The 57671-nt window shown below is 48.4% G+C and carries 49 protein-coding genes (2 of these 49 running past the window's edge); 20 read left to right on the forward strand and 29 right to left on the reverse strand.

The window, feature by feature from the left end; translation table 11 throughout:
* Both NX722_RS27905 and NX722_RS27910 read right to left on the reverse strand, forming a co-directional pair.
* On the reverse strand, window positions 1–339 hold the 5' end (the start) of the coding sequence (locus NX722_RS27905; protein ID WP_262566075.1) for a tetratricopeptide repeat protein. Its footprint begins 1653 nt before the window's first position; only the first 339 of its 1992 coding nucleotides appear in the window; the start codon lies at window positions 337–339; its stop codon lies off the left edge, out of view.
* Between the two features lie 881 nt (window positions 340–1220).
* Window positions 1221–2645 carry a transposase gene (locus tag NX722_RS27910; RefSeq protein ID WP_262566076.1) on the reverse strand — a complete coding sequence of 475 codons (1425 nt, stop codon included), beginning with the start codon at window positions 2643–2645 and terminating at the stop codon, window positions 1221–1223.
* Window positions 2646–2806: 161 nt separating this feature from the next.
* On the opposite strand from NX722_RS27910, the gene NX722_RS27915 reads away from it, so the two are divergent.
* Both NX722_RS27915 and NX722_RS27920 read left to right on the forward strand, forming a co-directional pair.
* Window positions 2807–3136, forward strand: a complete 330-nt coding sequence (locus NX722_RS27915; protein ID WP_262566077.1) for a hypothetical protein — start codon at window positions 2807–2809, stop codon at window positions 3134–3136.
* Between the two features lie 154 nt (window positions 3137–3290).
* A complete protein-coding gene (locus NX722_RS27920; RefSeq protein WP_262566078.1) occupies window positions 3291–5195 on the forward strand; it encodes an ATP-binding protein in 1905 nt (634 codons plus the stop codon).
* 30 nt (window positions 5196–5225) lie between these two features.
* On the opposite strand, the gene NX722_RS27925 is transcribed toward NX722_RS27920, so the two are convergent.
* Complete coding sequence (locus NX722_RS27925) at window positions 5226–5387, reverse strand: helix-turn-helix transcriptional regulator (protein ID WP_262566079.1); 162 nt, start codon at window positions 5385–5387, stop codon at window positions 5226–5228.
* A 407-nt stretch (window positions 5388–5794) separates the two neighbouring features.
* Here NX722_RS27925 and NX722_RS27930 point away from each other — a divergent pair, with 407 nt between their 5' ends.
* The 4 genes from NX722_RS27930 (at window position 5795) to NX722_RS27945 (ending at window position 10640) form a co-directional block, all read left to right on the forward strand.
* Window positions 5795–7429, forward strand: coding sequence for a BCCT family transporter (locus NX722_RS27930; RefSeq protein WP_262566080.1), 1635 nt, complete (start codon window positions 5795–5797; stop codon window positions 7427–7429).
* Between the two features lie 66 nt (window positions 7430–7495).
* Window positions 7496–8857 (forward strand): FAD-dependent oxidoreductase, encoded by a 1362-nt coding sequence (locus NX722_RS27935; RefSeq protein ID WP_262566081.1) that lies wholly within the window; start codon window positions 7496–7498, stop codon window positions 8855–8857.
* Window positions 8858–8907: 50 nt separating this feature from the next.
* On the forward strand, window positions 8908–10035 hold the full coding sequence (locus tag NX722_RS27940; RefSeq protein ID WP_262566082.1) for an aminotransferase class V-fold PLP-dependent enzyme: 1128 nt from the start codon (window positions 8908–8910) through the stop codon (window positions 10033–10035).
* A gap of 77 nt (window positions 10036–10112) precedes the next feature.
* Window positions 10113–10640, forward strand: coding sequence for a GNAT family N-acetyltransferase (locus NX722_RS27945; protein WP_262566083.1), 528 nt, complete (start codon window positions 10113–10115; stop codon window positions 10638–10640).
* Here the strand turns inward: NX722_RS27945 and sctV are convergent.
* From sctV to sctX, 3 genes are all read right to left on the reverse strand, one after another.
* Window positions 10635–12722 carry a type III secretion system export apparatus subunit SctV gene (sctV, locus tag NX722_RS27950; RefSeq protein WP_262566084.1) on the reverse strand — a complete coding sequence of 696 codons (2088 nt, stop codon included), beginning with the start codon at window positions 12720–12722 and terminating at the stop codon, window positions 10635–10637. The two genes, NX722_RS27945 and sctV, sit on opposite strands and share 6 nt — an antisense overlap.
* Before the next feature lie 61 nt (window positions 12723–12783).
* Window positions 12784–13083, reverse strand: coding sequence for a tetratricopeptide repeat protein (locus NX722_RS27955; protein WP_262566085.1), 300 nt, complete (start codon window positions 13081–13083; stop codon window positions 12784–12786).
* Window positions 13084–13120: 37 nt separating this feature from the next.
* Window positions 13121–13531 (reverse strand): type III secretion apparatus assembly protein SctX, encoded by a 411-nt coding sequence (gene sctX / locus NX722_RS27960; RefSeq protein WP_262566086.1) that lies wholly within the window; start codon window positions 13529–13531, stop codon window positions 13121–13123.
* Window positions 13532–13785: 254 nt separating this feature from the next.
* On the opposite strand from sctX, the gene sctC reads away from it, so the two are divergent.
* The 3 genes from sctC to NX722_RS27975 all read left to right on the forward strand — a co-directional run bounded on the left by sctC (window position 13786) and on the right by NX722_RS27975 (window position 18691).
* Window positions 13786–15969, forward strand: a complete 2184-nt coding sequence (gene sctC, locus NX722_RS27965) for a type III secretion system outer membrane ring subunit SctC (RefSeq protein WP_262566087.1) — start codon at window positions 13786–13788, stop codon at window positions 15967–15969.
* 150 nt (window positions 15970–16119) lie between these two features.
* Window positions 16120–17733 (forward strand): glycerol-3-phosphate dehydrogenase, encoded by a 1614-nt coding sequence (gene glpD, locus NX722_RS27970; RefSeq protein ID WP_407648052.1) that lies wholly within the window; start codon window positions 16120–16122, stop codon window positions 17731–17733.
* Window positions 17734–17770: 37 nt separating this feature from the next.
* A complete protein-coding gene (locus NX722_RS27975; RefSeq protein WP_262566088.1) occupies window positions 17771–18691 on the forward strand; it encodes a gluconeogenesis factor YvcK family protein in 921 nt (306 codons plus the stop codon).
* 20 nt (window positions 18692–18711) lie between these two features.
* Here the strand turns inward: NX722_RS27975 and NX722_RS27980 are convergent, their stop codons facing one another.
* From NX722_RS27980 to NX722_RS28025, 10 genes are all read right to left on the reverse strand, one after another.
* Complete coding sequence (locus NX722_RS27980) at window positions 18712–19353, reverse strand: sugar transferase (RefSeq protein WP_262566089.1); 642 nt, start codon at window positions 19351–19353, stop codon at window positions 18712–18714.
* A gap of 4 nt (window positions 19354–19357) precedes the next feature.
* Window positions 19358–20587 carry a glycosyltransferase family 2 protein gene (locus tag NX722_RS27985; protein WP_262566090.1) on the reverse strand — a complete coding sequence of 410 codons (1230 nt, stop codon included), beginning with the start codon at window positions 20585–20587 and terminating at the stop codon, window positions 19358–19360.
* Complete coding sequence (locus NX722_RS27990; RefSeq protein WP_262566091.1) at window positions 20580–21704, reverse strand: glycosyltransferase; 1125 nt, start codon at window positions 21702–21704, stop codon at window positions 20580–20582. The genes NX722_RS27985 and NX722_RS27990 overlap by 8 nt, the downstream gene beginning before the upstream one ends.
* Window positions 21701–23209, reverse strand: coding sequence for a GumC family protein (locus NX722_RS27995; RefSeq protein WP_262566092.1), 1509 nt, complete (start codon window positions 23207–23209; stop codon window positions 21701–21703). Before NX722_RS27995 ends, NX722_RS27990 begins: the two co-directional genes overlap by 4 nt.
* The gene (locus NX722_RS28000; RefSeq protein ID WP_262566093.1) at window positions 23202–23729 is read right to left on the reverse strand and encodes a hypothetical protein; all 528 of its coding nucleotides are present in this window, start codon (window positions 23727–23729) and stop codon (window positions 23202–23204) included. Before NX722_RS28000 ends, NX722_RS27995 begins: the two co-directional genes overlap by 8 nt.
* 214 nt (window positions 23730–23943) lie before the next feature.
* Window positions 23944–25074, reverse strand: coding sequence for a glycosyltransferase (locus tag NX722_RS28005; RefSeq protein ID WP_262566094.1), 1131 nt, complete (start codon window positions 25072–25074; stop codon window positions 23944–23946).
* Window positions 25075–25101: 27 nt separating this feature from the next.
* Window positions 25102–26649, reverse strand: a complete 1548-nt coding sequence (locus tag NX722_RS28010) for an O-antigen ligase family protein (protein ID WP_262566095.1) — start codon at window positions 26647–26649, stop codon at window positions 25102–25104.
* Window positions 26650–26658: 9 nt separating this feature from the next.
* Window positions 26659–28089, reverse strand: a complete 1431-nt coding sequence (locus tag NX722_RS28015; protein ID WP_262566096.1) for a lipopolysaccharide biosynthesis protein — start codon at window positions 28087–28089, stop codon at window positions 26659–26661.
* A gap of 40 nt (window positions 28090–28129) precedes the next feature.
* Window positions 28130–29206, reverse strand: a complete 1077-nt coding sequence (locus NX722_RS28020; protein WP_262566097.1) for a glycosyltransferase family 4 protein — start codon at window positions 29204–29206, stop codon at window positions 28130–28132.
* Between the two features lie 25 nt (window positions 29207–29231).
* Window positions 29232–31283 carry a putative bifunctional diguanylate cyclase/phosphodiesterase gene (locus NX722_RS28025; protein ID WP_262566098.1) on the reverse strand — a complete coding sequence of 684 codons (2052 nt, stop codon included), beginning with the start codon at window positions 31281–31283 and terminating at the stop codon, window positions 29232–29234.
* Between the two features lie 501 nt (window positions 31284–31784).
* Between NX722_RS28025 and NX722_RS28030 the strand changes: the two genes are divergently transcribed.
* The 4 genes from NX722_RS28030 to NX722_RS28045 are packed head-to-tail and all read left to right on the forward strand — an operon-like array spanning window position 31785 to window position 36428.
* Window positions 31785–32117: an STAS domain-containing protein gene (locus NX722_RS28030; RefSeq protein WP_262566099.1), complete on the forward strand. Its 333-nt coding sequence runs from the start codon at window positions 31785–31787 to the stop codon at window positions 32115–32117.
* Entirely contained in the window at window positions 32095–32937 is an 843-nt protein-coding gene (locus NX722_RS28035) for a hypothetical protein (protein WP_262566100.1), read from the forward strand. The genes NX722_RS28030 and NX722_RS28035 overlap by 23 nt, the downstream gene beginning before the upstream one ends.
* Window positions 32915–35707, forward strand: a complete 2793-nt coding sequence (locus NX722_RS28040; protein ID WP_262566101.1) for an SLBB domain-containing protein — start codon at window positions 32915–32917, stop codon at window positions 35705–35707. The genes NX722_RS28035 and NX722_RS28040 overlap by 23 nt, the downstream gene beginning before the upstream one ends.
* A 13-nt stretch (window positions 35708–35720) precedes the next feature.
* Complete coding sequence (locus tag NX722_RS28045; protein WP_262566102.1) at window positions 35721–36428, forward strand: P-loop NTPase family protein; 708 nt, start codon at window positions 35721–35723, stop codon at window positions 36426–36428.
* A gap of 20 nt (window positions 36429–36448) precedes the next feature.
* On the opposite strand, the gene NX722_RS28050 is transcribed toward NX722_RS28045, so the two are convergent.
* The 4 genes from NX722_RS28050 to NX722_RS28065 form a co-directional block, all read right to left on the reverse strand.
* Window positions 36449–37204 carry a substrate-binding periplasmic protein gene (locus NX722_RS28050; RefSeq protein WP_262566103.1) on the reverse strand — a complete coding sequence of 252 codons (756 nt, stop codon included), beginning with the start codon at window positions 37202–37204 and terminating at the stop codon, window positions 36449–36451.
* 24 nt (window positions 37205–37228) lie between these two features.
* Entirely contained in the window at window positions 37229–37897 is a 669-nt protein-coding gene (locus NX722_RS28055) for a SanA/YdcF family protein (protein ID WP_262566104.1), read from the reverse strand.
* Between the two features lie 145 nt (window positions 37898–38042).
* Window positions 38043–39164 carry a tRNA (uridine(54)-C5)-methyltransferase TrmA gene (trmA, locus tag NX722_RS28060; protein ID WP_322740960.1) on the reverse strand — a complete coding sequence of 374 codons (1122 nt, stop codon included), beginning with the start codon at window positions 39162–39164 and terminating at the stop codon, window positions 38043–38045.
* Between the two features lie 611 nt (window positions 39165–39775).
* Window positions 39776–40807, reverse strand: coding sequence for a GIY-YIG nuclease family protein (locus tag NX722_RS28065; RefSeq protein ID WP_262566105.1), 1032 nt, complete (start codon window positions 40805–40807; stop codon window positions 39776–39778).
* Window positions 40808–41058: 251 nt separating this feature from the next.
* Between NX722_RS28065 and NX722_RS28070 the strand changes: the two genes are divergently transcribed.
* Window positions 41059–42315 carry an RICIN domain-containing protein gene (locus NX722_RS28070; RefSeq protein ID WP_262566106.1) on the forward strand — a complete coding sequence of 419 codons (1257 nt, stop codon included), beginning with the start codon at window positions 41059–41061 and terminating at the stop codon, window positions 42313–42315.
* A gap of 9 nt (window positions 42316–42324) precedes the next feature.
* Here NX722_RS28070 and rimI read toward each other — a convergent pair whose 3' ends face one another.
* From rimI to NX722_RS28085, 3 genes are read right to left on the reverse strand one after another with little or no spacing between them, the layout of a single operon-like run.
* Window positions 42325–42777 carry a ribosomal protein S18-alanine N-acetyltransferase gene (rimI, locus tag NX722_RS28075; protein ID WP_262566107.1) on the reverse strand — a complete coding sequence of 151 codons (453 nt, stop codon included), beginning with the start codon at window positions 42775–42777 and terminating at the stop codon, window positions 42325–42327.
* Between the two features lie 11 nt (window positions 42778–42788).
* Window positions 42789–43634 (reverse strand): uracil-DNA glycosylase family protein, encoded by an 846-nt coding sequence (locus NX722_RS28080; protein ID WP_262566108.1) that lies wholly within the window; start codon window positions 43632–43634, stop codon window positions 42789–42791.
* Between the two features lie 6 nt (window positions 43635–43640).
* Complete coding sequence (locus NX722_RS28085) at window positions 43641–45188, reverse strand: 2-isopropylmalate synthase (protein WP_262566109.1); 1548 nt, start codon at window positions 45186–45188, stop codon at window positions 43641–43643.
* A gap of 519 nt (window positions 45189–45707) precedes the next feature.
* Here NX722_RS28085 and NX722_RS28090 point away from each other — a divergent pair.
* Window positions 45708–46304, forward strand: a complete 597-nt coding sequence (locus tag NX722_RS28090; RefSeq protein WP_262566110.1) for a YajG family lipoprotein — start codon at window positions 45708–45710, stop codon at window positions 46302–46304.
* A 169-nt stretch (window positions 46305–46473) separates the two neighbouring features.
* On the opposite strand, the gene hemH is transcribed toward NX722_RS28090, so the two are convergent.
* The 4 genes from hemH to prfA all read right to left on the reverse strand — a co-directional run bounded on the left by hemH (window position 46474) and on the right by prfA (window position 51046).
* The gene (gene hemH / locus NX722_RS28095; protein WP_262566111.1) at window positions 46474–47496 is read right to left on the reverse strand and encodes a ferrochelatase; all 1023 of its coding nucleotides are present in this window, start codon (window positions 47494–47496) and stop codon (window positions 46474–46476) included.
* Between the two features lie 61 nt (window positions 47497–47557).
* Window positions 47558–48736, reverse strand: coding sequence for a Na+/H+ antiporter NhaA (nhaA, locus tag NX722_RS28100; RefSeq protein ID WP_262566112.1), 1179 nt, complete (start codon window positions 48734–48736; stop codon window positions 47558–47560).
* Between the two features lie 353 nt (window positions 48737–49089).
* On the reverse strand, window positions 49090–49968 hold the full coding sequence (prmC, locus tag NX722_RS28105) for a peptide chain release factor N(5)-glutamine methyltransferase (protein WP_262566113.1): 879 nt from the start codon (window positions 49966–49968) through the stop codon (window positions 49090–49092).
* Window positions 49961–51046 (reverse strand): peptide chain release factor 1, encoded by a 1086-nt coding sequence (prfA, locus tag NX722_RS28110; RefSeq protein WP_262568749.1) that lies wholly within the window; start codon window positions 51044–51046, stop codon window positions 49961–49963. Before prfA ends, prmC begins: the two co-directional genes overlap by 8 nt.
* A gap of 381 nt (window positions 51047–51427) precedes the next feature.
* On the opposite strand from prfA, the gene NX722_RS28115 reads away from it, so the two are divergent.
* From NX722_RS28115 to NX722_RS28125, 4 genes are all read left to right on the forward strand, one after another.
* Window positions 51428–52552, forward strand: a complete 1125-nt coding sequence (locus tag NX722_RS28115) for an RNA-guided endonuclease InsQ/TnpB family protein (RefSeq protein ID WP_262565795.1) — start codon at window positions 51428–51430, stop codon at window positions 52550–52552.
* Window positions 52553–52676: 124 nt separating this feature from the next.
* Entirely contained in the window at window positions 52677–53075 is a 399-nt protein-coding gene (locus tag NX722_RS28120) for a hypothetical protein (RefSeq protein WP_262566114.1), read from the forward strand.
* Between the two features lie 27 nt (window positions 53076–53102).
* Window positions 53103–53234, forward strand: coding sequence for a PQQ-dependent sugar dehydrogenase (locus NX722_RS29060; RefSeq protein WP_407648088.1), 132 nt, complete (start codon window positions 53103–53105; stop codon window positions 53232–53234).
* Window positions 53235–53304: 70 nt separating this feature from the next.
* Complete coding sequence (locus tag NX722_RS28125) at window positions 53305–53946, forward strand: hypothetical protein (RefSeq protein WP_262566115.1); 642 nt, start codon at window positions 53305–53307, stop codon at window positions 53944–53946.
* A gap of 39 nt (window positions 53947–53985) precedes the next feature.
* On the opposite strand, the gene NX722_RS28130 is transcribed toward NX722_RS28125, so the two are convergent.
* Window positions 53986–55554, reverse strand: coding sequence for a hypothetical protein (locus NX722_RS28130; protein WP_262566116.1), 1569 nt, complete (start codon window positions 55552–55554; stop codon window positions 53986–53988).
* 167 nt (window positions 55555–55721) lie between these two features.
* On the reverse strand, window positions 55722–56975 hold the full coding sequence (hemA, locus tag NX722_RS28135; RefSeq protein ID WP_262566117.1) for a glutamyl-tRNA reductase: 1254 nt from the start codon (window positions 56973–56975) through the stop codon (window positions 55722–55724).
* Window positions 56976–57192: 217 nt separating this feature from the next.
* Between hemA and NX722_RS28140 the strand changes: the two genes are divergently transcribed.
* On the forward strand, window positions 57193–57671 hold the 5' end (the start) of the coding sequence (locus tag NX722_RS28140; protein ID WP_262566118.1) for a tetratricopeptide repeat protein. The gene runs 1330 nt beyond the window's last position; 479 of the gene's 1809 nt are visible here — the first part of the coding sequence; it begins with the start codon at window positions 57193–57195; its stop codon lies beyond the right edge, outside the window.

A 57671-nucleotide genomic window follows, 5' to 3' on the forward strand; every position in this document is an offset into this window, starting at 1 on the left:
CTGCAGTAGCTTTCCGGCGTCCTCGTAATGCTCTCTGTACTCTTGTAACCGAACCCGGGCCAGATCAATAGTGTGGTCGCCACAGGGGGTGGTCCAGTCATCGGGAGTCAGAGCTTTCTTGTGGTTCCAGGCCATGGCCTGCAGTAGCTTTCCGGCGTCCTCGTAACGCTCTATGTCCTCTTGTAACCGAACCCGGGTAATATCAATAGTGTCGTTGCCACAGGGGGTGGTCCAGTCATCGGGGTGCAGATCTGTCTTTTGATCCATGGCCATGGCCTGTAGCAGTTTTTGTGCTGACAACCACTGACCAGATGCCCCAAAAACCCTGACAAGGGTCATGTCTAGATCCGTAACGCTGGAAAGGTTTTGATCACCAACGGCTCGTTGCTCGTTCTTACTCTTGAAATCTATCAGTAATTGTTCGGCTTCTCTGTAATGTTGACTTCCACCTTGATTAAACAGTGAGCGTGCAAGACCAACTACTGCAGCCTTCTCATCAGGGTTAACCCCAATAATTCTGCGGAATTTTTGTTCAGCTTTCTTTGGGCTCTTTTTTAATAATTTAAAGGCTTTATCTATTTCATTTTTATGCGGAGAAATGACTTTATAATGTAATCCAGGAGTTGAAGTAGACCGTTTTACTTCTGACTTTGGAATAAAGACTTGAGCATGTGGGTTTAAAGAAACAGGTCCTTTTTTTGGAGCTGCCTTCTTTGGTTGATGCTCTGGAGTTTCCTCCTTTGGTTGAGGCTTTGGAGTTGCCTCCTTTGGCAACTTAAACCCCGGAGTAAAGGCAGTTGCATTTGGGTTAAGTCTACTCCCTTCCATTTTTATTCCCTCCCACTAATCGCTTACCTTCCGGGTGTTTGTCCGGGTGATTTTATTACGCCCACGGTAATACAGCCTGTAATGGCTAACGCCAAGAGGGTTTTATTGAAAATTTTTTCTCTCGGATTAAGGTCCTTCACTGTCTTGCTCGCTTGATTGATACTGGAAAGTAAGACTGATGTTTTAATAAGAAGTTTCATCCGGCTCGGGTCAACGACATTTTAATTAGATAACTGACATTAAAATGGATGTTTGAATATCACTGTTATCAATAAGTTAGAGACAGCTAAAATTCCCGACTTATTGATCTTTGAATATTATACGTAACACTGCCTGCAAGCATAACTGGTATCGTGCAACCTGAAGAATCCTTTGATTGTTTCACTCGACTCTCAAGTTTTTTGATGAACGAGTGTGCAATATTCGGGCAATTTGTATTTGAGTGATGGCGTTGGAGCCTGCCTGCCCAATTCTCTGCCTACCATGTGCTTACTGGACTCCCTTATTGGGCGGTAGTCTTTTATTGCCTCTGTCAGGCGTTCAAATTCTTTCTTCGGATTTTCAGACTCAACCACTGTCTGGATAACCTCCAGCAAGGCATCCATCCTGAGCTTCTCGACCAGGCAGCCAACGGTAAGCGCAGGCTGTTTGTGTTCCAGGCGGGCGGATTGTTCCGGGTGCAATAGCAACATGTGGTCACACAGCACGCTCAGGATCACGCCACGCTTAGATCCTTCATCGCCTTGCTGCAAGGCTCTGTTGCACCAGCCCTCGTGAAGTTTCCAGTCCTCGAAGAACACCTCGATCAACCACCTCAGGGTGTGAAGTCTGGCGATATCATCGTGACGCCAGGAGAGATCGGTAGCAGCAAGGTAACGATAATCCTTTTCCCCTTCATACTTCAGGGCAATGATAAAACGCTTCTTGCCGTGTGATTTGATTTTGAGGCGTGCGCTTAAAACCGTTACCTTCTGCTCCTTGCCGCCACGGATGACCAAAGTTTTCTCAACGCCGGGCTCCATGCGGTTGAAGTAGGTTTTCAGCGAAATCTCCTTACCCTTATGTATGGCTTTCTGGTTCCAACGTAACTGGCTAACTACCTGTGTCCCGCCAAACACTTCTGAGGCGCAGTCCATAAAATGAGCGTTACCATACAGGGCATCGGCGAGTGTGCCACTGATAATAAAACCCGGGAAATTCTCGTGAAACTCACGGAGCATTTCCAGTGCCAGCTCCTGTTTTGTCGGGAAGTCACTGTTGGGCTTGGGTCGTCTGGGTCTTTGGCTAGGTGGAACTCCCCGGGTCTTCAGCTCTTGGCAACTCTTACGCCACTGGGTCACATCAGGATCTGGCATGTAAAGTCGGAAATCAACGGGAATAGTCACCAGCGGCGTTTGTAGCACCAGAAAGACCAGTTCCTGCCCATTTACGTAGCCACTGGTTTTCTTATCTTTAATTTTGTGGGTTTTGCTAATCTTCGAGGTTTTCTTACACGGGTTGCGTCCAGTATCGTCCAGCAGGAGATTGCCTTCGGTCAGATGGTATGACTCGATAATGACAGAGACACTAAGCCGCAGTAGTAAATGCCAGGCAATGGTTGACTTGTAAAACATCCACCATAAGGCCGCAGACGTGTACTGTCCCAGGCTTCGCCGTTCAAAGGTGGCCCAGCAGAGCCTCTCGGTCAGAATGGTTGCGCAAAGAACAAAGGCCAGAAAGTGGCGTTGCGTACGTGAAAGCGGACAGCCCATTGACATCAGGGCATTATTGAGACGATCTATAAAACCAGTGGCACAGGGCAAAACACGAACAAGCATAAGCAAAGGAGCAAGTTGCGGAAATCAGTTGCATCTACCAAGCTTGGTACAGCTGGCCTCCTGTTGCCACGATGAAGGCTCTGCGAAGCCGTGAAGCCCGAGTGGCAGCAGCGAGACCAGCGCAAAAACCCAAGTACCTGCTCATTCGGTCAGAGAAAAACTTGAGAGTCGAGTGTAACGTCTATGATGACCTGTTCAAATACTACGATGCGTTGCAGATTGGTCTGATTGCAGCGTCTTTGGATATGCTCAGCCGCACCACCTTTGGCCTGTTTGGTTGCGGCGGGCGTATTCCAATAGCAAACTACCCCCTATTCCTCGAACCCACAGCTGGATTACACCAGATTCTGCGAACCATGGTCGAAATGGACGGTCAGGCTGTTGCTGCAGGCTTTGCAGATTTTACCGCTATGCACCAGCTGACCAGTCAGCAGATTGACTTAAGGCTGAACAGGAGGTTGGTTCGTGTTATCGTGCAGAGCTTACCTTGATAATATCTCCTGTTTTTCCACACTCTATTCCGGAATATTGCTTATATGACAGAAACGATCAGCTCCCTTGAAGATATCGTCAGCTTGAAAGAAGGAACCGAAGTAGAGTTTAAGCTGGCAGGTGGAAAAAATGGGCAGGGTGAAGTGCCTAAGGATGTCTGGAAGACTTTCAGTGCAATGGCTAATACGAATCGGCGATATATTTCTCGGTGTTCGTGAGAAGCCTGTGGGGGCATTTAAAGTCATTGGGGTAGTCAAAGCAGATAAGATGATTGCTGATTTGTGGAACACACTGAACTCAGGCAAAGTCAGTGCCAACTATCTCGATGATCAGGATATTAAGCCAATCACTTTGGGTGATAAGACTGTTATTCGCATTCATGTCCCGAGAGCGAACCGTCAACAAAAACCTGTCTACTTAAACAACAACCCTATGCAGGGTACTTATCGTCGCTTCAATGAAGGCGATCATTTGTGCGACCCGGAAAATGTACGCAGGATGTTGGCTGAGCAGGTTGAAGAGAGTCGGGATACTCGCTTGCTTGATGGCTTTACTTTGGCCGATCTGGATATGGAGTCTTTGCAGGACTACCGCCAAATGTTCCAGAACCATAAACCAACACATCCATACAATAAACACGACCATCAGGAGTTTCTTCGTTGTATCGGAGGATGGCGCAAGAACCGTAAGACCGGTGAGGAAGGCTTAACACTGGCAGGTTTGTTAATGTTCGGCCAGCTTCCCGCTATTCAGGAAGGGGTGTCTAATTATCTTCTGGATTATCAGGAGAGACCTGAAGCCAAAGCTGAGCTTCGCTGGATTGACCGAATTACGCTTGATGGCACATGGTCTGGAAACCTGTTTGATTTCTATCGTAGAGTTATCAATAAATTGACCGCTGATCTCAAAGTACCTTTTCAGTTGGATGGTGGGCAGAGAAAAGACCACACTCCTGTTCATGAGGCACTTCGGGAAGCTTTGGTAAACACCCTGGTACATGCCGATTATTCAGGGCGAATGTCTGTATTAGTGGTCAAGAGACCAGATATGTTCGGCTTTCGTAACCCCGGCCTGATGCGAATTCCTATTGAGCAGGCTATACAGGGAGGCGATAGCGACTGTCGCAACAGAACTATTCATCAGATGTTTCTGATGATAGGCCTGGGTGAGAGGGCAGGCTCAGGCATCCCGAAAATTTATAGCAGCTGGTCCAGTCAGCACTGGCGGCAGCCTCGTCTTCATGAACGTGTGGAGCCTGAACAGACGCTGCTTGAACTTCGAATGATTGATTTGCTGCCACAAGAAACTATTTCACAGTTGCTAGAGCGCTTCGGTAACAGGTTTACCCGACTTGGCAGCCTGGAGCGTGTTATTTTGGCAACAGCCGGGATTGAGTCGGTGGTCAATCATGCACGGTTGCAGGAAATATCTACCGAACATCCGTCAGATATATCTCGTGCCCTTCAACAACTGGTAAAAGAAAGGTTGCTTGAAACCAGTGGCAGCGGTAGAGGTATGGTCTATTGCTTGCCGGGGGCACATCTTCCAACGCCAGATATTCCCTTTCCTCAAGAGGTTCCTACAGAGCTGGTTTCCGCCTCTGGTTATATGGGTATTGATTATAAAAGCTCCGATGATTTGAGCCTGAGCTCCGATGGTTCCGTAATCAGCTCCGATGGTTTAGCAGCTAACTCCGATGATACGGATATAAACTCCGATGAAAGTCACCCGGCTATGGAGAGGCATCAGGACGGAAGACTCATTATCACGAGCCTGGGAAATGTTGACAGAATATTGCTTGATGATTTGCTGCAACTTACTGAAATAGCCAGAAAAAAGAAGAGGCTGCCAGTAGATGAAATGGAGCAGGTTATCATAGCGGCCTGTAAGAAGTGCTACCTGTCCTTAAGAGTATTGGCTGAATTACTGAGCCGATCTCCGGATCCTCTGAGGCAGAGCCACCTGAACCGGATGGTGAGAGATAAAAAGCTACTTAGAGCTTTTCCTTTAGAGCCAAACTCGCCAAAACAGGCCTATACCTCTGCTCAGGCGACCTGATCCCCCCTGCCTATTGAAAAGGCAGGGCTACTATACCAGCCTGAGTTCCAGTTTCTTACCCAGTGCTGAGGCAAATCGTTCCAGAGTTGAAAGTTTCACGTCTTCTGAATTGTTCTCAATGCGGGAGATAGCACTTTTCTGGGTTTGAAGTTTGTCTGCAAGCTCCTGCTGAGTAAGGCCTTCTTCCTTCAAGCCCCCCCTGACCCCTCACTCTGATGCGTAAACTTCCGTGCTTTGTTGATTTGTATCTATGAAAAAGTTGTTGTTTTGTGACAACTTGTGCGAGTGAAGTTCAGGGTGAAGATAACAGGGGAAGGTTCTGAATGCTTTGGTAGATCAGGAACGCATTTCATATTTTCTGTTGGTGGATGCAAGTGCTTTATGCTCTGGTTCTTCTGGCAGCCCCCGAACTGAATCACTAATAATAAAGCCGGATTCTACTGGTTAATTGCCTGCCTGTTGGCGATAAAAAGTTTCTATCGTTTAATTTTAACAGTTAACGACAAGGGTTTTCTTTGCTTTAAAAAAGAGGCTTTGGCTAAAAATCAGCCGGAATATCACTGTCTTTAAAAAATAATAATACTTGGCGGGAGACTGAAATGAGTATTTCGCAACACGCGTTGAATAAAGGGGATATCATTGATAAGGCTGTTTTCTGGCCTGCCACAATCCTCACTTTGATTATGGCTATTTTCTTTTTATACGATCCTGAAAATAGCGGTCAGATTATGGGTAAACTTCACGCATTCACCACGGGAGAGTTAGGCTGGTTTTTCCTGCTGGCTACTTTTGGCATTGTTTTATTCTGCATCTATCTGGCGATGTCGCGTTATGGCGGAATCGTATTAGGGCAAGAAGGAGAGAAGCCGGAATTCAAAACCTTTACATGGCTGGGGTTGATTTTTACTTCCGGTACTGGCGGCAGTGTACTTTATCTTGGTGCTGTGGAGTGGATCTGGATTATGCAAGCCCCTCCGTTCGGGCTTGAACCCGGCAGTGTTGAAGCTGCTCAATGGGCATCGAGTTACGGCATGTTCCATTGGGGGCCCTCAGCCTGGGCCTGGTATATTGCCTGCGCTATTCCCATTGCCTATTTTTTCTTTGTGCGCCAGAAACCCACTCTGAAAATGAGCGAATTCGCCCGCCCGGTTATTGGCAAAAGTGCTGACGGCATTGCAGGTCATTTAATTAATTTCCTCTATATGTTTGGCATGGTAGGCGGGGTAATGACCTCTCTGGCTCTGGGCACTCCCATGATATCCAACGCTATTGTTTATGTGATGGGCTGGGAGTCCAGCAATGCCTTTCTGGATACTTTTGTCATCTTCCTCTGGACCTTTATCCCTCTGATGGCTTTGCTTATGGGATTGAAAAAGGGCGTCGCAGTCCTGAGTGAGTGGAATGTCCGGGCCGATATCCTTATGTTGCTGGCAATCCTGATCTGTGGTCCAACCGCCTTTATTCTTAATCAATCAGTAGAAGGTCTTGGTCTGATGTTGCAGAACTTTGTCTATATGAGTTTTGCGACGGATATGATCCGCGAGGGCGGTTTCCCGCAGGCGTGGACTGTCTTCTATTTCTCCTGGTGGGTGGTTTATGCCCTGCCATTTGGGTTGTTTATTGCCAAGATATCCAAAGGCAGAACGATTCGTGAAGTCGTTCTTGGCGGCCTGGTAGCCGGCTCTCTGGGTTGTATGGTGTTCTACATGGTACTGCCAGGTCTGGGCATTAAACTGCAAATGTCTGGTACTTTAGACCTGATGAGTCTTATGAATGAACAGGGGCGTGGTGCCGTGGTTTACTCCATGCTTGAGCAGATGCCGTTTGGTACTGTGTTTGTTTTTGCTTTCGGTATGATTGCCCTGATCTCTTATATTACTGGTCACTGTGCTGTTGGCTATTCCCTGGCGGCTGCTACCCAAAAGCAAATGCAGCAAAATGAAGATCCGGCTCAGTGGAATGTTGCTTTCTGGCTGGTTCTTGCCGGTGTTGTATCCCTGGCTCTGTATTTTATTAATCCTGAAAGTCTTAAGCCTTTGCAAACAGTCTCTATTTTGACAGGTTTCCCACTCTGTTTTGTGATTGCAATCATCGCCCGTAGCTTTATTAAGCAGATTAACCAGGACTGCCCGAACGGTTTTCCTGTTCCGGATGGTGAGGGCCGAATTTATCTTGATCCAGCCACTTTCCCTGAACAGGACGAAGAAGTAGCTGCCTCTCTTGCAAACGCTTAATTGATTTTATTGGCTTTGATCAGGCTACTCTCTCAGGGGAGCCTGATTTTACTCCGGGGTCTAAAAATGTTGTCAATCACTGAGCCGCCAAAAGAAACACCTGTATTAGCGACGACAGAAGTACTTGTTGTGGGTAGTGGCCCGGCCGGGCTGACGGCTGCAATAGCTTCGGCACGGGCGGGTGCAAAAACCATGATTGTTGAACGTTATGGCTGCTTTGGCGGTGTTATTTCTCAGGTTGGGGTTGAGGGGATTGCCTGGTATCGCCATGAGGGGACTGTTGATTCAGAAGGCATTTGTCGTGAATACGAAATAAAAGCGAAAGAGCTTGGTTTTACCCGGCCTGAGCCTCAGTCCATCAGTGAGGCTATTGATGCGGAAGGGTTTAAGTATGTTGCAGACCGAATGATTCAGGAAGCCGGAGTCGAACCATTGCTGCATTGTCAGGCAGTGGATGTGATTAAGGAAGGGGCGGCCGTTACCGGGATTATTGTAGAAGGTAAATCCGGCCGTCAGGCTATTCTGGCTAAACGGATTATTGACTGTACCGGCGATGCGGATATTGCGGCTCTGGCCGGCGCGCCATTTACCAAGGATGACAGGGATAAGTTGATGGGTGTAACTGTCATATTCAACTGTGCAGGGGTCGATAAGGAAAAGTTTGAAACCTATGTTCGTACAGAACTCAAACCGACGTATGGCGACTGGGGAAAAAACTGGAGCGTTGAGACTTCCGGCAAGGAGGACGACATGTTCAGTCCCTACATTGAAGAGGCTTTTAACAAGGCTCAGGAAGACGGCATTATTCCAGGCAATGCCCAGGCGATAGCCGGTACCTGGAGCACCATTACGGAAGCGGGTGAAGGTTGCCAGATGAATATGGTCTATTCCTTTGGCTATGACTGTACCGATGTACGGGACTTAACCAAAGCTGAAATGGAAGGTCGCCAGCAGGCGCTATGGGCCATTGACGCGCTGCGAGCTTACATTCCCGGTTTTGAGCGCGCCAAACTCCGCAACTTTGGTATGACTCTGGGAACCCGTGAATCTCGCATTATTGAGGGGCGCGGCACGATCACTGAATCAGACATCCGTAACCAGGGGCGATTTGATGATTCCATTGGCATCTTCCCTGAATTTATTGACGGTTACGGCATCATTATTCTTCCCACTACCGGGCGTTATTTCGAAATACCTTACGGCGCACTCATTCCACAGAATGTTGAAAATCTGCTGGTAGCCGGTCGCTGCATTGCTGGGGATAAAATTTCCCATGCCGCTACCCGTAATATGATTTGCTGTGCTGTTACCGGGCAGGGTGCGGGGATGGCAGCCGCTTTGTCTTTGAAAGATGGCGTTAATGTAGCGGATGTTGATATTCAAAGGTTGCAGGAAGCCCTTGTTGAGCAGGGTGCTCGTGTTCATTGAATGATTCATTAAATAGTAATTAAAACAACTGATCTTCAAGGAGTGCCATAATGGCTGGTTTACTCGATAGCGTTGACCCGGATGGGTTACTTGAATATTCCGTAGTATTTACCGACCGCTCTCTAAACCATATGTCGACCACCTTTCAGGGGGTTATGAACGGTATCTCTGCCACTTTGAAAAAGGTATACAACGCTCATTCTGTTGTCATTGTGCCGGGTGGTGGCACCTATGGTATGGAAGCCGTCGCCAGACAGTTTGCCGCTGATAAAAAATGCCTGGTCATCCGTAATGGTTTCTTCAGCTATCGCTGGACCCAGATTTTTGAAACGGGGAATATTCCTTCAGAGCATACTGTGATGATGGCGCGCCCTGAAAGTGATGCTATTGACGCTCCGTTTGCTCCGGCACCTTTAGAAGAAGTTGTTGCCAGAATCCTTGCCGAAAAGCCGGAATTTGTCTTTGCTCCCCACGTAGAAACCTCTTCCGGCATGATGCTGCCCGATGAGTACATTAAATCTGTCGCTGATGCCGTTCATTCTGTGGGTGGCATGATGGTTCTTGACTGCATCGCCTCTGGAACAATCTGGGTTGATATGGGCAAAACCGGGGTTGATATTCTGATCAGTGCACCACAGAAAGGTTGGAGCAGCTCCCCCTGTTCTGCCATGGTAATGCTGAGTCCGCTGGCTCGTGACCGAATTGAGGGTACTCAAAGCAGCAGCTTTTCCTGTGACTTGAAAAAATGGCTCCAGATTATGGAAGCCTATGAGAAGGGTGGTCACGCCTATCATGCGACCATGCCGACGGATGCTCTTAATACTTTTTGTAAAACTGTCAAAGAAACTGAAGCTTATGGGCTTGAGAAGGTGCGTGAAGAACAGTTGGAGCTGGGTCGACGGGTTCGTGAATTGCTGACTGAAAAAGGAATCAAGTCTGTGGCAGCAGAGGGCTTTGAGGCACCGGGTGTGGTCGTTAGTTATACCTCTGATAGTGAGATTCAGACCGGCAGGAAATTTATTGAGGAAGGTTTGCAGATTGCTGGTGGCGTTCCACTGATGTGCAATGAGTCTGAAGACTTCAAAACATTCCGCCTGGGATTGTTTGGTCTGGACAAGCTGCATAATATCGACCGGACTATTGCTTCACTGGATAAAGCCCTGGACAAAATTTTTTAACGCTGCCGCCAGCCTTTCAAGGCTGTCTCTGTTAAGCCGATGACCTATCTGTTGATGGCTTTTCAAAGGCAATGGATATGCGATTTGATCTGGGTGATGGATACAGTGTCAGAAGCTTCCTGTATGGCGATGCATCGTCTTTATCCCGCCATGGCAACAATGCCAACATTGCCCGGAATCTCAGAGACAGTTTTCCCAACCCTTACAGTATTGAACATGCCAGAGCGTGGATTCAGCATGTAAAGGAGCACGAGCCGGATACCCGCTTTGTGATTGCCAGTGGACAGGAAGCCATCGGTGAAATCGGTTTTGTTGTGCAGCTGGATGTGCATCGCTATTCCGCCGAGATTGGCTACTGGATATCGGAAGAACACTGGGGCAGGGGAATCATGCCTAAAGCCCTCGCCTTTGCTTCAGATTATGCGTTCAAAAAGAAGAAGATTGTCCGGCTGTTTGCCGATGTTGTGGAGTACAACGAAGGCTCCTGTAAAGTGCTTGAGAAGTGTGGTTATCAGCGTGAAGGTATTCTGAGAAAACACATCTACAAAGGTGAACGCTTTTATGACCAGTTTCTGTACGCCCGAATTAATCCTGATGCCTCATAAAGAGATTCGGCCCAGAGGCTGAACGGTTATTTCTTCCGTCAGTTCCTGATGTGACAGTACGGCCAGATCATACACTTCCAGTTCCAGCAGCTTGCGTACGTAACGACGAATGTCCATGGACGTAATCAGTACGGGTTTGTGTTCCAGGTGGCCTATTTTACCCACGGTATTTTTAACGTTTTCCACAAACCGTGCCGATTGTGACGGATCAAGTGCCAGATAGCTGCCAGCAGACGTCTGGCGAATACCGCCACGAATGGTGTCTTCAACATCCTGATCCAGCAGATACACCGGCAGCATGTTTTTACCATTGGAGTACTTGTAGCTGACGTAACGCTTTAATGATGAGCGGACATATTCCGTCAGTTGAACCACTTCTTTCTCTTTATGCCCCCAGACAACCAGTGACTGCAGAATAGAGCGCAGGTTGCGAATGGAAATATCTTCGGATACCAGCCGCTGAAATATTTCGGTAATTTTGTTAACGGGCAATAAACGCTGCACTTCCTTGATCAGTTCACCGAACGAGCTTTCCATTTTCTCCAGCAGGTAGCGGGTTTCCTGAATACCGATAAATTCTTCTGAGTACTTTTTCAGGACATGAGCCAGATGGAAGGTGAGAATTTTAGGAGCGTCCATAAAGTTAACGTTGTTCTTTTCCAGACGTTCCTTCTTATCTTCGGTTGCCCAGATAGTGTCCAGTCCGGGCAGAAAATCGTCCTCTTGTTCAAAAGGAATTTTCAGCATTTCCAGATGGTCAATGGATTCACGGATAAAGATATAGCCGGGTCGGAAATAGCCGCTGGCGACGGGGACTTCCTGCAAAAGAATAGAATAGGTGTTGTCTGCCATGGAGTCATTAAAGCGCAGGTGAATACCGGGAAAAGGCACACCCAGATCCATGTAAAGTGCTTTGCGGACTTTCAGTAACTCGTCGTTCAACGATTGTGTATCCAGACTTTCCTGAATCGAAGTGGGTACATCAATAATCAGTGGCAGTGTCTGGGTGAACTCTTCCTGTTGATCCAGACGTGATTTGGCTTTGTCCGGTGATTCGGTGGCTGCTGCCATAGCAGGAATACCGCCTTCTGCCTCATCGTGTTCGGCTTTGGCGGCTTTCTTTAACAGGTAGTAACCACCGCCGCCGATAAAGGCTGCCAGAAACAGGAAAATCAGGGTCGGGAAGCCGGGAATCAGCGCAAAGCAAAGCAGTAAAACGCCACCCACCATAAGGGCTTTGGGTTTATCCAGCAGTTGCCCGCCGATTTCATTACCAAGGTCTTTGGAGTCCTCGTTCGATACCCGGGTAACGATAATACCGGAGGTGATGGAGATCAGCAGGGCGGGAATCTGGGAAATCAGGCCGTCCCCAACAGTTAAAATGGCATACAGCTGAAGGGCTTCACCAGCACTCAGTCCCAGCATGGTGGAACCAATGGCTACCCCGGCTGTGATGTTTACAAAGATGATAATCAGACCAGCAATGGCATCTCCTTTGACGAACTTCATCGCTCCGTCCATAGAGCCGTACATCTGGGATTCTTTCTGAACCAGCTCCCGGCGTTTCTGGGCTTCTTCCATTTCAATGGAACCGGCACGCAAGTCGGCATCAATACTCATCTGCTTACCAGGCATACCATCCAGAGAGAAACGGGCGCTTACTTCTGCAACACGTTCTGAACCTTTGGTAATCACCAGAAACTGAACAATGGTGATGATCAGGAAGATAACGATACCTACAATCAGGTTGCCGCCTACCACGAAATTACCAAAGGTGTAGACAATCTCACCGGCGTCGGCCTGCAAAAGAATCAGGCGGGTTGTCGTAATAGACAATGACAGCCTGAACAGGGTGGTCACCAGCAGTACTGCAGGGAAAGACGAAAACTCCAGAGGCGACCTCAGGTAAATAGACGTCATCATCAGAATAAAGGACAGGCCCATGTTCAGGGCAATCAAAAAATCCACCACAGGGGTGGGCATGGGCAGGATAATCAGGCCAACAATGGCTACCAGCAAAACAGCCAGCATCAGGTCATTGCGCTGGCCCATTTTCTGGAGACCGATAAGAACTGGATTCATGCATTCAGCCTGATTGTTCGGGGCTTAACCTTTCAGGCAGAAATCAGGCGGAAAGCAGGGGTTAACGTACAGCGGCTTTCTTCAACTTTTTCTTCCTGAGCAGGGCGCGTCCCTTGATCCATTTTATGGCACGGGTATCGGTGCCGGGCTTTACGTACTGCAGAAAACTATCGGCAGCCTTAATGGACTCTGCAGGCTGGTCAGTTTGAAGGTAGGCATAGCTCAGCATGCGATGAACATCAGGGTTCTCAGGTTCCATCTGACGCATGGCTTCGAGCAGGGCGATCGACTTGCGGGGCTGTAAATATTCAAGATAATAAGAAGCCTGAGCGAATAACCATTCTTTCAGCGTTTTATCCATAGAATGTCTCCCTTATTCCAATTCCGCCTTCTAAATATCACCCTGCCACCAGTATATTTCGGCTCATCATCAACATTTCCTGAAGCTCTTTCGACTCCTGTAAAACGTCAAGCGCCTTCTGAAATTCCGGGCTTTCATTTTTGCGTTGCTCAAAAATGGCTAATGCCAGATTAGTCATCATGTGATGTTCATCGGGTGATAATGATAATGATGATGAGTTGACGTTCATGGCGAATCGTTTTTCCCGGTTCTGAAAAGTCCGGCCCATTTCAAGAGCTGTCCAGAAGTGAGCGGTGATGCTTTCGCCAGAAGGCTTAAACGAGGACTTATCTTTAGGAAAGTCTTTATCGACCGCATCTGCGGCTATTCTGGAAATTCCAGACAGGCCACTGTTGAATGAAACATCCATAGTCGTATTCTTTTTGTGGAAATCGAATAGGCATTTCATCGGCCACCTGGTGATGACCTGAAAGCGGTCAGGCTAAAAGCATTAGAATTAGGGGGCGGAGTTGGATACACTGTCAATTAAATGGAATTTTTTGCTTGATTTCAGTATTAAAGCTTTATTTTTTTGTGCTAATTGACGAAGTATTAATAATGACTAGTTAGCTGTAATGAGCAGCTAACTGTAATGAATCGTTAGCTGTTTGATTAAGTAGTTGAAGTGAGCTGTAGCGAGACTGGCATGGAGGCACTCGTGTAATGAGCTTTCTTATCAACCTGCATCGTTGTATTGAGCAGTGTAAAAATCGGTGCATTAAGTGGGCATTGCTTATTCCTCTGATGTTCACGCTGGTCGCTCCAAATGCTATTTCAAACAGCAACTGGGCTCGTATTGATAAAGAGAATGCCCGCCGACATATTGTTCGGCCAGATGAAACCCTTGCCATTATTGCTGAAAATTACGGGTTCGATGTTTACGAACTGATTTCCTACAACAATATTACCAATCCTGACCGGCTGATGACCGGGCAGACTATTTATATTCCAATCGAACAGTTGCCGGTTCAGTCAGGGAGGCAGGAGATGAACTCTCTTGATGCCCAGTCATTCCCTCCAAGAGAAGCCAGACCGACCCAGGAAGAATATTATAAATTGCAGCAATGGCTGGAAGACCCAAATATGGGTTCTGGTGTAGACAGTGTTGATTATAACTACCAGCTGAATTCAGCGAACCCGAAGCCACCTTTAAAACAAAGCCCACAACAGACTGGCTTTGACCTGCCTATTGATAATGATGCCAAAATGCTGAATCAGGGCATAGCTGTCAAGGCGAAGGTTGAAACAGATACTGAAGCAGAAATGGACGAATCCGAAAACACATCGGAAAACGTACCTGATGATTCTTCGCCATCTCTGGAAGCTTTTGGTGAGCGACCTTATGCCTATTACGGCAGCGGGGAGGACCTGGCGGAAGTTCTGCAGAATTTTGCGGCCAGTTATTATATTCCCACTATTCTGGCTGAAGATCTGGAAGGGCAGGTTAATGGTAAAATAGGGCCGCTGACGCCGATTGACTTTCTGGATCACATGTCCAATGTCTATGGCTTTATCTGGTATTTCGATGGACATACGCTCTACGTTTACAACGGTAATGCTGCCCAGCAAAAGATTATCAGCCTGAACTACATGAGCATTGATAAATTCAAGAAAACGCTCAAACGTGTGGGGATCTGGGATGGTCGGTTTTTCTGGAAAGAACAGCCAAAGAATGGGCTGGTTTATGTTTCCGGTCCGCCTCGCTATGTTGAAATGGTGACTCAGACCGCAGAGCTTTTGGATAAAAAAGAAGGTGACCGGCAAAAAAGTCAGCTGTCCGTAAGAATGTTCCGCCTGAAGTACGCCTGGGCGACAGACAAGCAGTTTAACTTTCGGGGTCAGCAGGTTGTGGTGCCGGGCGTTTCTACATTGTTGCGCAGTATTATCAGCGGTGGCGGCGTTGCCCAGGTTACCCGACAGACTCTGGCAACGCCTTCTCTCAAGCCTGCTCAGGGTGTGACACGGTCAGCAGAAAGAAAAGCCGCTGTTAGAGCCGCTCAGGATGCTGCCAGCTCCGGGGCGCAGCAGTTGAATGCAGGAGCAGAGGCTGAGAAAGTATTGATTAATGCAGACCCCCGGCTGAATGCGATTATCGTGCATGATCTTGAGTCTAAGATGCCCATGTATGAAGAACTGATTAAATCCCTGGATAAACCCTCAGCCCAGGTAGAAGTCAGTGTTTCGATTATTGATGTGAATTCACAGGATATTTCTGCGTTAGGGGTTGACTGGAATAACACGCGTGGAACCAACTCTGAACTTAAGTTCGATCCGGCAGGCTCTGCACACGCCAAGGACTTTCAGTCATTCACCACGGTGGTGGGTATGAACCTGGGAAGCTTTAATGCGCGGCTGAGTCTGCTGGCAGATGAAGGTCGTGCAAAGGTAGTGTCCAGACCATCCATACTGACACTGGACAACCTTGAAGCCGTTTTTGATAGCAGCAGTACCTTTTATGTCAAAGTGGAAAGCACCGAAGACGCTGAGTTGTTTCCGGTGACATCCGGAACCGTTGTACAAGTGACCCCAAGAATTGTTAACGAGAAAAAAGGCCGGAAAATTCACATGAGCGTGAATATCCAGAACGGTGGTGACGAGACAGCAGAAGGCGCTTCACTGCCCAAAGTCACTAACAGCTCAATCAGTACCCAGGCGGTTGTTAATGAATCTGAAAGCCTGCTGATCGGTGGTTTTGTTCAGGAAACAGAAACCGAGAATGCGACAAAAGTTCCGGTTCTTGGGGATATTCCAGTCCTCGGTACACTGTTTCGAAATGAAAAAACGGTTAATCGCCAGCAGGTTCGCCTGTTCCTTATCTCTCCCCGGATTATCAATATCGATACCTGATCAGGTATCGATATCACTTTCGCATTCCGCTGTCCGCTGTCCACTATCCGTTGATGGGTGCTTCCTTTCCTTATTGCTCGTAATTATTCGTAATTATTCGCAATTGGTCGTATGATAGTTTTCCATGACCTTAAGGGCTGGAAAAAAACAATGGCTGTAGCTTTAAAAAAAACAATGAAAACAGCAGACTTTGATGTCTTTGTTATGGGCGGTGGCATCAATGGCGCAGGGATTGCGGTCGATTGCGCCGGGCGAGGCCTGAAGGTTGGGCTTTGCGAAAAAGATGACCTGGCGGGTGCGACTTCATCGTCCAGCAGTAAGTTGATTCATGGTGGCCTCAGATATCTTGAGCATTATGAGTTTCGACTGGTCAGAGAAGCCCTGGCTGAACGTGAAGTGTTGTTAAAAATAGCGCCCCATATTGCCAGACCAATGCGTTTCTGTTTGCCTCACCGGCCTCAGCTCAGACCTGCCTGGTTAATTCGGGCAGGACTGTTTCTCTATGACTACCTCAGTTCCCGGGTGTCTTTGCCCGGATCACAAAAAGTCTGGTTTTCAGAAACCTCCCCCCTGAAATCGGAGTTTGTTCAGGGCTTTGAATACTCTGATGCCTGGGTCGATGATGCCCGGCTGGTGGTGTTGAATGCGATGTCTTTGCAGCGTCTGGGTGGTACGGTTCTGACCCGGACAGAAGCGGTGAAAGCATGGTGTGACAATCAACTCTGGCATGTTTTGCTGAAAGACCGGCTGACAGGCAGAGAAACCGAAGTAACCTGTCATGCCCTGGTTAACGCAGCGGGTCCCTGGGTGAGCTCCCTATTTGATTCTGTACTCAGTGAACAGGCTCCACGGCGGATACGGTTAATTAAAGGCAGTCATATCGTGGTGCCAAAGCTTCACGATGAACCGAGAGCTTTTATTCTGCAGAATCAGGATGGACGCATTGTTTTTGTGACGCCCTGGCTGGAGCAGTTCTCCCTGATTGGTACGACGGATGTTGAATACAATGGCGATCCGGTTTCAGCATCCTGTTCTGAAGAAGAACAGCGCTATTTATGTGACGTTGTTAATCAGCATTTTAAAAACAAGGTATCGCCAGAGGATGTTATCTGGAGTTACTCAGGTGTGAGGCCATTGTGTGAGGATGAATCCGATTCACCACAGGCGATTACCAGGGATTACACCATTGAGCTTGAAGATGTAGAAGGTCGTGTGCCGTTGTTGTCAGTGTTTGGCGGTAAGCTGACGACCTATCGCAAACTGGCAGAGGCCGCTTCTGAGAAACTGTCGGGCTATTTTCCGGAGATGCGCTCGTCATGGACAGCAGACCATCGCCTTCCGGGGACTGATGGGTTTGAGTCTCCCGAGTCGTTTATAGAAAGTCTTCAGAATGCCTATCCATGGCTGAGTGATTCATTTGCCCGCAGGCTTTGTCAAAGTTATGGCTCTTTGTCGAGGCAATGGTTGCAGGAAGCGTCCAGTCCAGATGACCTTGGGCAATATTTTGGAGCCGACCTTTATGCCGCCGAAGTGGATTATCTGATACTCAACGAGTGGGCTTACAGTGTCGATGATATACTCTGGCGCCGCAGTAAACTGGGGATGTTTCTGTCAGATGACCAGGCTGGTGTACTGGAGGATTACCTTCGGAAACGGCTTCCCGAGTTAGTGCCTGAACGATTTTCACCGTCTGAAAGCGACATCTTGATCAGTCAGGCTAACCATAAGCCAGATCGAGACGATAGTATTATTAATAATCTATAATCCTTTTATTATTCTTATTTGGCTTATCCGACATTCAATGGAATCCTTAAAAGCACTCTACCAGTGTCGTCAAATTGTTGCCATCGGTGGTGGGCACGGTTTAGGACGTGTCATGGCCAGCCTTGGCTTTATGGAAGAAAAGCTGGCAGGCATTGTTGCCACCACCGATGATGGCGGATCAACAGGCCGGCTCAGAGAAGCCAGTGGGTGTATCGCCTGGGGCGATCTGCGCAACTGCCTTAACCAGCTTTGTTCTGACAGCCCTAACCTTGCCAGAATCCTGTTTGAATATCGCTTCAAAAACAGCGGGGAGCTCAGTGGTCACAATCTGGGCAACCTGATTATGCTGGCAATGGATCAAATGTGTGTTCGCCCTCTGGATGCGGTTAACCTCATTCGCAAAATGTTGCAGGTTGGGGCGCAGCTTATTCCAATGTCTGAGGAACCCGCCAGACTGGCTGCCATGTTAAATGGTGAAAAAATAGTCGGAGAAACCATCATTGATGCATTGGATAAACGGCCTGACAAACTGATGCTGCTCCCTGATATCAAGCCGACTTCGGAAGCCGTTTCCGTTATTGAACAGGCCGATATGATCATTCTGGGACCTGGCAGCTTCATGACCAGTATCCTGCCTTCTTTGCTGATGAAAGGCATTGCTGAAGCGATTAACAATAACCCAAATGCCCTGAAGGTGTTTGTGGGTAATATCAATCCGGAGACGACTGTTGTCGGTAAACAGCCTATTGCCGAAAAGCTCGGCTGGATGAAAGAGATGACGGGGGTTTATCCTGACGTGTTGTTATGGCCTGAAGAGTATGACCGCCCGGAAGACGTTTGCTGTGCGATACGACAGCTGCCACTTTCTGACCTGCATCAGGAAGGGGCTCACAGCCGGGAAGCCATGAGAAAAGCTCTGGATCTTCTCGCACAGCAGCACCTTGCCAATAACGTCTGATAAGGGTAGTAATGTCCTGATTACTGCCCCTTTCCGAGTACCATGACTGTAAATGTCTTGAACATAACGAAAGTGTCCATTTTTAACCAGTCCAGAGGGCTGCTCAGCGCCAGCGCATAAGCGTGGTCGTAGGCCACTTTGTTGCGGACGTCGTCAATGCTTTCATCGTATCCAAGGTTAACCTGAGCAAGACCGGTCAGGCCGGGTACTACGTCGTAGGTGCGTTCCGTATAAAAGGGAATATTACTTTCCAGCCTGTTGCACATACCGGGGCGCTCAGGTCTTGGTCCGACAATGGACATATCGCCAACCAGTACATTCCATAGTTGTGGCAGTTCATCCAGACGGGTTTTTCTCAGGAAGTTACCCAGTTTGGTGATTCGTGGGTCATTTTTCTGCGCCCACACCGGGCCACTTTTGGCTTCGGCATCAGCACGCATGGAACGAAACTTAATCATTTGGAACAGGCTGATATAGTTGTCTCGCTGATAGCCAATTCGCATCTGCCGGTAAAAAACAGGCCCGGGGCTATCCATTTTGATCGCAATGGCGATAAGCGGAAACAGTGGCAGTGTCAGTACGAGCCCGATAATAGCAACAGTCATGTCCATTGCCCGTTTACCAATGGCAGTAACGGGGTGAACATAAGTGACGTCTTTCATAACGTTATACTCCTTGGGTACTTCCCTTGCTTTTTTTGACTGCCGAACCGGGTTCGACCTTTTTCCATTGCCCTGACTCCAGACCAAAGGCGTATCGGAGTAATCCGATGCCCATGGCAAGGTGTCCGGAAACGATGTAATAAATCACTCTCAAAGGCTTCCAGCCGGGCTGGCTGCCCGTCAGTATGTAAAGCCCTGAAACCAGATAAGCGATTAACTGTCCAGTAAAAGCCAGTGTGTAAAACCAGTGGTGGGGAGCCAGCCAGGCTGATGAAACCAGCGCCAGAAAGAGAAAAGCCGGCATCATTGGGCGCAGGAATTTGCCAGAGAAAAAGTTAAAGGCGATCTTGCCAAAACGTGGCTGCAATAAACCAATGCAGCGAATAGCCTGCTGAACATTGCCTGCTGCAATTCGTTTGCGACGACTGAAGTCCATCTCATTGCAGGCCTGTTCCAGTTCGACCGCAACAATCCTTGGGTCATAAAGGCATTTGTAGCCCTTCATGACGATACTGACGGGCAGAACAAAATCGTCATTGATGGTGTCCGGAGGTAGTCGTTCAAACAGTTTGCGGCGAAATCCATAAAATGCGCCATGGACACCCAAAGTAGCGCCAATCGCACTCTCACGGGTCTTAATCTGACGCTGGTACGCCCAGTAAGCCTGTTCGCCTGCACTGAGTGACTGGAAAAACTGATAGCTGCCGCACACGACACCGGTATCGTCTTCACTGAGCTGGGAGGCAGTGATCAATAAGCTGTCTATGGATAGCAGTGCTGAAACATCGGAGAGAACCACCACATCACAGTTGCAGAGACTGATCGCTTCATTCAGAACAGCGACTTTGCCACAGTTGTCCGGCTTATCGACCACATCAATGGTGAGATGTCTGTTCTCTCTGGCTTTTGCGGCACCCCGGGCGATGTCAGCTGTTTCATCGGTGCAGCCATCGCAGACAATAATGATGCGCAGTTTGTTTTCCGGGTAGTCCAGTGTGCCGAGGTTGTAGATTTTGTCTGAAATGGTGTCAGCCTCATTGTGGGCAGGCATGACCAGACAGATTCTGGGTAACATCAGATCGAGAGGCGTAACATTAAAATGCCGGTGAAAATAGGGCGGTGGCGAGGGATGTTTTCTGGACAGTACGCGCAGTAACAAAGGGTACCCTGCATGATGATAAATAATCACTATGCACGCGACAATAAACAGGGTAAGAGCTAACCCGTCAAGCATCACAGCCCTCCCCGGGTTTTCCCTGTCTTCCGAGGCTGTGCAGGTAATAACCCTGATATTGGGCAATCATGCGCTTCAGGTCGCCGTGTTCTCTCACAAAGGCTCTGGCAGACAGTCTGGCACTGTCAGAGCAGCCCTCTTCCAGTTGACGTTGCAGGGCTGTTGATAAGCTGTCGATATCGCCTGCAGGTACAAGCAAACCATAATCCGGGGCAGTGGCTTCACTGCAGCCCCCTACATCGGTCATAACAACCTGTCTGCCACAGGCTTGTGCCTCTAAAGGCGACAATGGCAAACCTTCTCGCTGCGAAGCCAGGCAGAAGACGTCAATGGCACGGAAAAATTCCGGCATGTTCCCGACAACACCCAGAAAATGCACCCGGTCTGAAACACCAAGAGAGGCAGCTTGCTGCCGCAATGATGTTTCCAGCTCGCCGCCGCCCGCCAGTGCAAGGTGCGTGTTTTCGGGCAGTCGGGCAAAAGCGGAGAGAAGAATATCGTGGGACTTTACGGCGGTCAGCCGGGCTGCGCAGCCAATAACAGGTACATCCGTGGGAAGCCCAAGGTGGCGACGGGCCTGATTCTGGTCACCGGGGTGAAAGCGTTCAGTGTTGATGCCGTTCATGATGACTTCAGTGGGGAACATTGGAATGTAACGCTGAATGCTCTGTGCCACCAGTCGGGCGTCAGCAATAACGGTTGGCCTGAGCAGATGGAAAAAGGTGCCAACCAGAATTCTGCGCTTAAGGTTAGCCAGGTGCCAGGCATCGTGTTCCGTGTGAACATGACCGCAGCCTGCCAGCTTGGCAGCCAGCCCTCCATACAGCATGGGGCCAACATGGTGTGTGTGAACGACATCAACATTAAGGGAGCGAAGTAAATCTGCCAGCTGGCGAATAGTCGACAGCTGAATCCCCGGCGGCTTGTTAAGGGCATGCAGGCGGGGAACATTCTGCAATCTTGACCAGTTGTCCTTAAGAGAGGTCTCTGTTCCTTCAAGGCTGATGATGTGTACCTGCTCAGGGTTGTCTGCACCGCTTTGCAGATCGAGAACCATTGTCTCAATGCCGCCGGGAGCAAGCTGCTGTGCAATCTGGGCTATAACAGGTTGTTTCATGCGCTGGCTCCCTCTTCATGTGAGAATGAGTCGGTCTGCGGGTTATAAGTCAGTGGCAGAGCCTGGGGCATTGCTGGCAGACGGGTGATGACTGGTAAACCGGTCATTGTCTCCACGGTTTCTCTTAAACGCAGGCTGGTGTCTGATATTTCTGAAATAGCAGCCAGGCCTGTCCCTATACCAAGCCCGGCAAAAAAGCCGGCAACAATAAACAGGGCGGCTGGTATGACATTAGGCCGACTGGGAGTAAAAGGTTTGTCGATGACTTTTACCCGCTCCATCTCTTCATAGCGACCCAGGTCGCCCGATACCCTCGCCATCTCGTAACGATTCAGGAAATCTTCATACAGCTTGAGCTTGACGTCGTAATCCCGCTGTAACTCCGTCAGGCTACGCTCAACTTCCGCAAAATCCCGAACCCTGCTTTCAAGATTCAGGGACTGTTTTCGAATGCTTTCTACCTCATTTTTCAAGCCAATCACTCTGGCATTAGCATCCTGCACGGCCTGTAACTGGGATGCCAGAATGGTGGTGGTTGTACCCTGATTGCCAATATCCAGACTGCCAGCACTGGTGGCAGCAAGGTTCCAGAGTCGTTTAATGTCTTCCGGTGTAAGCTGAGAGGTTTCCGATATCAACCGTTTTCTCTCGGATTCAAGGCGTTCGAACTCTCTGGAAGCGGCACGTACTTTACTGTGTTGTTCTGTGTAACGGGATCGCAGCATACTCAGATCGGCACGAATGGCGATCAGGCGCTCTTCGAGTTTTCCGATTACAGGGTTGGTCTGGGCCAGGTTGCCATTGAATTCTTCCATAGACGCTTCAGCGCCAGCGAGGTCTGTCATTTTTTCTGTCAACAGCTGCCTTAGCTCGGCCAGACGAGAAATATTGGCTTTATGAAGTTGCGGCAGCTCCAGTGCGTATTTGGCTTTGTAATCGGACAGCCTTTTTTCCGCTGCCTTCAAATCCATTTTTTGCCGTTCAAGCTGGTTTTCCAGAAAGGCTTCTGAGGTGCTGGTCCAGGATTTATGGGGAGCCAGCACAATTTTCAGAAAGTGTTTGGTCACCGTCTCAAGCAGAAAGGCGATGTCTGTTCTGTTTTCTGAGCGATAGTAGATTTTGATCAGCTCACCACCAAAAACAATTGACAGTGAATTAGACAATTCAGCCAGCTGCTCATCCACAATATTCTGTGGGGAGTCTTCGTTGATATAACCCAGATCTTTTGCAACAGCCCCAAGAACGTTCCGGCTTTTGAGAAGAATTTTCAACGCCGCCTGTCGTTCTTCCAGGTTGGTCGAAATGGAAAAGTCTTCCAGAATCGGGTTGAGTTCACTGGTATCCTGCAAAAGAATCGTGGTGTGAGCTTCATAAAACTTGGGTGTCAGAAAGCTCACGCCAAAACCGATCACAGGCATGATCAGCATGGGGATGACAATGGTGTAACGCCTCACCCAGGCAACATTCAAAAGCCGGAAAAGGTTTAGTAATACGTCGTTAGACACCTTTTCCTCCGAACACCTGAATGACTACTGTGTCCCTGGCCTGACCGGGCTGGTACAGCTCCTCTATGTCTGGCGTATAGCTTTGCAACAGGTTTTTAAGACCCTGTATTCGCAACCAGGAGGTATGCAGGTCCTCAAAACCATTTTCTTTGGATGTGGGAGAGATCGAAATAATAATACTGATCGAATCATTGGCTGGTAGTGTTTGAAAAAATAACTCAATGATTTTCTTTTGATGATCGGTCAGCATTCGAATACTGGGCTCATAGTGAAGCGACATTTTGCGTACGAAAGCGTGGTCGCTGTAACCTTTGCCCCTGTGCTCTTCAATCATCTTTTCGATGGAAGCCAAAAGTTGCTGATTCGTTGCTGGTTCTTCCTCAGTACCAGCCATGGCCGCCTGAATCGGGCCCATTTGACCATTTTTATTGGCACATCCAGAGAGTACTGGCAGCACCATTATGAGCCAGGCAGCCATGAGCCAGAGGGTGATTGTCTGGAAACTGAATATCCTTTTCACTGCAGGGCTTCCTTTCACATCACAGATTTGCCAGTTAAAGAGCCAGTTAAAGACCTGTAGCGTCAATTATGCGTTAGAGCTTCAGTTATAGAAGTAGAAAACTGTCGTTTTATTATTGGTTTTTGACGAATTTTTACTTCTACATCAGTCTCTTAGATGCTCAGGTTGTATTTAATTGTAGTTGTAATTTTCAGGGTTGGCGGGGTGGTAGTCATCACTGTTCTGCCAAATGATTGACAAGGTCTTCCAGCTGGTTTGCCCGATGCTGCCAGGACTCATCAACGACCATGGCCTGCCTTGTTTGCGTGTGGTCGCGATTTTCAAAAGCCCTTTGTATCACCCTTGAAAAGGGCTCTTTATGTTTTTGAATGGCTACCTGTTCCTGATAAACCCTCACTGCCGGGAAATCGGTACTGGCAATCGCTGTTCCGGAAGCCAGGTACTCACGCAATTTCAATGGGTTACAGGCTTCAATCTGACGGTTGTGTCTGAACGGCAACATGGCAACATCCCAGTGCTGGACATAGGCGGGTAGTTGAGAGTGGGCTCTGGGACCAAGGAAGTGAACGTTAGGGAGTTCTTCCAGGACGCCAACTTTTGTCTTTACCGCTCCGACAAAGACAAAATTCCAGCTGGGCATGGCGGTAGCCGTTTGTGCCATCATTTCCACATCCAGCCACTCAGACAGGCTGCCGTAAAATCCGGCCGTTGGGCCTTCATCCGGAAAGTCACCGGGATGAGGGGCAGGCGTTGAAAACAAGTCAAAATCAACGCCATGGGGCAGCATAACGGTTTTTGGCCCGGGGAACTTTTGGGCAAGTTCTTCGCTGACGACCAGAATAAGGTCAACTTTTCTAATCAGCTCTCGCTCCATGGGTTGAACGGTTGAATGGTCGACGCCTTCCAGGGCGTTAAAGTCATCGCCACAATAATAGATGGAAGCTTTCTCATTGAGCGCTCCCACCACGTCAACCGCAGTCGGCAGAGAAACCCAGAGGATAATGTCTTTGAAATCATGGGTGGTGCAGGCTGACTGAATCTGCTTTGTCAGCCAGCGTTTGTTGATTTTTCGAACCAGTGACAGCCCATGGAAGGGGATAACTCTTGGGTTCAGAATAACTGGCTTTGGGCTATCGTTAACCCTTTCAGAGGTTCTGGAGAGGCCTGACATCGCCCTGAGTTTATTAATCACACGAACTAAATCTTTAAAGCCGGGCTTTGGGCTTCGCATGCCAATGGAGTTAATCCAGATCACCCGGTGCCTTTTCAATAAATGACTTATCAGGTGCTGTGTACTGGATGGCAGTCCTCCCCAGTCTTCTCCGAACACCACCAGGTCAGCCATTATGGTTCTCCATTTGAATACTGATTGTCATCTAGCCAGAGGATTAACCGGTTTTGCATTTAAAGAACCTTTTCTCTTCAGGGCTTTGGCAGACTTTCCTTTTTTATCTGCCGTACCTTCCTCATCCTTTAATTCAGGCTCAGGTTCGGGATAATGGTTATCCATGAAGTTCGCAATGGCGATGCCTATAGAGGTGATAATGTAGATGGGCCACAGGAAACCCTGGCTCAGGAAACTGCCGGAAACGCAGAAACCCACCAGACCGGCATAGGTTCCTACCGTTATGGCCGTCATCGACGGGTCGTATTCTGGCGTCCCCCTCAACTTATCCAGCCGGGCAAGGTTACCGCGGATTGATAGAAACATGGTGTAAATCAGAAACAGGAACAGCCCCAGCCCAACAAAACCAGACTCAGCCAGCACCTGAAACCAGGTACTGTGGGTAACGTGCGCCTTTCCCTGTGCCCTGCTGTGGGTGGCGTAGTCCCAGTAATTATCCAGAAACATCGATAACCCTACGCCCGTCATCGGGTTTCTGAGCCCCATCAGGAAAGCGGCCTCCCAGGCATGTATACGACCCATTGCCGATTCGTCCACCCCTTCTTCTGAGGCACCGCCGGATTTCCGGTCGCTGATACCGGCTGCGGCCACCAGAATCATCAGGCCAAAACTGCCAATACTGATCAACAGTAATTTGGACTTGATGATGCGCAGACCAAATATCCCCAGAACGGCAACAGTTGCCAGCAAACCACCCCGACTCTGGGTAGCGAGAATGGCAGAAATAAAGACACCAAACCCAATAAGGCCAAGTAGAGTTTTAAATTTGCCAGTCCCCCGGGTGGCTGCGAAACCAATGGCGAAACTCATTGGAAAACTCAATACCAGAGATAAGTCATTGGGGTCTCCCAGGCTGGTGCCGGGTATGGTGACACGGGTTTCTTCAACCAGGCCGATACCATTGGCTTTGTTAAACAGGGTGACTCCGCCTACCGCCAGGCCCGCACAGATAATGAGCAGGTGCGCCAGCCTGAAGTGCCACTTTTCGGTCATCAGCCAGGAGATGGCCAGCACCATGATACCGATCTTCATGTAGACACTGGTGAAACTGCCAAAGGCTGAACCCGGATGACTGGAGAACACTATTCCGATAACCACCCAACCAAAAAAACGGCCAAAAATAGTGTGCTCGTGCCGCCAGTAGGTTTTCACCTTCCGGGTCAGAATAATGTGCCATGCCAGTACAAAATAAGAAGCCAGTGCCGTCAGTAACGGTATCTTGATCGGGTCCAGTTGCGGGAAGACTTCATGCAAACGGAAAAATGAAAACAGGATGAAGATCAGGCAGACGACAAACGGTTTTTTGAGAATAAAGATCAGACCAAGTGGAATGACCGCCAGGGGCAGCAACAATACAGGGTGAGGAAAAATCAGCGGCGGCAGGGCAGCCAGCAGGCAGTACACTATTACGAACTTGTTTTTGTACTTGCTGTTCAGGAGTAATCCGACCCATGACTCCTCCTGTGCAGTGACTTTCTGTACAGTGACCTGGTTCAATGCCTCTGGGGTGTTCATAACAATGACTCAGTGCCTGAGATAACGAACGACGGTAAGCGTCTGTTGCCTAAAACCAGTCAGCATTACTGTCCCATAAAGTAAAGCCCCCAGAGCAACGGTTATGGTAAAGAACAGCCAGCTGTTAAATTCTGCCGCAAAAGCTGACCGGAACCATTGCAGGCCAGCCAGCATAACGGCAGCGCTGATAAACCCTGGCAGCATAGCGCCCAGTAATTGGTTGACGGACACCGAAAACAGGGAAAGCATGGTTTTTATATGCAGGGCAAAGCTGATCAGGGAAATGCCTAACCACGCCATAGCCGCGCCTGCCACTCCGTACTGAATACCCAAAAAAACCATGGGCAGCATAAGGAGGGAGCCTGCCAGTGCATAAGTGTTACGTTCGGGTTTACCAATGGCGGTAGTGGCGGTCGCCAGTATTTCTGACAGCATGCGAAACGGGCTGGACAGGCAAAGAAACTGAAAGGGAATAATGGCTGCCAGCCATTTATCCGACAGCACCAGAGTAATTAATTCCGGCGACACGGCACACATTCCAAAGTACATGGGAAACAGAATCAGACTGCCCAGCCGCACAGACTTTAAGAGGTATTGACCGGCAACGTCTGTTTCATTCTGAAGTTTCGCAAAGGATGACAGGCCAAGATGATTCAGCAATTCACCTATTTTGTCGCTGGGCAGGTTGGCAAGATTTTGCGCGACAGAAAATACCCCCAGGTCTGCTTTAGTCAGCAGGCGACCGATGCTGATGCTGGTAAAAATGTTATAGGCATAACGAAGAACGTCGTTGATGGTGGCGATACCGCTGAAAGCTGCGATCTGGGCAAAACCGCGAAAACTCATGGCCGGGAGAATCCAGCAGGGCTGCAACCGGAAGAAGCCGATCATGGCAACGGTTCGCATAAACAGGTGTCCCAGAACCAGTGACCATACGCCAGCCCCTGAGGCAGCCAGTGCCAGAGTAAAGACACTGGTACTCAGGGTAGTGAAAAACTGTACTTTTTCTCTTTGTTTATACAGCATATTACGGCTGGCCAGCGCATAGGGCAGGGTATGAAAAATCATAATGAGGTGTTGAGCGGCGATGACCTGAATCAGAATGGTCACTCTGGGTTCGGAAAAGAAGTCTGCAATCAATGGAGCTGAGCAATAAAACAGCAGAAAAAGTGCCACACAGGAAATAATATTAACGGTAAATGATTGTCTTAGGATTTGTGGTGTCAGGTGTTCCGTCTGAATAATGGCTTTGCCGATGCCAAAGTCGCCCATCAGGGCAAGCACGCCAATAAATACGGTAGCCATAGCCATCAGGCCATAATCATCAGGCGTCAGCAGACGTATAAGAATCAGGGTATTTAACCAGGTAAAAATCTGGGCAGCCAGCCTGAGCATAGCGCCAACCTTCAGACCCTTTATAACGTTATGACCCACTTCCATGTGGTTGCCTCATGGTTTCTATACGGTACTGACGGCTCCGTTATTGTTCACGTAATGGTTCTTGCGCCTGTTCCTGTATTGACCTTTCAGGCCAGATGTAACCGGCGTTATTGACGACCTGTCGGTAGAGAGCCAGCAGCTCAGGTATAACAGCGTCATAAGAGTAACTTTTTCTGATGGTTTCAATGCAGGCTTGAGCCAGCTTTTCCTTTTCTTCCTCCGGCAGGTGCTGCCAGTGGCTTATCTGCTGACTCATCTGTTTTATATTACCCGCTGAAATGATCCAGCCATTACGGCCAGACTCAATCAGTTTCGGCAATGCGCCAATAGCGAAACTCAATACCGGGATGCCGTGCGCCATGGCTTCCAGAGCGACCAACGGCAGGCCTTCCTCTCTGGATGAGATGCAAAGCAGGCCCACTTGTTGCCAGTGAGGCTCCATACTGGTGACTTGTCCAGCAAAGTTGACGTTGGCTGTTTTACTGGCGGTCAGGGCTCCCTGCAGGTCGCCGGAGCCATAAACCGTGAAAGGTAAATCAGGCAGATGCTTAGCCAGCTGCAGGAATAAGTCAGGACCTTTTTCATGGCTTAGCCGACCTACAAAGGCTATTTCCTGACCGGTTGCGGCTGACCACCGGGGCGTTTCAATAAAGTTATTCATCAGTCTGGCTGGTTTTGGCAGGCGCAGGGCAATTTCCGGACTGACGGCGATATTGGTGGAAAGTCTGCTGGTGAGTTCGTCAAACCAGTGATAGCACCTTATCAGCCCGCTGCCCCGGTCGCCATTATGAAACGTGGATATAACCGGTGTATTGGTCAGCTTGCCAGCGAGCCGGCCAAGAATGCCGGCTTTATAGCCGTGTGTATGGAGAAGTAAAGGCTGATGCTGGCGACACCAGAGTGTTGCGCTGTTGATTTTGCCATCAAGGTATTCAAAAGAAATCTGGTGGTGATGCAGCAATGGCTCAAGAGGGTGATCAGCATTATAACGGCAATAAAACAGTATGGCGGGAGAGTAGCCGAACTGTTTCAGGCCTCTGGCAAGATGAAACGCGTGGGTTTCAATACCTCCCAGCTGACGGGAGTCCAGAAAGATTGCAATATCAGGGCTGTCCATAACATCGACTCCATGCTCTGTTGTGCTATTGGTGTCTGTCCCAGTTTTTCAGTACATCGAGAAACTCATCATCAAGCATAGGCTTGCCGTAAAAATATCCCTGCCCCTCAAGGCAGCCTGCCTGGCGTAAATGGCCTTCCTGGGCAGCAGTTTCTACGCCCTCGGCAATCACTTCGAGTCCAAAGCTCTTTCCTAACTGGATAATGGCCTCAACAATCACGGTGTTTTCTTTACTGCCCGGGAGACCATCCACAAAGGATTTGTCGATTTTGATTTTGTCGAACGGGAATCGTTTCAGGTAACTCAGCGACGAATAGCCTGTGCCAAAATCATCAAGTGCCAGAATCACGCCTGCCTGCTTGAGGCGCTGCAGTTGTGCGGAAGACACTTCGATATCTTCCATAATTGAGGTTTCAGTCACTTCCAGTTCCAGCTTATTGGCAGGAATCTGGTACTTCTTCAGCAGATACTCCACCCGTTCAACAATATTTTTATCCTGAAGCTGAACCGCAGACAGGTTGACGGCCATTCTCAGCTCTGTGTATCCGGATTGACGCCAGACATTCAGTTGGTTGCAGGCAGATTCCAGCACCCAGTCGCCAATAGGGATAATATCCAGACTGTTTTCGGCCATGGGGATAAATGTATCGGGTGAAATAAGCCCTTTGTCCGGATGCTTCCATCGCAACAGAGTTTCAACACCAATAATTCTGGAACTGTTCAGGTTGACCTGTGGTTGAAACCTCAGGCTCAGTTCGCTTTGCTTCAGGGCCAGGTGTAAATCCATTTCCAGTTTCTTGCGCTGGCGGATTTCAGTATCAATAGTGGCAATATAAAACTGGTAACGGTTTTTGTTGCGGGACTTGGCCATGATCATGGCAAATTCCGATTGTTGCAGAAGGTTGTCCACATCCTGCCCGTCGTCGGGGTAGAGGGTAATGCCTACTGTGGCACTGATGGTGATATGTTCGCCATTGATTTCAAAAGGTCTGGTAAGTTGCTTCAGCAGTTCCTGAGCCATTTCAGCTGCTTCATAGGGCTGCTCCAGTGGTGACAGGACAATGGCAAACTGGTCTTCACCCAGACGACCTATATAAGCCCGGTTGCCAATCTGGTTTCTCAGACGGTCGGAGATTTTGACCAGAATATGCTCTGCTGCATTGAAATTGAACTGTGCATTCAGGGATTTGAAATCATCCAGCCCAAGACACAGTATGGCAATTTTCTGCTGGTTTTCGTCGGCCTGGGATATCAGGTTCTGTAAGTGTTTCTGCAAGGTGCGGCGATTGGGCAGGCGCGTCAGGTAATCGTATTGCGACAGACGCATGATCTGTTCTTCGGCTTTCTGGCGTAGCTGGAAGTTGCGTTCAATAGAGTCGAGCAGCTGGTTAGCGGTTCGAACCCAGAGACCGAGCTCGTTCTGCCTGTGTCCATTGGGCATGGGAAGTTTATGCTGACCGGGCTGTTCAGGGTTAATTTTTGCCAGATTTCGAATCAGCCGGTTTAATGGTTTGGTTAATAACAGTGTGTAGATGAAATACAGTAACAGCGCCATGGCCAGTGAGCGCACCAGTCCTGACAGCATAACGACACAGGAGCGCTGGATAAACTCCCGACCGTAATAGGCTGTGTCAATGGCCAGCAGCAGCTCACCGTAATGCTCATTGTCAGGAGGGCTGGTATTCAGGCTGACCCGATAGATGCGGATTGGTTCAAAAATATAATCTGAAAACTGCCGGTACCTTGAGGTGGACAGGGGCCTTTCAACAACAGCGAGTTCGGGCTCATCCGGGATTTTTATAGCGGCTACATGGACAGACTTGTGCTCAAGAAGCCCGGTAAGAATTTCTTCACCCATCTGAGGCTCAATACGGTAAGCAGCTCTCAGGGAGGGTTCCCGAATCATGGAGAGCATCTGCTGTGCTTCGGAATCAATGGCAAGGCTGGATTGTCTGGCATCAATGAAGATTTGAATCAGGCTGAGTACAAATCCCAGAAAGAAAGCCGCCAATAGCACTACTTTCAGCAGCTTCACTGAGAGTTTCTGTTTGAGATTTAAGCCCTGTTCAGTATCCATACAGTCTTACTTCTGTAATGCCATCCATTCAAAAAATCCCTACAGAAATACGTCGATGAATGCTGTCTGGCTGATAGAAATGTTGTCATTCGTATTTTTGAATAGAAGAATCAGGTTGTCAGGCTAGAACGTCGGGCTGTTCATGATTCTTCAAACATCGTGACTTTAACTATAGAGAGATCAACAGTTTTTTTTAATAAAAAAACGGAATTATTTTTCCTCTATAAATAATTTTTTGTAGGCGTGTTAATTGTCTGTTGGCATTTTATTTTTGTTGTTTTTATAAAAAAAAGTGAATGTTTTGACTAATTAAGGTTTTGAGTGGTAATCACTATTGTACTGCTATTGAATATTTCTAATTATTATATCTCTAGCTGATCAGTCTGGTCTGTTTGTCTAATCTGGAAGGTAGTCTTAATAAAAATGCGTTAGTTCATCAGCTATTTCAGAACATTAACAATATCTGAACTGGCTGTATTGAAAAGAAAGGAGTAGAAGGTAATGGATTACGCAACATGGAATGCCCAGTCTTGTGATGTTATTGCTCTGAATAGTCAGTTTAATGCTGAGACAGTCAATGATGTAAGGTCTCATTTTGATCGTCTCATTAAAGACTGTGCAGGTGATGTTCTCGTTGATATGAGCCTGGTTAAAGAGCTTGATTCTTCCGGAATCGGAGCTTTGGTCTTTCTCTATAAGCGATTGAAAATTGAAAATCGTCAGTTGGCTTTATTGGGTGTAAGCGGTAAACCTAATGAATTATTGACCATGCTTAGAATCAATCAAACGATCAAACAATACGATAATGTTGATGACTATATGTCAAATAATTAAGTTATTTATCAGAAAAGCCGTACTGAATAAAAAATACCCTGAAGGTCGTTCCTTCGGGGTATTTGTGCTATCTGCAGTATTAACAGGCTGTAATAGCTGGCCAGAGCCTGTGGGTAGCATTGAGGAAGATGCTAATAAGGGTTATGTAGAAGGAATCCTGAACATATCGATAGCGCGTATAGAAATTTTGGAAAATAATGGTGCTTCATATTGTTTGCCGGGGCAAATAAACAGAGCCAAGATCCTGCTGTCGATAGCCCGGAGAGAGCTTGATAAAAGGTTGTATCTCGGTGCTGAGTATAGTCTTGTGCAGTTGATGAAGCAGCTGGACTATACCGCAGACCTGATGATAGGGCTTGTTGAAGGCAGTGAATGCCTTAATAGCTTCAAATATAACGCTAAAAACAAAGACAAAGACGTAGTTAGTAAGTATTTAGATACACTAAGTGACCTGTTAAACTGTGATTGCGATCAGGTTACTGATGAGGGAAAACTGGCTGAAGATTTTCAAAGAAGACTGAAACTGGCAGCTAACTCTCTGAATAGTTTTAACCAACTGAGTATCAATATTTATGCAACCATGTTTTCAGAGCAGGTTGAAGAAATAGTACTTTATTTTTCTAATCATGGTGCCAGAAAAAATCAGATTAAGGTTCGTTACGTTAAGCCTGGTAAACAAAAAGTGAGTAACGACGGTATGTGGTTTGAAGTTGCATCAGTAAAACCTGAGCAACGAGCATTGATTAAAGATTTGAATAAAAATTTGAGGGTCATCAAACTTAAGCAGGAGGAGAATAATGAAATTCACCTCGTTGATTAGTTTGTTGTTTATTTTGCTGATTCCAACTCTTTCCTGGTCAAACACAGTAAAGCCGGGTAGCAGTATTGTTCTTTTTAATGATGAAAATATTCCAATAATCCCTATGACTTCAGTTAATAAACTCGGAGTTCTGACGCTGGATGATAGAAGTATTGACCTTGCTGGAATCGAGTTGACCTCTGTTTCCTCAACGCTCAAAAGAATCATAGGGGAAGACTACCCGATTAATTCTGTTGTTGTTTATACAGATGATGAACTGGCTAGTGTGACTATTCTTGGTGATATTAAACAGCCCGGAAACTACCTGCAGCCAAAGTTATCACCTGTATGGCAGCTGGGTTATTTCAATACATTATATGACCATGAATCATTTGAAGCTGATATTACCGTGATTCGGGGAAATAGTGAGAAGCGACTTACTGAGAAGTCTTTAAAAGATGTGCTGGTTATGGATGGTGATATTTATTTACTATCACTCAGAAAAATCACTAAAATCCAGAAAAAAGATGATCATGAGATGTCAGAAAGTGAGAGCGACAATAAACCTCTTACTCCACAGAATAAGAAACCGTTATCGTTTGAAAATAGAGTAGAGACTGAAGATGTTACTCAAAAACCAGCCGATATGGCTAACCAACTTCGCAAGTTATTAGTTTCTCAAAATAAAATAGCGGAAAAAACCAGTCGTAAGCAAGCTTCAGAAAAAAAACAAGAAGCACCTTCAGGCAAAAGCCTGTCCAGAAATCATATCATTCAGCCCGGAGATATCGTTACAGTTAATCTCCCGGGAGAAGAAGGCTTTAATAGTGATTTTCTTATTGGTAGAGACGGTACTCTTTCATTGCCTGAGATCGGTCAGGTATCGCTGGGTGGTATGTCTCTTGATGTAGCTGAAAAACATATTTATCAGGCTCTTTCCAGTGTTTACCTCGGTCTGGATAAGTTATCGGTTCTGGTTAAAGAGCGTCGCTTATTAGTCACTGTTCTGGGTTTTGTAAAAAATCCAGGGCAAGTTGAAATGCCAGATAATGGCAATGTTCAGACTGCTATTAATCTTGCTGGAGGGCTGAAGGACGGCGCCCAGCTTAATAAACTCCAGCTTCAGCGGGGTGAAGAAACCATATCGTTTAACTTTAAAAAATATCTGGATACTGGCGATGCATTGATGATTCCTCCCTTACAGTCTCTGGATACGATTTTTGTTCCATCTTCCCCTGACTTAAGTAATGTCTATGGTCAATCTGGTGCGGAGGGAAATTCTGGCATCGACCCAACAGAAGACAGAACAGCCATAAGAGTGTTTGGTGAAGTGATTCGGCCCGGTAGTTTCGCTTTTACGGAAGGAATGACGATTATTGATGCTTTGCTTCGCGCTGGGGGGGTCACTCGTTATGCGAGCGTTGAGCAAATTCGTATGATTGATGGTAGTGAGCCGATTCTGTTTAATTTGAAAAGTTACCTTGATAACGGAGATTATGGACAGCTGCCAATTTTGGGGGAAGGGGCGACCGTGTTTGTACCCAAGCAGGTTGATGCGGTTAATGGTGGCGGCCGAATTGTGTATGTGATGGGACAGGTTCAGAAACCCGGTGCTTTTGAAACCGGTGAAAAAGTCAGTTTTCTGGATGTTTTGGCTAATGCGGGGGGGCCAAACCGGTATGCGGATAATAGTATGGTTCGTATTCTCAAGACTGACGGGAATGTAGTTCGTTTCAACTTGCAGGAGTATGCCGAGGGCGGTGATGAGAAGTTGCCCAGGATAGATCCGGGTGATGCGATATTTATACCTCAGAAAAGTACGCTCGTTGATGACTCCTGGTTAAAGATTCCAACCAATACATCGGTACGAATGATAGGCGCGGTTCAGAAACCCGGGCGCTATTTATGGTCCGAAGGTATTAATTTTATGGATATGCTGTCGCATGCCGGAGGACCCACCTCTAAAGCGGATATAGCCCATGTAAGGATTGTCAGTACCGGGGATAATGGTAAAGCCATCAGCAGGGAGTTCAATCTGCAGCATTTTATAGAACGTGGAGGTAACTGGAATTCGCTGCCAGAGTTGAGTGGCGGTGTGACTGTGATTTTTCCAGAGCTGCCAGAAGACCCGTCCGATAACAAGTCTCAATGGGTTCGTTTGTCCAGTGAACAGGCTATTTACATCATGGGAGCGGTAGTTACACCCGGGCGTTATGCCTTCAGTGATGAAATGGGGGTTCTTGATATTCTGTCTGCTGCCCAGGGGCCAACAGAAGAATCTGATTTGACCAATATCCGAATTATTCACAGAAACGGCCTTGCTCCCAGGGTCAGTCGCCTTAATCTGGTTGAATATTTCGAAACCGGCGATGAAACCCTGTTACCTCATGTTGCCAATGGCGACAGTATTTTTATACCTTCCCGAAACCGAAGCTGGGTTCAGAAAAAAAGCTACGAAACCATTCGTGTTCTTGGTTCTGTTAAAGAAACAGGACGATATGATTTTAGTTCGGACATGACCATCCTTGATATATTGGCTCAGGCTGGAGGCCCCACTAATACTGCACTGGTTGAAAAAATTATTATCGTAAACTCTGTTGCTGATAAAAATCAGGCTTATACATTTGACCTTGTGGAATTTATGAAAGACCCGAATCTGGAAAAATTACCGGTTTTGCGGGCGGGTGATACGATTTTTGTTCCGGACGTAAAAAACACCAAGTGGGCTTATTTTATGGATATCGTAAAAGATACTGTAAGTATGGTGTCTATATTTGCGTTGGTTAAGTAGAGTCTGGTAGCAAATGATAAAACTCCCGATCAACTACATCGAAGTAGAAATGGTTTACAGTAATTCCATTGGACGTGGTCTGCGCTCGTTAGCTGTTACTTCGACGAATCCCGGAGAAGGTTGCAGCACAATGGCTTATGCCTTGAGTAAACGGGCAGAAGCCGACGGCAAACATGCGCTATTGGTGGAAGTAAACCTTCTGCATCCTGAACTGGGGGATTTGTCGGGTCATCTTCATACCGACTGGATGCCTGATCCAAACTCTGCTGATGCCTGCATCATGCACGATGATGAAGCAGAAATTGATATTCTTCCGGCTCCCTGTGATACCGATGCCCTGATGTTTCGTAACTTCAGCAATATGAATAAACTGATGGAACACTGGCTGGAGCATTATGATGTGGTAGTGTTTGATACCTCGCCGGTCAGGGCTATAAATCGAAATAACATTCCGGCAGAATCCATTTGCGCCATGGTGGATGGGGTTGTGATGATGGTCATGGCTGGTGTCACCCGGCAGACCGACTTACAGAAGTCCGTGGAAAAGCTGCGACTTAACGAAGCTACCCTGGTTGGGTTTGTTTTCAATGATTTGCACAATCCCAGGTTGGCTGATGAACTGGTCAGGGAAACAAGGCGTCTTGATAAATGGCTTCCCAAGACGATGGAAAAAGTCAGGCGATATGTCAGAAGGTCGTCATTTCTCAATCTCGAACTGTAGCTGTTTTGAACGGTAGCTTCTCAGAATTCTTTCATCAGTTGGTCAATAAAACCCTCCTTTTTCAGCGCTTGTAACACGTTACTGATTTCAATTCCCTGTTTAATTTTGGTCTTGCTGAACATAAAGCTCATTGGTACGCAGTCAAATTTGTTGCCTCTGACAAACGCCTGTGGATAAGTGGTACTGAGCAGGTAGTCAGCAACCAGCTGGTCAATAAGGGCTGCATCGGATCTCCTGTAGCTGAGAAGGTTCAGTGCCCGTTCTTCGTTGCTGGAATTAATTCGGTAGATGTTTTTTTTTGCAAATAACTCTGTGAAGGAGTTATAGACATAACCTTTTACCACCCCCAGACGCTTTCCAGCCAGGTCGGCAGGCTGGTTGACAGGGAAAACGTGATCTTTCCGGAATATCATGATTTCACAATGTTCAGCATAGGGAGAGGTAAAATACACGTTATCTTTTACCCGAAACCGCCAGGACTGGGATGACCAGGGTTCCAGATCAATCTTTCCTTTTGCCACTCTCTGTATCAGGCGATGGAAAGGCGCACTTTTGTAGACAAAATCAAAACGACTGACAGAACTGACTTTATCCAGAAGCTTTTCGATAATCCCTTTACGCTCGTCATGCCAGTAGAGGGGAGGATAATCCTGAGGGAAAACACCAACCAGAAGGATTTCCCGCTGGTTGGTATCATTCTTTGTATTGGCGTCCGGGTTGGAAAAGGCAAATCCACTAAAAATAACAGCAATAATCAGGGTGGGAAATCTGTACATTATTGTTTGCTGTCCGTCTGGCTTTTATGTGGGGGGTGTACTTCCTATATCTATCACTGGCCCCAAATATTTAGGCTCAGTATCAAACCAGTGTACCTCCAGAAGCGCCAGCATCCTGGCCAGAACCTCCCGGGTGCGATTGGTCAGGTCGCTGTTTTTACCCTCTCCGGCATTGTATGCAACGGCGTTGCTGCCGTTGTTCAGGGCAATATAGATCGCCCGCTTGTTATGGTACGCCTGTGAAATAACGGTAAACTCGCTCAGCCCGAACACATCCCTGGCCCGGATGATTGAATCCAGAGTTCTGAAGCCCGCGTAGTCCCTGTAAATGTTCTCTGCTGGCACGCCGAGATTGAGCAGATCCCTGCGAATGGTGCTGGGTTCATTGTAATAAGGAGTGGCGTTATCACCACTGATCAGAATGTATTGAATTTTACCGGCTTTGAATAATTTGCTGGCGGCATCGACACGAAGCCGGTAATGGTCGTTCTGGCCACCGGTTCTTGAGTATTTACTGGTTCCCAGTAATAAACCGACTTTATTGTCAGGCAGTTTGTCGATATCGGAATAAAGATAACTTTCTGTGCTTACATTGATCAGTAGATTGGCAACCACCAACAAAGTGGATGCAACAATAACGACAGTGACAAGCAAACCCATTACAACCTGCAAACGGGTCAGGCTGGCTCCCATGCAGAGCACTCCTTGAACAATTGATGCTCAGCACAGTTAACCATAAACCGCCATTTCAACCAATAGAGGCTTTCTGTTTACTGCTAAACAGTACATCAAGCTGACGCGAGTACAGCGCCACAGGGAGCTGTACTCGCCCATCGGGCTAACGGCGGGTCAGGAAGACGCCCATTTCTCGATGGTGGGTATAAGGAAACTGATCAAACAGGGCGATTCGTTCAACCTTGTGGGTTTGATTAATCGTTTCCAGGTTCTCTTTCAGTGTCTCAGGATTACAGGAGATATAGACAATTTTTTCAAACCGCTGAACCAGAGCCTCTGTACCTTTATCCAGTCCGGCGCGGGGAGGATCAACCAGAATCGTTGAAAAGTTGTAGCTTTCCAGATCAATGTCTTTCAAGCGATGAAACTCTCGTTCAGCATTCATTGCCTGAGTGAACTCTTCGCTGGACAGGCGTGCGATAGCAACATTCTCAACGCCATTCATTCTGAAGTTTTCATGAGCTGAATGAACGGAAGTTTTGGAAATCTCGGTAGCCAGAACCCGGTCAAACTGTTTTGCCAGAACGCAGGTGAAATTGCCGTTACCACAATAAAGCTCAACCAGATCTTGTCCGGCATTTTGGCAGACATCACTGGCCCAGCTCAGCATGTGTTCGTTCACACCCGCGTTAGGCTGTGTGAAGCTGTTTTCAACCTGTTGGTAGCGAAATGGTTGGTTGTTGACAATCAGTTCTTCCGTCACATGATCGCTTCGCAGAACGATTTTCTGCTTTCGGGCCCGGCCAATAATGCTGATATCCAGTGTTTCCTGCAAAGCGGTTGCCGCTTCCTGCCAGACATCATCGAGCTGACGATGATAGAGCAGGGAGATCAGGGCTTCTCCGGTCTGGGTGGTCAGAAATTCGATCTGGAACAGACGCTTACGCAGGTGATCGTTCTGTTCGATCTGCTGTATCAATGGCTGCATCAGCTCATTGATACGTCTGGAACCTGACGGGAAGTCCTGTACGCTGAAAGGCTGGCGGGTTTCGGGATCGAACATGCGATAAAAGCTGTGCTCGCCCTCGTGCCAGATGCGGAACTCGGCACGCATTCGGTAGTGTTCGGGCTGGGATCGGAAAACTTCCAGTTCCGGAATATCAAAAGCCTCAAACTCGGCATAAACCTGGCTGACCTTTTCTGCCAGTTGTTCTTCGTATCTTTCGGGCTGTACTACGGCTAATGACATGATGATGTTCAGGGGTAAATAAAAACCGGCGCGCATTATACAAGGTACTGAATGCGAGGTCGCCGGTTTTTATCCAATACCGCAGGAAACTGCTTTTTTTCAGGCTATGGGATGCTGTTTATGATGGCTTCACGAAGATTGAACGATCATTCGCGTATCTCGGTTGCACTGCTTTCGAATTAAATGTCTGAATTATATGTTTTTAATTTCTGAATAGAATATCGGTGATTAACGAAACGATGCGCTGTATTCATAGCGATTCTAACGCTTAGTTTTCAGTCTTCTAGGGGGTGTTCAGTACCGGTACCACAACATATTGAGGTGTCGAAAAGTGCTGTATAAAAAATAAACAATTTGTTGTGAGTGTTGTCTTTCAAGGGTTCTGTGACATTATTATTGAGTACTTCACAGAGTTATCCACAGAAGTTGTGACTATTTCAGACAGTTAAATCTGCCTGAAAAACACTCTGCATTTATACGTCTAAGTATTTATATTTGCGAATGAAATGTTTTTAGAATGTAAGAGATTTCTGGGAGTAAATAGAACATTTTCAACATGTTACACGACATAAAAAGCCCACCATAGTCAAACCATAGTAGGCCAGAGTTGTATATTAGGTAGCTGTGTTCTGAATAGCGCTTTATGATCAGGCAGCAGCGGCCAGCGCTCCTGTATCCATATTTTTAGCCCGTGCATCCAGCTCTGCCAGCAGGCCAGCCAGGTTATTACGCTCCTGCTCAATGGCTTCCTGGGTTTTTCGGGCGCGCTGGTTACGGTGACGTTCAATCGCTTCAATAATACGCAGCTCTTTTGGACAAACCGGCTTAACGATTTGTTCCGGCTCAGGACTGATTTCCTCGACAACAGGCTGAGGAGCTGCAACGATCTCTTCTTCTATTGCTGTACTTTCTATTGCTGTACTTTCAGGCTCGGCTTCAGGCATCTGCTGAAGATTCTCTGCAGCCTGACTATCACCCGACAGAACCGCATCGGCGGCGGCGGTGATGGCGGCCAGCTGTGCGCTGATATCATCACTCAGGCTGATGCTGTTCATTTGTACTGTGGCATTAGCCTGAGAGCCTGCTGTGGTTTGAATAGGCGCTGCTTTTTTGGCAGCTTCAGCGGCTTCTTTGGCTTTTTCTTCCTCGGCAATTTTTGCCAGGGCAGCCTTGATACTCTCTTTGGTGATCTCTTGTTTGTTGACAGGCTTAGGCGCAGTCGGCTTGCTGCTTGTCGGTGCAGCCTTTGATGGAGAGGCTGTAGCTGTGCTTTTTGAATCGGAGGATTTAATGGTCAGACTTGGTGGTGTTTCACTATCAGAGCCTTCTCTGGAGAAAATGGCTGCCAGCTCTTTTTCGATAGATGATTTGCGCTGACGGGTTTTCTTCTTCGGAAGAATTTTGACGGTACTGGTTTTGTAGCCTCGCAGGCTCTTGGCCCCAAAATGGTCAATGGCTTCCTGCTCCAGCTCAAGCAGTTCCTGACGATCTTCGGCTCTGTCCCACTCATCAACGGTAAAAGCATCTTCACCGTTGACTCTTATCTCGCGATAAAGTGGGTAGTCCAAGTCTTGCTGAGCTGCAGCCACCATTTTTTCCCACTGGCTTTCAAGCTCGTTACGGGTACTGCCGACATAGACTTGACCTGTGATGTTGCTGGTGACGGTGAAGATAATCAACGCTGAAGAACCTTTCTATGACGATAACAGGCGCGCAATTATACCTGCCGATTTGCAACTGGGTAGTGGGTATTGTTCAGTATTTTTCGGTATGTTTATTGCTTGATGAATAAATAGGCATTATTTCAACTGATTCTTCATGTTAGTTGCCGAAATTTCTACTTTTTCTACAGTGAAATATAAGAAAAATAACTTTTAATTTCTGAATCCGTATCTCGGGAAACCACTTCATTTTGTCCATGGAGGGGCAAATGACCAGACTTTATCTCCCAACCTGTTATCAGTCTCTGGTGCTATCCGGAATCATCTCTTTATCGGTTTGTGCAACGCCTGTAGTCGGTGAAGAACCGGTGGTGGCTGATACCTTTGTATTGCAGCAGCGTTATGGGGCTGCCTGTCTGGAAGTAACCACCAGTGATCTGGATTGGGGTACCTGTGTCTATCAGGAACCGGATGACAGTAGTAAGTGTTATCCACGCAACCGGACAGCCCTTATCAGCTGTGATGCTGAGAAGCCTGAACAACTATGGACTTATGATTTCGCAGCAAAAGCGATTCACAGCAAAGCCTATCCGGTCTCTATGTGTCTCAGCAGAATGGTGGATTCGGTTGAGCTTCTGCCTTGCAATCGCACTATTCCCGGTCAGGTCTGGACATTTGATCAGTTGGGCTTGTTGTCCAGTGCTGTAGACAAAGACGGTCGTGGCAGTTACCTGAATTTGTTGAAAGGCGATAACGTTGTTATTCAGCCTTTGCAGTTCAAGTATGTTTATTATGGCCAGTGGCAATGCTTTCTGAACCCGGCTAATAGTGAGAAAGTGTGTAGCACATTGGAGTTTGGAGATAATGTAATCTGGCTGCCTGACAGTGGTGATGATCAGGAACAGGAGCCAAGGGAGGCTCCAGAACAGGAACAAGAGCAGGAGCCGGAAGAGGGACAGATTCCGTCTTCTGGGCCAGTGACCTGGGAAGACAAGCCTGACAATCTCTATTGGTTGTCAGAATGGCTAACCAGTGATCTCCGTCTTTCGGTAAGAGAAAGCACATCCTGTCTTGGGCTAGACCTGCCTGAAGGGTGTGAATCAGGTGTTATACAAGGTGAGCAGTGTTATGTGGGAGCCGGGGTTGTTGTGAAACCCTGTGATGGTGATGACCGCATCTGGCGTTTTGACCTGGTTAATAAACGACTGTTCAACAAGCTGGCGGGGTATAGCTACTGTTTGACATGGATGAATCAGAAGTTATCTCTACAGAGCTGTTTTGCCGGAGGAGCCATAGAGCAAAAATGGTATTTTGCCCGGAGAGATCACCGGGCAGTATTCGACTTTAAGCAGCTACGGTTCTTCAGTCTCAGAGCAAGCTACAGCTATCTTAAGTCTCTTAAGGCACCTGAGCTGCCCCCAGGAGAGGAGTTTGAAGTGGAGTACTCTCTGGTACCTCGTTCTTCGCCTGATGAGAGTTGTGGACTTGACCCGGTGACAGGCAGCCCGATGAGTGACTGCCCCTGAATTGTTAAGTTAAACACTCAGATCCAGCGCCATAACAATAGCGTCTTCCGATGGGTGAAGCCCGGTTGCCGGGTAATAGTTTTTGCGTCGGCCAATTTCACTCAGTCCTTCATTCAGGTACAGATTAAATGCTGATACATTGGATTCCCTGACTTCCAGAAACAGTGTATTGGCGTGCTGGCGAGCCTGTTCAATCAGATACTGCAGTAATTGTCTGCCATAGCCTTTGCCCTGGCAGGCTTTGCTGATCGTAATGATCAGCAAATGCGCTTCATCGGCAACAGTCATTAGCACACCATGTCCAATGTGCTGGTCATTGAGACTGACGATGCAGCAGATATATCCGGTTTTGCCCAGACTGTCTTCAAAGTGACGGGCTTTCCAGGGGTGTTCGCTGGCTTCAGTCTCCACCCGGGTAACGCAGGGGAGATCCTGCAGAGTCATATCGCGAAAGGACAGCATATTGGGTGGTATCAATTCTCTTCAGTGGAAGGCTTTGGTAATGGAGACTGGTCAGTCAGCAGGGGCTTCAGGTCTTTCCAGGCTTCAGCCTTCAGGGTGGGTAGTTTCATGAGTTCGTTCAGTCCGTGACTGACAGCAAAGCGCTGCTCGGCATGCATGCCGGGCTGGACACCTCGCAGTTCTTCGAAACTGCGCTCAGGCTCTATAACAAAACGGGCGGCAGCCGGACCAAAGAGCAACACCAGTTTACGACGTGCCAGCCCGAACTGGTTGCTCAGGTAAGCGCATACAGCGTCAGTGGCGGCATGGTCGTCCTGATCCATCTGTCCAATCAGACCGACATTTCCCAGAGGCCATACAAATTCACCCATGGGCAGGTCGGGCTGAGAGGTGTGCCTGATCCCACGTAAGATGTCGTTTAACAGGCGCATGTGGAAACGTGTGAACTGGTTCAGGCCCGAATGCGGCATTTCTGCAATCACCAGACACTCGTCATTGGGTGCTAGGGTTACCAGGCGGAATTTGCTGGTGGCAGGCGCTGGTTTACCCTTTTTAGCGGTTGCAGGTGCTTTCGACTCCTGCTTTTCTGGTTGCTTTGCAGGAGTCGTCACCAGCGTTGGGCGCACAGGTGGCTCCGGCACCGGTTCAGGCTGCTCCAGATGCTCCGGTAAGCCCAGTGCCAGCATGGCTTCCCGGGCGGTAAGCTCCTGAACCTCTTCCAGCTCAGTGACCGCTTCCGGAAAATCGAAATCGCGATGAGCCAGGGCGTTAGGCAGGACGGTGCGAGGGAACCACGTCTGTATTCCCATCGCATCCAGATAGTCCTGTCGACTCTGTTCTGTAATCCTGCCAGTCATTAACGGTCAGACATTTCCTGTTTGAGGGTTGGTTTTGCTGTGATCCGATTCCAGCAGGTTAAGCGCATTGATATAAGCCTTGGCAGACGCAATGACAATGTCAGTGTCGGCGCCAGAGCCATTCACAATGCGGCCTTCCCTTTCCAGGCGAACGCTGACGTCGCCCTGAGAATCGGTACCACTGGTAATTGCGCTGACATTATACAATGCCAGACGGGCGCGTGAATTGGCAATTGTTTCAATGGCTTTGAAAATGGCGTCTACGGGGCCATCCCCCTGGCTGCGCACTTCTGTTGCCTCGCCATCAATGTTGATAACAAGCTTCGCCTCCGGCATGGCTCCGGTTTTGGAGTAGGCCTGCAGATCAACCAGCTGGTATTTTTCCTGAAGGGAGGTGTTGCGAACGTCACTCACTAAGGCTTGCAGGTCGTCGTCAAAAATGTCTGATTTTTTGTCTGCCAGCACTTTGAAGCGGGCAAATGCTTCATTCAACTCTTCCTGATCTGCAAATGTGATGCCCAGTTCTGTCATTCGTGTCTTAAATGCATTTCTGCCAGACAGTTTCCCCAGCGTCAGGCGGTTCGCGTTCCAGCCTACGTCTTCTGCTTTCATGATTTCATAGGTTTCACGGTGCTTCAGCATACCATCCTGGTGAATACCGGATTCGTGGGCAAACGCGTTGGCACCCACAATGGCTTTGTTGGGCTGAATCGGAAAGCCGGTAATACCGGAAACCAGCCGCGAGGCGGGCACGATTTGAGTGGTATTGATTCCGGTTGTCACGTTCAGTTCATCTTTACGGGTCTTGATGGCCATAACAATTTCTTCAAGGGAAGCGTTACCTGCCCGTTCGCCCAGGCCGTTGATGGTACATTCTACCTGACGCGCACCATTAACCACCGCAGACAGGGAGTTGGCAACGGCCAGTCCCAGGTCGTTATGACAGTGAACCGAGAAGACCGCTTTGTCAGCATTGGGAATGCGCTTGATCAGCTGTCCAACGGTGTGACCAAACTGGTGGGGTATCGCGTACCCGACGGTATCTGGAATGTTGATGGTCGACGCACCGGCATCAATAGCTGCTTCAATAATACGACAAAGGAAATCCAAATCTGAACGACCTGCGTCTTCACAGGAAAATTCCACATCATCTATCAGGTTGCGAGCATGTCTGACGGCAAAAACGGCCTGTTCAACGACTTGTTCCGGAGTCATGCACAGTTTGTGCTTCATGTGAATGGGCGACGTGGCAATAAACGTATGAATACGCCCCCGATCAGCAGGTTTTAAGGCTTCTGCTGCCCGGTCAATATCTTTTTCCAGAGCCCGCGACAGGCTGCAGACGGTGCTGTCTTTAATGGTTTCGGCAATGCTTTTGACGGCATCAAAGTCGCCGGGGCTGGCCATGGCAAAGCCCGCTTCAATCACATCCACTTTCAGCATTTCCAGCGCTTTGGCTATGCGCAGTTTCTCATCTTTGGTCATTGATGCGCCGGGGCTTTGTTCACCATCTCTCAGGGTGGTGTCAAAAATAATCACTTGATCGTTGTTCATGATGGGGCTCCTGAATTTTTTGGAATAATTAGGAATTTGTTGTTAGTCATGACCCGGTCAGCCTTCTAACAGGCGTTACCCACTGTCGTCATGGAACGTTTTTTATGCGTGATCTGGTATTTAAGTGACCCGTTCAATATTGACGGTTCTTAATAGATCTGGGTCGAAGGTGAAGATAGATAGTCTGCTCAAGGCAGCAGCAGAAGCATGCGGGAAGGCAGGAACAGGTTCTTGATGCTTTTTATGGAACGAGTTATGGAACGAGTTATGGAACGAGTTACGGAACGAGCTGTAGGACTGGTTGTGGAATAAGCGCAGATCAACCGGCTGACCGGCTGATTGACTATACCTGTATTGGCTGTGCTTGCAGAGTTCATCTTATTGGTTCGCGCTGTAGGTATTTTTACTTCTCTTTTCGGCACTATATAGTCATCTGTTGGATTTGCCAAGCGCTTGTGAACAATGGAGACTACAAGGTCAAATTGAGAGTGGCTGAGTAAAAATTAAGGACGCAGTTCAATGACGATAACAAAATCACGCTGGCAGAAACTGTTGCCCATGACGGGGCTGGGGGTATTGCTGACGCTTGGTGGTTGTGCCATGAGTCCTCAGGCGATAAAGATTAACCCTTCTGTCACTGTGGCTGAGTCGACCAGGGATACTCTCAGCTCAAGCGTATCGGTGATGGTTTTCGATGAACGCCTGACCCCCGTTATTGGTCATCGTGGCGGTGTATACGACACTAATGTGATTACCGCCAGAGATAACCTGCCTCTGGCTCTGCGTTCTGCGGTTGAACGGGGGTTACGGGAGATGGGAGTCTCTGTTGTCACATCCGGGAACGCACCGCAGTTTCAGGTGTATCTGGATGCGCTGGAATACAGAGTTCCTGAGGGTAGCTATGTAACGCGGGTTGAAGTCAAGGCAAAAATCCGGGTTGCAGTCATGCATACTGGCAAGCGTTTTGAAGGCTCTTACAGTGCCGATATCTTGGAACGGGTTCCCAAGGCTCCTTCGGACAAAAAAAATGAAGAGCTGGTGAATCAGGTATTGAGCGATGTGTTGGAACGTTTGTTTGCAGATCAAAAGCTACAGGGTTTTATGAAATCTCTTTAATGCCACGCGCAGCGAGCAATTATTCTGTGGATCATTTCAAAGTGATAATGTTAAATCGCTAAATAGCTTGATCAGTTACATTGAGAAAATCGAAACCACCTGAAAAACCAGCGTAAGAACTGTCAATCATTACGGCTGGTATTTCAGATGCACTTTCTATAAAGGTGTGTCAGGCCTTGAGAGGTTGCTCCAGCCAGCTGCTCAGAAGTCTGGCCCATTCCGGATTGTCATTCAGGCAAGGGATCAGTTCAAGGGATTCGCCGCCGGCTTTAATAAATTCTTCTCTCGCTTCTATGCCAATTTCTTCCAGCGTTTCCAGGCAGTCTGCAACAAAAGCCGGGCAGATGACCAGCAGCTTTTTAGCGCCCTGTTCTGCCTGCTGCCTGATGGTGTCCAGAGTGGATGGCTCCAGCCATTTATCCCGACCCAGTTTCGATTGAAACGCCACGCTGTACTTGTCCACGGGGATATCGGCTTTCTCCACAAAGCTGGCAGAAGTCCGGTAAATCTGGTGTCTGTAACAGGTGTGGTGGGCAGAAGAAGGTTTATGACAGCAGTCGTCTGATTTCAGGCAGTGGCTGCGGGTTGGGTCATCTTTTCTGATATGCCGTTCAGGTACTCCGTGGTAACTGAATATCAGGTGGTCATAGTCTTTTTCCAGCCAGGGTCGGGCGCTGTTGACCAGGGCATCAATATAATCATCATGGTCATAAAACACTGGATGTATATTGAGCGAAATGGGTAACTGATTGTCTGAAATAATAGCCTGAGCTTTCTCAATGACGGTTTTAACCGTTGACATGGCGTAGTGCGGGTAAAGGGGGAACAGCAGCAGCTCTTTTATTTCAGGCTTGCTTGCCAGCTTGACGATGGCGTTTTCCATATCTGGACGGCCATAGCGCATAGCCAGTTCAACCGGCATGTCGGTGTGTTTGCGAACCTGTTCCAGCAGCCGGTAGCTGATGTTGATCAGTGGCGACCCTTCATCTGTCCACACGGAAGAGTAAGCTTCAGCCGATTGTGCCGGTCTTTTGGGCAGAACAAACAGGCTGACAATCAGTCGGCGCAGCGGCCAGGGCAGGTCGATGACATTCTTGTCCATCAGGAACTCGTCCAGATAGCGACGAACGTCTTCTTCTGTCGGGCTGTCCGGTGAACCCAGATTGACCAGTAACGCTGCCTTTGCTTCCATACATCCACACCATTTGTTGAAGGGCTTACAGACCCGCGATTATAGCTAAGTTTATTGAACCCTATGGCTCCACCTGTCGGGAGCTGTATTTCAAGACACAATATCCAACAATGGCTGACAGGAATGACCCGGCAAGAATACCAATGCGATCCGTGGCCAGATAGTCAATGCCCAGTTTTTCAAAGGCGAGGGAACCAATAAACAGGCTCATGGTAAAACCGATACCGCAAAGGATCGATAAACCATAGAGTTGAGTCCAGTTGGCTCCGGGCGGCATTTTGGCAATGCCGGCTTTGATGGCAACATAGCAGAAGGTGAACACCCCCAGCTGTTTGCCCGCAAACAGGCCCATCATGATTCCCAGTGGAATAGGGGTAAAGAGTGATTGAAGCTGTGGCAGGCTCAGCTCAATGCCTGCGTTAGCAAAAGCGAATATAGGCAGAATGACATAATTCACCGGGCTGTGCAGTTTGTGTTGCAACGCTTTAAGTGGAGACCGGCCCTTTCTGTCCCGGAGGTTTAACGGAATGGTGAAAGCCAGCAATACACCTGCCAGGGTAGCGTGTACACCGGATTTCAGAACACATATCCAAAGCAGTGCACCGACAAACAGATAGGGGCCGGTTTTGGCCACATTCATACGGTTCATGATGACCAGGGTCGCGAGAAAGATAGAACCGAGTATCATGGACGCGACAGACATTTCTGATGTGTAAAACAGGGCAATGATAACGATGGCGCCCAGATCATCAAAAATAGCCAGCGCCAGCAGGAACGTTTTTAAAGAGGTCGGCACCCGCTTTCCCAGAAGTGCCAGAACGCCTACAGCAAAAGCAATGTCAGTGGCGGCAGGGATGGCCCAGCCTTGCATGGCAAGCGGATCTTTGTAATTAAAAATCGTGTAAACCAGGGCGGGGATAACCATACCGCCAATAGCTGCAACACCGGGCAGCGCGATTTGTGCCGGAGTGCTCAGGTCACCCCTGATAATTTCATATTTTACTTCCAGACCGATTAGCAGAAAGAAAACAGCCATCAGGCCATCATTGATCCAGAGTAACAGAGGTTTGTTGATTTCCAGTGAGCCAATGCTGAAGTTGACGGGTAACTGCAGAAGCAGATTGTAATAGTCAGCCAGTGGCGAGTTGACGGCAATCTTGGCAAGAATGGCCGCAACAATCAGTAGAACGCCAACAGCGTAATCTTGTCGTAAAAAGTGGTGTAGCCGTCGTAAATGCATTGCGACTTCCGTTATTGTCTTTTTAAGTATGACCTTGCTGTAACTGGCAGGTCATACCAAGAATGCAGGTCTACATGGGTAAATTGACAGCAGCTTTCTGGTTAAACACATAAGATGCACACCGGGCATAGTAACAGGGTTCTCTGAAAAACAAAGAGCAGAGTACATGAGACCTTAACTGTCGTTTAAAAGTGGTCAATCAAAAAGATGTCTGATGGAGGGATTATAAGACCGGTAACGCCTGATCGGAAGCAGTTTGTTAGTAAAAACACTTAGCAGAGTTGCTTGATAATTCCCATCAGGCGTTCAAAATTGTCAGAAAAGAGTCGTCAGAAAGCTTGTCACAAAGCTTGTTACAAAGAGAGTTGCCCCTGAGTTACCCGGTCGTGTCCTGACAGATCCAGAATGGTTGAAATCCTGCTGAATCCAGCCTGTCGCATCAACTGCTGTATGGCTTCAGCTTGGTGATAGCCATGTTCCAGCAAGAGCCAGCCGCCATTGTGCAGTCTGGAAACAGCCTGCTGAATGATAATGCGAATGTCGTTTAAACCATCAGTGCCCGATGCCAGGGCTGTTTCGGGTTCAAAGCGAACATCGCCCTGACTCAGATGTTCGTCATCACAGCAGATATAAGGCGGATTGCTGACAATCATGTGGTAATTGTCGTCTGGAAGCGCTTCACACCAGCTGCCCTGATAAAAAGTCACATTATTAATGCGATTGCTCCGGGCATTCTGTTTAGCCAGCTTGACAGCGTCCCGAAACTTATCAACTCCGACCACTGTCCACTGTCGTCGCTCACTGGCCAGTGCCAGTGCAATGGCGCCGGTGCCTGTCCCCAGGTCTGCCACCGTGGCATTTTCCGGCAGTTCTTTTGTCAGTGCCTGTTCAACCAGCAGTTCGGTATCAGGACGGGGAATTAGCGTGGCCGGTGAAACCGCCAGTTTCAGCGTCCAGAAATCCCGCTCCCCGGTCAGGTAGGCGACGGGGGTTCCTTTTTGACGTTGTGCAACCAGCAATCTGAAATCAGACAGCTGTTGCTCGTTCAGTTCATGCTCTGGCCAGGTAAACAGAAAACTGCGGTCTTTCTGAAGGATGTGGCACAGCAGGACTTCTGCGTCCAGACGGGCTGTTTCACTGTCTGTCAGAAGGTCTGTTGCCCAGCTCAGTAGTCGATCAACCCGGTAGCTATTTAGGCAGCTATTTCGGCAGCTATTTTGAAAGCTAGTCATTGGACAGACCTGTCAGCAATTCTGCCTGATGTTCCTGTAACAGAGGTTCAACCACCGGGTCGAGGTCGCCTTCGATGATTTCAGACAGTTTGTACAGCGTCAGGTTGATGCGATGATCGGTAACGCGTCCCTGGGGGTAGTTATAGGTACGGATTCGCTCGGAACGGTCACCGCTGCCCACCAGGCTCTTACGGGCATCGCTGATCTCTTTGGCGGCGGCCTCATCCTGTGCTGTTTGCAGTTTGGCCGACAGCAGTGACATCGCCTTGGCGCGGTTCTTGTGCTGGGAACGCTCGTCCTGACATTCCACCACAATGCCGGTTGGCAGGTGGGTCAGGCGGATGGCAGAATCGGTGGTGTTGACGTGCTGACCACCGGCACCGGAGGAGCGGAAGGTGTCTACCCGCAGGTCTTCCTTCCTGATCTCAATGGCTTCCTGTTCGTCCGGCTCAGGCATAATCGCTACGGTGCAGGCAGAGGTGTGGATACGCCCCTGAGACTCGGTTTCCGGCACACGCTGAACACGGTGAGCGCCGGATTCAAATTTCAGTCGCCCATAAACCGCATTGCCGACAATGCGGGTGATGATTTCACGGTAGCCACCGTGTTCGCCATCGTTGGCACTGATGATTTCAATTTTCCAGCCCTGCTTCTCGGCATAGCGGGAGTACATGCGGAACAGGTCACCCGCAAAAATAGCGGCTTCGTCACCACCTGTACCGGCACGGATTTCCAGAAAGGTGTTGAAAGCGTCACGGGGGTCTTTTGGCAGCAGCAGCAGCTGAAGGTTCTGTTCCAGACCGGGCAGCTGTTCCCTGCCTTCCTGTAGCTCTTCTTCTGCCATTTCTGCCATTTCAGGGTCATCCTCGGTGATCATGGCCCGGGCTTCTTCCATGTTTTCAATGACCTGGCGGTATTCCTGATAAGCCTGAACCACGGGTTCCAGCTCAGCGTATTCTTTGGACAGTTTGCGGAACTGATCCTGATTGCCAATCACTTCCGGATCGCTCAGCAGTGCAGCAATTTCTTCATAACGATCCAGCAGGTTGTCGAGTTTGGTTGTCAGGTTGCTGCTCAGGCTGACAAAGGTAGAGTCTTTCATTATCAAAGTGTGTTCTCAGTCACTTCAGCACCGGATATTTTGTTGGGTGCCGGGGGAATAACAGGGTGGGCGTAGTGTATCAGGAATCGGACGGGGACGGAGATTTTGACGATTTCGGGGAAATGTTCAGTTGACATCGGTCAGTCAGACTATTTTCAGGTTGGACATTTGTTGTTTCCCGCAGTCTAATAGCCGTGACTTAGCGAAAAAAGCATTGAAATAATAATTAAGAAAAAGCTTATCGAAACTAGCGGAAAACCCCGTACTTTTAGTGCGGGGATGGATAGCGAGCAGTCTGGAAGACTGCTTATAGAAGATACTTGAAGATTTTACATTTTTTGATATAAACTTGTAAGCATGAATAAACGAGCTTTCAAATACAGATTTTACCCAACGCCTGAGCAGGAAACCTTGCTTGCTCAGACGTTTGGCTGTATTCGGTTCGTTTACAACCATATCCTTCGCTGGCGTACTGATGAGTACTACAACAATGGTTGTAGTATTAATTACAATGCCGCCTCGAAGCAGCTTACAGAGCTGAAAAAGAACCCTGAGTACCAGTGGTTGAAAGATGTTTCTTCTGTACCTGTTCAGCAAGCACTACGACACCAGCAAACCGCCTTCAAAAACTTCTGGGAAGGTCGGGCGAAATACCCCACTTTCAAAAAGAGACACGCAAAGCAGAGTGCTACTTTTGCCGCTTCTGCTTTCAAGTACAAAGAAGGTCAGCTATTCATAGCTAAAAGCAAAGAGCCTTTGAATATCCGCTGGAGCAGAGAGCTATCGTCAGAGCCTACCAGCATAACCATCAGCAAAGACAGAGCTGGACGCTACTTTGTATCCATGCTGTGCGAGTTTGAAGCTAAACCAATGCCTATTTCTAACAAGACAGTGGGCATTGATTTAGGCTTAAATGATCTGTTCGTCACTTCAGACGGCCAAAAATCCGGTAATCCAAGACACACCAAGCGCTACGAGCAAAAGCTCGCCTACCTTCAGCGTAAGCTGGTGAAAAAGCAGAAAAGCAGTAACAACCGAGCTAAAGCAAAGCTCAAGGTTGCCCGCCTTCATGCGAAAATAGCTGATTGCCGGATGGATGCTACTCATAAAGCATCCCGCAAACTAATTAACGAGAACCAAGTTGTTTGTGTAGAGTCCCTGAATGTGAAAGGCATGATCAAAAATCCAAAACTGGCAAAGCATATAGCTGATGCAAACTGGGGTGAATTTGTACGGCAGTTGCAGTACAAAGCCGAGTGGGCAGAAAGGATTGTTGTTCAGATAGACCGATTCTTTCCCAGCTCCAGGCGTTGCTCCAGTTGCGGATTCATCCATGAAAGTTTGCCGTTGTCTATCCGTGAATGGAAATGCCCGAAGTGCAATACCCTTCACGACAGGGATATTAATGCGGCAATCAATATCAAAACCGCCGGGCTGGCGGGGTTGGCCTGTGGAGCGACTGGAACGGGGGTTGCAGCCTAGCTGCAATCTAGAGAAGGCGTGTCGAAGCAGGAAGCCTGTTTGGTGACGAACAGGAATCCCCGTCCTTCAGGGCGGGGAGGATGTCAAGAAGGGATACCTATCAGCATGGCTACCGGCAGTGTTAGTGACCTTTGTCACAGGCAGTATTGCCCATAGCCAGTTTGTAATCGCTGACCTTGAACAGATCGGCATCTCAATTTCTGTTACTTCACGTGTTTACACCACCATTGACGACCTGATGGGTTTGTTGCCGGGGTATGGCACTGTTATTGCCATTGGTTTGCTGCCAGCCTTCGGATTTGCTGGTTGGGTCAGAAGAAAGCTGCAGACAGGTCTGTGGATTTTCCCCCTGGCCGGTTTTGTCACCATGCTCACGATTTTTGCAGCCATGTATCCACTGATGGAGATCAGTTTGATCGCCGGGGCCAGAAGTACCGCAGGGCTGGTCTGTCAGTGTCTTGCCGGAGCCCTGGGTGGCCTGGTGTTTGTTGCGATAAAGAAACCGGAGGAGGGAGGTGCATGATCATGGATAAGTGGCCAGTTACGACAGATAAAGACAGGGCAGGAGTCGCTGTTAACCGATCTGGAGCAGCGTTTACGCCATATTGAAGTGGACACAGAGGGGGCGATTTATCTGCTGACTGACCAGGGCAACCTGCTTAAAGTGACCAGAAAGCAGTAAAAGTCAGGCAATAAAGAGCTATTCTTAACACCCATCTTCAGATGGCTTTTTGGGAAGAGGTAGGTGTAACGTGTATGAGGATTATGTCACTTTAACCGACAGTAATAAAATCCATGATACTACCCTGCTCAAGGGCGCCAGCCTTAGAGACGCAGGGGAAAGTTCGATGAGTCTCGGTGCGAAAAAATATTTTTCGGGCTATGTTTTTTCTGCCAGCAGACAGCCCCCCGAGGTCATTTTTGAAGAGGGTTTGACGTTCACGCCCAGGGTGGGCGGAGCAGCGCGGGTGGATAGTCTGGTTCGCGCCTCCTCCGGTTCGAGTAGCTTTAATCAGTCGGCTGCCGGTGTCTCGACTACCATTTGCTCTCACGTGGCTGGCTGGTTTTTTTATGACAGTACTGGCTATGTGTACCTGATTAATGCAAACTCCTTCAGTGGCTTTGCCACTCCTAACGCTCCACAGTCCGTGCTCTACGGTTTTCACAATCACCTGCTCGACAAAGTATGTGATGTGAATTTTACCCATCCGATTTTTAATAATTTTATTGTCGGTGTCGTCTGGCCCAGTGACAACTACACCCCGATGGATGGTGGCTGGAGCGGATCGCCACCGACGGCACTCAAGCTGGCGGTCAACCCGAACTATGAAAAGACAAACGCCTCGGACTCCATAGAGGCTATCGTCAAACTCTTTAGTAGGGATGAATGGTAATGGCTATCAGAGACAGGGCTTCCTTCTGTCTTTACTGGATCAGCTGAATTCAACCGCATCTCTGGTTTTTCGCTCTTCAGGCTGCTTTTCCTGAGAGGTATCTTCTGCCACTTCTACTGTTTTTATGGCAAGCTGATTAGCGGCTGTCGTTTCTTTGGCTGTTTCAGTCGCCATCATCAGTTCTCGCCTCAGGTAGAAGCCTGCCAGACAAAGCATAACGCCGGTTACGGAGGCGATCAGTGCCAGAGAGCCAAACCAGACCAGGGCAACAATTCCCACCATTTTCCGGTCAACATCGGTGGGGGACTCCTTGCCAAAAGCGTACATAGCCAGTCGGTAAATCTGGTTCTGGTTCATCATGTGGTTGATTTCAGCCTGAACATTACGCTGGTCGTTTTGCAGTAGAAAAACCTTGTCTTCTATCTCGTTGACCTGGACAGTAATGGCATCCAGTTCTGCCTGCTTTCCTTCGCTGTATTCAGTCAGTTCACCTTCCTGGTTCAGCTTGATTGACAGGAAGTTTGCGCGACTTTGGTCAGCATTGACCAGTACATCGCTTTGCAGTCGGGCGTTAGCATCGTCCTGATCGATAATGGCCTGCTTTCTGTCATCAATTTGCTGGTTGATTTCGTCGATGCGCCCTTCGTACTTACTGTTGGCAAAAGCCAGCTGCTGCTTAAGCTGTTCTTCCATGGTGGCCTGCTTGGTCAGGGCGTCTCCCCCCAGGTAGCCGGTAGTGATCTGGTCAATCTGCTGGTTTTTGGCAGCAATCAGGCCCCGGTATTTATTATCAATCGCAGTGCGGGTGAAAAAGTTGGCGCCAGCCAGTGCCTGATTCATCTCCTGCTTCAGTGCTTCCAGTTCCTGTAGCAGGCGTTGGCGTTCATTTCGGCTGTCTGAAAGATTACCCAGCAGTAGTTCAGAAAAGCGATCTTCGATCTGCTGTCGTTCGGTATTCCAGTTGTCGTAGTAGCCATCGCGACGTTCCATCAGGGTCAGGACTTCGGCGTCCAGGGTTTCCTGATAACCATAATCGATGCCACTGATCAATGTTTCTGTTTCAGAATCGATGCGGTTTACACTGGTACGGTATTGCTCATCGATATCAAGCTGCATAGCGTCCGTTTCCTGAACCAGGTCGTCTGCTGTAAACACCTGTACACGTTCCATGCGGCGATTCAGTAATTCGATTTCAGCATCTATGTTTTCAATGTTGTTCTTGCGGGTATCAATGGCGTAGTTAAGGTTCGAAAAGTTGCGCTCAAAACCGTTGAGCATGGTTTCAAAAGTGATGAGACACAGAAAGACGACAAAGAATAAGAATAGTCCGCGCCAGAATACGTTCTTAACCGCCATAAAGGCAAACGTCAGTGGTATTTTACAAAGTTCAACCACTGCCACCAGAAGAAATGGCAGACCTGCCACCAGTATGGATGCGTTACTGCCCAGCAGGCTGGCAGTTTCCTGATTGCTGTAGGACTCGTTGGCGGAAATGGACACCACGATGGCGATGGTCAGCCCGATAAGAACGGCAATAATTTCGACAGTCCATGCCAGGCCGATTAAAAAGCTGGCATACCGACCTTTGTATTTATCTGAAAATGTCATTGCGTCTACAACCTTGTTGTTATTTTTGTGTAGAGGTTGGGGTTCGTTATGTGTTCAGGTATCAGACATGACTTTTACCCTTATGCAAAAGCATATTAGGCAGACTTTGTCGCCTGTGTAAAGGCGAAGCTGGCTGAAAACCCGGAAGTCGAGCGAAAGGTCTGAGCTTATCTTTGCTCAATGCCCAGCAAATCTTCAGCCCATTCCAGTCGGTCCTGAAGGCCTTCGGACGCCACTTTTTTTAACTGCACACTGGGAGTATGCATCAGTTTATTGGTCAGTGTTCTGGCAAACTGGTTCAGCACCTGCTCCGGTGGTGTGCCGTTACTCAAGGCTGCAATGGCTCTTTCCAGTTCCACATCCCTGATGTTTTCGGTCTGCAGGCGGTAGGCGCGCAGTATTGAGACGGCATCCAGCGAACGCAGCTGCGCCATAAATTCCTCTGTTCCGGCTTCAACAATATGTTCTGCTTCATGTGCAGCATCCTGACGCTGCTGTATATTGTCTTCTATAACCCCCTGCAGGTCGTCCACCGTGTAAAGGTATACGTCGGCCAGTTCGCCTACCTCCTCCTCAATGTCTCTCGGTACTGCAATGTCCACCATAAACATGGGGCGGTGCTTGCGCTGCTTCAGGGCTCTTTCAACAACGCCTTTGCCAAGGACTGGTACCGGGCTGGCGGTTGAAGCAATGATAATGTCTGCTTCCGGCAGTATATGGGGAATATCAGACAACAGGGCGCTGCGGCCATCAAACTGGTCTGACAGCATGCGGGCGCGACTCATGGTTCGGTTGACCACAATGATGTCACGAAGTCCTTGTTGATGGAGGTGTTTGGCAACCAGTTCAATGGTTTCACCGGCACCAATCAGCAGGGCGGTGTTCTGGCTCAGGTCCGAGAAAATCTGCCTGGCTAGTGTGGTGGCCGCATAGGCGACAGAAACGGGATGACGGCCAATGGCTGTCTCGGTTCGAACCTGCTTGGCTTTGGTGAAGCTGAACTGAAACAGGCGTGACAAGCAGGAGCCGGCAGTGCCGGCTTCCTGAGCGGTGGCGAAAGCGTTTTTCAGTTGCCCCAGAATCTGCGGTTCCCCCAGAACCATGGAATCCAGTCCACAGGCAACGCGCATAATATGGCGCACGGCGTACTCATTTTTGTAGATATAGCTGTGATCATGCAGAAGCTGGTGGTCAAGGTTATGGTACCGGGTCAGCCAATCCAGCGCCTTTTGCTGGCTGACCTGATTACCCAGATAAAGCTCAGTGCGATTGCAGGTAGAAAGGATCGCCACTTCCCGGGTATTCAGGAAGCGACAGGCATCGTGCAGTGCCTCAGGCAGCTGCTCAGGAGCGAAGGCAACCTGCTCCCTGAGTGAAACGGGGGCGGTTTTATGATTGATTCCGGCTGTTAGGTACCCCATTGGACTCCTGATTCTCGACACGCTGCTTTTATTGATACTGCTATTATTCATCGCTGCCGGGACGAATTATGACACGCCAACGTGTAACCTGTGGTCTATCGGCCGATCAATTCTCCTATGGAACGCCTGCGACTGCAAACCCTGTGTCTATGCACTTCGGGGTATGCCATGATGAGCAGGTGGACATTCATTCCAAACGGGTAAAGGCATACCATTCATGAAGGAACTCAAAAGTTTCTCCTTACTGCTGGCCAGAGTGTCGGTGTTCTCTCTGGGTCTGAGTGCTTTGGGGGGGTGTGTTACCACGCAGGGAATTCAGTCCGGGCAGGATTCTCAGGAGCCTTTGACTGACAGCGTTACCATTAAAGTTGAAAAAGAACCGGTTCGCTCATTTGAACCTGAAACGGTTTATGACCTGCTGGTCGCTGAGCTTGGGGGGCAGCGCAAGCGCTACGATCTTGCACTGGGTAATTACCTTAAACAGGCTCACAAAACCCGGGATGTTGGAGTGGCTGAACGAGCCTATCAGATCAGTATGTTTATTGGCGCCAGGCAAGCCTCTCTGGATGCTGCCCTGTTGTGGGCAGAGTTGGCGCCAGATGATGCCCACGCTTTACAGGCCAGTGCCATAGAGCTGGTCAGGGACGGGCAGCTTGATCGTGCGGTTGACCAGATGCGCAAAATCCTGGATCTGCA

The organism is Endozoicomonas gorgoniicola (assembly GCF_025562715.2).
GTDB lineage: Bacteria > Pseudomonadota > Gammaproteobacteria > Pseudomonadales > Endozoicomonadaceae > Endozoicomonas_A > Endozoicomonas_A gorgoniicola.

Excerpts from the sequence above, each read along its gene's own strand:
- NX722_RS27910 (WP_262566076.1), bottom strand. The coding sequence starts at position 2,645 with ATGCTTGTTCGTGTTTTGCCCTGTGCCACTGGTTTTATAGATCGTCTC.
- NX722_RS27920 (WP_262566078.1), top strand. The coding sequence starts at position 3,291 with ATGTCTGGAAGACTTTCAGTGCAATGGCTAATACGAATCGGCGATATA.
- NX722_RS27930 (WP_262566080.1), top strand. The coding sequence starts at position 5,795 with ATGAGTATTTCGCAACACGCGTTGAATAAAGGGGATATCATTGATAAG.
- NX722_RS27935 (WP_262566081.1), top strand. The coding sequence starts at position 7,496 with ATGTTGTCAATCACTGAGCCGCCAAAAGAAACACCTGTATTAGCGACG.
- NX722_RS27940 (WP_262566082.1), top strand. The coding sequence starts at position 8,908 with ATGGCTGGTTTACTCGATAGCGTTGACCCGGATGGGTTACTTGAATAT.
- NX722_RS27945 (WP_262566083.1), top strand. The coding sequence starts at position 10,113 with ATGCGATTTGATCTGGGTGATGGATACAGTGTCAGAAGCTTCCTGTAT.
- sctV (WP_262566084.1), bottom strand. The coding sequence starts at position 12,722 with ATGAATCCAGTTCTTATCGGTCTCCAGAAAATGGGCCAGCGCAATGAC.
- NX722_RS27955 (WP_262566085.1), bottom strand. The coding sequence starts at position 13,083 with ATGGATAAAACGCTGAAAGAATGGTTATTCGCTCAGGCTTCTTATTAT.
- sctX (WP_262566086.1), bottom strand. The coding sequence starts at position 13,531 with ATGAAATGCCTATTCGATTTCCACAAAAAGAATACGACTATGGATGTT.
- sctC (WP_262566087.1), top strand. The coding sequence starts at position 13,786 with ATGAGCTTTCTTATCAACCTGCATCGTTGTATTGAGCAGTGTAAAAAT.
- glpD (WP_407648052.1), top strand. The coding sequence starts at position 16,120 with ATGGCTGTAGCTTTAAAAAAAACAATGAAAACAGCAGACTTTGATGTC.
- NX722_RS27975 (WP_262566088.1), top strand. The coding sequence starts at position 17,771 with ATGGAATCCTTAAAAGCACTCTACCAGTGTCGTCAAATTGTTGCCATC.
- NX722_RS27980 (WP_262566089.1), bottom strand. The coding sequence starts at position 19,353 with ATGAAAGACGTCACTTATGTTCACCCCGTTACTGCCATTGGTAAACGG.
- NX722_RS27985 (WP_262566090.1), bottom strand. The coding sequence starts at position 20,587 with ATGCTTGACGGGTTAGCTCTTACCCTGTTTATTGTCGCGTGCATAGTG.
- NX722_RS27990 (WP_262566091.1), bottom strand. The coding sequence starts at position 21,704 with ATGAAACAACCTGTTATAGCCCAGATTGCACAGCAGCTTGCTCCCGGC.
- NX722_RS28005 (WP_262566094.1), bottom strand. The coding sequence starts at position 25,074 with ATGGCTGACCTGGTGGTGTTCGGAGAAGACTGGGGAGGACTGCCATCC.
- NX722_RS28010 (WP_262566095.1), bottom strand. The coding sequence starts at position 26,649 with ATGAACACCCCAGAGGCATTGAACCAGGTCACTGTACAGAAAGTCACT.
- NX722_RS28015 (WP_262566096.1), bottom strand. The coding sequence starts at position 28,089 with ATGGAAGTGGGTCATAACGTTATAAAGGGTCTGAAGGTTGGCGCTATG.
- NX722_RS28020 (WP_262566097.1), bottom strand. The coding sequence starts at position 29,206 with ATGGACAGCCCTGATATTGCAATCTTTCTGGACTCCCGTCAGCTGGGA.
- NX722_RS28025 (WP_262566098.1), bottom strand. The coding sequence starts at position 31,283 with ATGGATACTGAACAGGGCTTAAATCTCAAACAGAAACTCTCAGTGAAG.
- NX722_RS28030 (WP_262566099.1), top strand. The coding sequence starts at position 31,785 with ATGGATTACGCAACATGGAATGCCCAGTCTTGTGATGTTATTGCTCTG.
- NX722_RS28035 (WP_262566100.1), top strand. The coding sequence starts at position 32,095 with ATGACTATATGTCAAATAATTAAGTTATTTATCAGAAAAGCCGTACTG.
- NX722_RS28040 (WP_262566101.1), top strand. The coding sequence starts at position 32,915 with ATGAAATTCACCTCGTTGATTAGTTTGTTGTTTATTTTGCTGATTCCA.
- NX722_RS28045 (WP_262566102.1), top strand. The coding sequence starts at position 35,721 with ATGATAAAACTCCCGATCAACTACATCGAAGTAGAAATGGTTTACAGT.
- NX722_RS28050 (WP_262566103.1), bottom strand. The coding sequence starts at position 37,204 with ATGTACAGATTTCCCACCCTGATTATTGCTGTTATTTTTAGTGGATTT.
- NX722_RS28055 (WP_262566104.1), bottom strand. The coding sequence starts at position 37,897 with ATGGGAGCCAGCCTGACCCGTTTGCAGGTTGTAATGGGTTTGCTTGTC.
- trmA (WP_322740960.1), bottom strand. The coding sequence starts at position 39,164 with ATGCGCGCCGGTTTTTATTTACCCCTGAACATCATCATGTCATTAGCC.
- NX722_RS28070 (WP_262566106.1), top strand. The coding sequence starts at position 41,059 with ATGACCAGACTTTATCTCCCAACCTGTTATCAGTCTCTGGTGCTATCC.
- rimI (WP_262566107.1), bottom strand. The coding sequence starts at position 42,777 with ATGCTGTCCTTTCGCGATATGACTCTGCAGGATCTCCCCTGCGTTACC.
- NX722_RS28080 (WP_262566108.1), bottom strand. The coding sequence starts at position 43,634 with ATGACTGGCAGGATTACAGAACAGAGTCGACAGGACTATCTGGATGCG.
- NX722_RS28085 (WP_262566109.1), bottom strand. The coding sequence starts at position 45,188 with ATGAACAACGATCAAGTGATTATTTTTGACACCACCCTGAGAGATGGT.
- NX722_RS28090 (WP_262566110.1), top strand. The coding sequence starts at position 45,708 with ATGACGATAACAAAATCACGCTGGCAGAAACTGTTGCCCATGACGGGG.
- hemH (WP_262566111.1), bottom strand. The coding sequence starts at position 47,496 with ATGGAAGCAAAGGCAGCGTTACTGGTCAATCTGGGTTCACCGGACAGC.
- nhaA (WP_262566112.1), bottom strand. The coding sequence starts at position 48,736 with ATGCATTTACGACGGCTACACCACTTTTTACGACAAGATTACGCTGTT.
- prmC (WP_262566113.1), bottom strand. The coding sequence starts at position 49,968 with ATGACTAGCTTTCAAAATAGCTGCCGAAATAGCTGCCTAAATAGCTAC.
- NX722_RS28115 (WP_262565795.1), top strand. The coding sequence starts at position 51,428 with ATGAATAAACGAGCTTTCAAATACAGATTTTACCCAACGCCTGAGCAG.
- NX722_RS28130 (WP_262566116.1), bottom strand. The coding sequence starts at position 55,554 with ATGACATTTTCAGATAAATACAAAGGTCGGTATGCCAGCTTTTTAATC.
- hemA (WP_262566117.1), bottom strand. The coding sequence starts at position 56,975 with ATGGGGTACCTAACAGCCGGAATCAATCATAAAACCGCCCCCGTTTCA.